The sequence below is a fragment of the Limnohabitans sp. genome (assembly GCF_031539175.1).
Classification (GTDB): Bacteria; Pseudomonadota; Gammaproteobacteria; order Burkholderiales; family Burkholderiaceae_C; genus Limnohabitans.
In genome coordinates, this window is record NZ_JAVKLQ010000007.1 from 55137 (window position 1) to 110554 (window position 55418).

The window sequence follows — 55418 nt, forward strand, 5'->3', positions numbered from 1 at the left end:
GTGATGCCCGCCTTCTCGGCGGCAATCATGATGGGCGCGCCGTGTGTGTCGTCTGCGCCCACGAAATCCACCTGGTGGCCCTGCATGCGCTGGAAGCGCACCCAGATGTCGGCCTGGATGTACTCCATGATGTGGCCGATGTGGAAGTTGCCGTTGGCGTAGGGCAGGGCGGTGGTGACGAAAAGCTGGCGCTGTGACATTTAGAACAAGACCTTTGAACAAGGGGGTGGATTTTAGTTCCTGCAAAATTTGCCCATGAACCTCCCCAGCTTTGACGAATTCAAACAAACCTCCTTGGCCGCTGGCTTTGACGAAGTGCTGGCCCGCGACTGGGCGCCGCACACCGTGTTGGCCACCCACACCCACCCGTTTGCCGTGCAAGCCGTGGTGACGCAGGGCGAGATGTGGCTGACCGTGGATGGCCAAACCCAACACCTGTTGCGAGGCTCGACCTTTGAACTGGCCCGTGATGTGCCCCATGACGAGCGCTACGGCGCGGAGGGCGCGACGTATTGGGTGGCGCGCAAAAACGGCTGATCCGCACTCAGTCGCGGGGATGACCTGTGTTTTATGCGGTCAAACGCACCGCGCTAGACTTGCGCGCAATTCCTATTTCTAGAACGAAGAAGCTTTTATGGCCCTGAACGAACAAAACCTGACCGCCGCCCTGCAGACGGTCATCGACCCCAACACCGGCAAAGACTTTGTTACCACCAAAGCGCTCAAAAATTTACAAATTCAAGGCGGCGATGTGTCGTTTGACGTGGTGCTCGGCTACCCCGCCAAGAGCCAAATTGCAGGTTTTCGCAAAGCGCTGATTGCCGCAGCCAAAGGCGTGGCGGGCGTGGACAACGTGTCGGCCAACATCACCATGAACATCGTGGCGCACGCGGCTCAGCGCGGCGTGGCCTTGTTGCCGCAAGTGAAAAACATCATTGCTGTGGCCTCGGGCAAGGGCGGCGTGGGCAAAAGCACTACCGCCGCCAACTTGGCCTTGGCCTTGGCCGCCGAAGGGGCCAGCGTGGGCTTGCTCGATGCCGACATTTACGGCCCCAGCCAGCCCATGATGATGGGCATCGAAGGCCGCCCCGAGAGCACCGACGGCCAAACCATGGACCCACTCGAGAACTACGGCGTGCAAGTCATGTCCATCGGTTTCTTGGTGGACCAAGACGAAGCCATGATCTGGCGCGGCCCCATGGCCACCCAAGCGTTGGAGCAGTTGCTGCGCCAAACCAATTGGAAGGCGCTGGACTATTTGATCGTCGACATGCCCCCCGGCACGGGCGACATCCAGCTCACGCTGAGCCAGCGCGTGCCCATGACCGGTGCGGTGATCGTCACCACGCCGCAAGACATCGCTTTGTTGGACGCCAAAAAAGGCATCAAGATGTTCGAGAAGGTGGGCGTGCCCATCCTGGGTTTGGTCGAAAACATGGCCGTGCACGTCTGTACCCAATGCGGCCACATCGAACACATCTTTGGCGCCGACGGCGGCAAAAAGATGGCGGAGCAATACAACATGGACTACTTGGGCGCTTTGCCCTTGAACATGCAAATCCGCCTGCAAGCCGACAGTGGCAAACCCACGGTGGTCGCCGATCCTGACGGCGATGTTGCAGGCATCTACAAGGCGGTGGCCCGCCAAGTGGCGGTGAAAATTGCGGCCAAGGCCAAAGACTTCTCCAGCAAGTTCCCCAGCATCAAGATTTCTAAAGACACCTGATCGTCGGTTTTCTCGGCTTCTCACCCGCAAGCGCGCACGTGTTCGCGGGTTTTTGCTATCTGCACTATTTTGCAGTTCAGGTCGAATTTGCATTAAAGTGCAGCCATGTCTTTTTCCGACGACGACCTGTCCCGCCATCCGTTTCTCACCACACTCGGCGAGCGCGTGCGCACCTTGCGAGCGCGCCGTGGCCTCACGCGCAAAGCGGTGGCGCAGGCAGCGCGGGTGTCTGAGCGGCACTTGGCCAATTTGGAGTCAGGCACTGGCAACGCTTCCATCCTGATCTTGTTGCAAGTCGCGCAGGCGTTGCAATGCACGATTTTTGAGCTGTTGGGCGACGTGACCACGTCTTCGCCCGAATGGCTGTTGATTCGTGAATTGCTCGAAAAGCGCAACGAAGGCGAGTTGCGCCGCGTGCGTCAGCAGATTGGCGACATGTTTGGCACCCATGGCGACGAGCGGGCACGCAGCAACCGCATCGCGCTGGTGGGCTTGCGCGGTGCAGGCAAAACCACTTTGGGTCAGCGCTTGGCCGACGACTTGGGTTTCCCATTCATCGAGCTGAGCCGCGAGATCGAGAAGTTTGCCGGTTGCAGCATCAGCGAAATCCACAACCTTTATGGCACCAACGCGTACCGCCGTTACGAGCGGCGCGCCTTGGAAGAGGCGATTCAGATTTACCCCGAAGTGGTGATCGCCACACCCGGCGGCTTGGTGTCCGACTCGGCCACGTTCAATGAAACGCTGTCGCATTGCTTCACGGTGTGGCTCAAAGCGGCGCCCGAAGACCATTTGGGACGCGTTGCCGCGCAAGGCGACATGCGCCCGATGGCGGGCAGCAAAGAGGCGCTGGAAGATTTGAAGCGCATTTTGGAAGGCCGCTCGGCGTTCTATGCCAAAGCCGACCTCACCTTTGACACCAGTGCCCAGCCGCTGGACGACAGCTTTTTGGCGCTGCGCACCCAAGTGCGTCAGGCGCTGAAGCTGCCGCTTTAAGTTTCCTCAAGCCGTTTTCCCAGCCCTGCGACGGGTTTGCGTGGCCATGCTTGGCGCTCTCACACCTGCTCCGGCATAGGCATATTCCCTAGTATGCACAAAAATGCAGTTGCCATATTTGGAATATGCAATATGATGCACATCAAGGCGATGCACAGACAGCACGCAACGATCCAACGCCAAGCCACCCCTTCTGGAGATTCCCATGAGCCAAGCCACCACCGTCGACTACCAAATTGACCCCAGCCAGTACAAGCACTGGTCGGTCAAGTACGAAGGCGAAATCGCCACCTTGCAACTCAACATCAACGAAGACGGCGGCATTCGCCCTGGCTACAAATTGAAGCTCAACTCGTACGACTTGGGTGTGGACATTGAGTTGTACGACGCGTTGCAACGCATCCGCTTTGAGCACCCCGAAGTCAAGAGCGTGGTGGTGACCAGCTTGAAAGATCGCATCTTCTGCTCGGGCGCGAACATTTTCATGTTGGGCCTCTCGACCCACGCTTGGAAAGTGAACTTTTGCAAATTCACCAACGAAACCCGCAACGGCATTGAAGACTCCAGCCGCCACGATGGCCTGAAGTTTGTGGCTGCGGTGAACGGCGCTTGCGCGGGTGGTGGCTACGAATTGGCCTTGGCCTGTGACGACATCGTGTTGGTGGACGACCGTTCTTCCAGCGTGTCGTTGCCTGAAGTGCCCTTGCTCGGCGTGTTGCCCGGCACTGGCGGTTTGACCCGCGTGACTGACAAGCGCAAAGTTCGCCACGACCACGCCGACATCTTCTGCACCAGCGTGGAAGGCGTGCGGGGCCAAAAGGCCGTCGACTGGCGTTTGGTGGACGAGATCGCCAAGCCCGCCAAGTTTGCAGAGGCTGTGCAAGCCCGTGCCCAAAAATACGCCAGCAGCAGCAAGCGCCCAGGCGCTGCAGCGGCAGGCAAAGGCGTGACGCTGACACCGTTGCACAAAACCGTCACGGCTGACGCCTTGACTTACGAGTACGTGCAAGTCGCCATCGACCGTGCCAAGCGCACCGCTACCTTCACGGTCCACGCGCCTAAAGCGGCGGTGCCCACCACGGTGGCAGGCATCGAAGCTGCAGGCGTGAACTGGTACCCGCTGCAAATGGCTCGCGAGTTGGACGATGCCATTTTGAGCATGCGCACCAACGAACTCGACATCGGCACTTGGCTCTTGCGCACCGCAGGCGATGTGCAACTCGCCTTGGACTCAGACGCCGTGTTGGCCCAGCACCAAGCGCATTGGTTGGTCAATGAAACACTGGGCATGCTGCGCCGCACCTTGGCCCGCATCGATGTGTCGTCACGTTCTTTGTTCGCGTTGATCGACGAAGGTTCTTGTTTTGCCGGCACATTGGCTGAGTTGGCTTTTGCCGCCGACCGCGCTTACATGTTGGCTTTGCCTGATGCGCCTGAAAAAGCGCCCAAGTTGGCCTTGAGCGAACTCAACTTCGGTCACTTCCCCATGGTCAACCACCAGTCACGCTTGCAGCGTCGTTTCTACGAAGAAGTCACGGCCCTCGAGAACGTGCGTGCTGTTGTGGGTCAGCAGTTGGACGCTGACCAAGCCTTGGAACTTGGCTTGGTCACCGCTGCGCCCGACGACATCGATTGGGCCGATGAAATTCGCCTCGCCGTCGAAGAGCGTGCGGCCATGTCGCCCGACAGCTTGACCGGCTTGGAAGCCAACTTGCGCTTCTGCCAAAAGGAATCGATGGAAACCCGTATTTTTGGCCGCCTCTCGGCGTGGCAAAACTGGATCTTCCAACGCCCCAACGCCGTCGGCGAAAAGGGTGCCTTGAAGGTCTACGGCAAAGGCGAAAAAGTACAGTTCGACCTGAACCGCGTTTGATGTTTTGACGTTGTGCAGCGCGGTGCCCGGTGGTCCGCGTTGCAACCGAACTTTGACCCCACCGTTGCTTTTTAATTTCTGGAGACTCTCATGTCCGGTATCAACTACAGCGAAAAAATTCCTAACAACGTCAACCTGTCGGAAGACCGCACGTTGCAACGCGCCCTCGAACAGTGGCAGCCCAACTTCATCAACTGGTGGGACGACATGGGCCCCGAAGGCTCCACCGACATGGACGTGTACCTGCGCACGGCTGTCAGCGTCGACCCGCAAGGCTGGGCCCAGTTTGGCCACGTCAAGATGCGCGACTACCGTTGGGGCGTGTTCCTGAACCCCGGCGAGCAAGACCGCAAGATCCACTTTGGCGACCACATCGGTGAAAAAGCCTGGCAAGACGTGCCTGGCGAACACCGCGCCAACCTGCGCCGCATCATCGTGACGCAAGGCGACACCGAGCCCGCATCGGTCGAGCAGCAGCGCCACTTGGGCTTGACCGCCCCCAGCATGTACGACTTGCGCAACCTGTTCCAGATCAACGTCGAAGAAGGCCGCCACCTGTGGGCCATGGTCTACCTGCTGCACAAATACTTCGGCAAAGACGGCCGTGAAGAAGCCGATGCGCTGCTGCAACGCAACAGCGGCAACGAAGACAACCCCCGCATCCTGCAAGCCTTCAACGAGAAGACGCCCGACTGGTTGTCTTTCTTCATGTTCACCTACTTCACCGACCGTGACGGCAAGTTCCAGTTGTGCGCTCTGGCCGAATCCGCGTTCGACCCTCTGGCTCGCACCACCAAGTTCATGCTGACCGAAGAAGCACACCACATGTTTGTGGGCGAGTCCGGTGTGAGCCGCACCATCCAGCGCACCGTCGATGTGATGAACGAACTCAAAACCGACGATGTGGGCAAACTGCGCGCTGCCGGTGTGATCGATCTGCCGACCATCCAGCGTTACATCAACTTCCACTTCTCGGTGACCATCGACTTGTTCGGTGCCGACGAGTCGTCCAACGCTGCCACCTTCTACAGCTCTGGCTTGAAGGGCCGTTACGAAGAAGGCAAGCGTGGTGATGACCACATCCTGAAGGGCAACAGCTACAAGATCTTGTCCGTGGAAAACGGTTCCTTGGTTGAAAAAGAAGTGCCCATGCTCAACGCTTTGAACGAAGTGCTGCGCGACGACTACATCACCGACTCCAAAGGCGGCATCGACCGTTGGAACCGCGTGATCGCCAAGGCGGGCATTCCTTTCACTTTGAAGGCACCGCACAAGGCGTTCCACCGCAACATCGGTTCTTTGTCCGGCTCCAAGATCACGCCCGATGGCCAGGTGGTGACCGACGAGCAGTGGATGGCGCAAGTGGGCGAGTGGTTGCCAACCAACGAAGACCGCGCCTATGTGGCCAGCCTGATGGGCCGTGTCGTCGAGCCAGGCAAGTTCGCCAACTGGATCGCGCCACCCGTCATGGGCATCAACCGTCAGCCAGTGGACTTTGATTACGTCCGTTTCAACTGAGTTAAATTTGTGCCATGAACGCCACCACCGAACTTATTCAGCAGCATCTGATCGATCCAGAGATCTGTATCCGATGCAACACCTGTGAAGCCACTTGTCCGGTGGGGGCGATCACGCACGATTCCCGCAATTACGTGGTCATTGCCGACAAATGCAATTTGTGCATGGCCTGCGTGCCACCTTGCCCCACGGGCTCGATCGACAACTGGCGCAGCATGCCCAAAGCAGCGGCGTACAGCATCGAAGAGCAATTGACGTGGGACGAGCTGCCCGCAGCATTGACCGAAGCGGAGTTGCAAGCGGCAGGTGTGTCGGGCGATGCCTCTGCTGAACCACAAGCGAGCGCACCTTCTGCCGCATCTGCCAGCGCCACACCCGGTGAGGGCGAGTCCTTCAACTCGGGCGCCTTTGGTGCGAGCACACCGCCTTGGTCTGCCGCGCATCCGTACACCAATTTGCATGGCCCCAAAGCGCCTGTGACCGCCAGCGTGGTGGGCAATGTGCAGGTCAACGATGCAGGTACCGCCAACGAAACGCACCACATCGTGCTCGACTTTGGCAGCATGCCGTTTCCCGTGTTGGAAGGCCAGTCGATTGGCATCATCCCGCCGGGTGTGGACGCGCAAGGCAAGCCTCATCATGCCCGTCAGTACTCGATTGCCAGCCCACGTAATGGCGAGCGCCCTGGTTACAACAACCTGTCGTTGACGGTCAAGCGCGTGGTCGAAGACCACCAAGGCAAAGCCGTGCAAGGTGTGGCGTCTAACTTCTTGTGTGACATGAAAACGGGTGACACGGTGCAGGTGATTGGCCCCTTCGGTGCCAGCTTCTTGATGCCCAACCACCCCAAGTCGAACATCGTCATGATTTGCACAGGCACCGGCAGTGCGCCCATGCGCGCCATGACCGAGTGGCGTCGCCGCTTGCGCGCCAGTGGCAAGTTTGAAGGCGGCAAGCTCATGCTGTTCTTTGGGGCCCGGACCCAAGAAGAGTTGCCTTACTTTGGCCCGTTGCAAAAATTGCCCAAAGATTTCATCGACACCAACTTCGCGTTCTCGCGTACCGCCGGTCAACCCAAGCGCTATGTGCAAGACCTCATGCGCGAGCGCAGCGCCGATGTGGCGGCCTTGCTGAAAGACCCGAACACGTATTTCTATGTCTGCGGTTTGAAGAGCATGGAGGAGGGCGTGGTCATGGCGTTGCGCGACATCGCCAACGACGCGGGCTTAGGCTGGGACAACGTGGCTCCCGCATTGAAGCGCGAAGGGCGCTTGCATTTAGAGACGTATTAACCCCAGGTGAGGCGCAGGGCGGCGGGGGCCGGTACCATTGCCCCCCTATGAATCACCGTCCCAGTTTGCAAGTTGCTGTTGTCATGCGCCGCGAGCGTGTGCCTGGCGCCATGAGCCGTTGGCAAACTTGGCGTTGGGTGCTCCACGATGTGTTGGGCCATGACCTCACGCCGCACGAAGAACACTTTGGCACCGCACCGCGTTGTCTGCGCCAGACCGAGGATGAGCAGTTGTGGCTGCACCCCGGCTTCACTGTTGAACTCTTTAAAGACGATGCCGAGGGCTACTACCTCAACAGCACCACGCCCGCCCCTTGCTGGTTTGTGCTGTGGCGCATGGAAGAAGAACCTACCCTCAGCGACGAGGTGATGGCCGTGCCCACCATGGTCAGCCTGAGTTACCACGATGCAGGCCGCTGGCTAGATGCCCAAGAAAACGTGGACCAAGTGCCCGCCCCATCCGAGGTGGTGGCTTGGATGAATGCATTTATGGACGAGCATTGGGTGGTCGAGGCCAAGCGCCGCAAACGACCCGACAGTTTCAGAGCTTTGCAAGACCGTTTCGGTAACCCCGCCTCGGTAAGTACCGAAAAAATTCGCGGCGGTGGCATGGGCGGCGGCAACCCCGGAGGCACAGGTCATGGCCAATGACGAAACGCCTGCTGGTTTTTTAAGCCGCTGGTCGCGTCGCAAAGCCGAGGTGCGCGAAGGGCGCGTGTTGGAAGAGCCCGCACCGCCTCGCACCGTGTCGCAGCCCAGTGTCTCGCCTTCGGCGCGTGCAGCGGATGCCTTGCCACATGCTTTGCCCCTTGCTGCGGGCGAGCCAGGCGAAGCGGTGGTGCCGGCCGAGGTGCCCAAGCCAGAGGCTCCTACTTTGGCGGATGTCGAGCAACTCACGTCAGAGTCCAGCTACGCCAATTTCGTCGCCCGTGACGTGGCGCCTGAGGTCAAAAACGCCGCCATGAAAAAACTGTTCAGCGATCCGCACTTCAACGTGATGGACCGCATGGACATTTACATCGACGACTACGGCATTCCCGATCCTTTGCCTGCCGAGATGTTGCGCCAAATGACCAGTGCCAAGTTCTTGAACTTGTTCGACGACGAGCCAGCCCCTCATTCCGAAGGCGACACGACACCGCAGCCACCGACCGAAGTCGTGGCACAGTCCGTGCCTGCCGAAAACCCTTCACTCACAGATAGCCCTACGCATGACCACGCTGATTTGCGACTGCAACCAGACGCAGCCCCTCGACCCGCAGGCACTGAGCCAAAGCCTCTCTGAAAACCTCACGCTGCACACGGCCTTGTGCCGTCGTGAAGCGGGTGCGTTTGTGAAAGCCGTGCAAGGCACCGACGACGTCGTGGTGGCCTGCACCCAAGAGCAACGCTTGTTTGGCGATTTGGCGGTGGAGGCGCAAGCCAAAACCTCGGTCATCAAATTTGTGAACATTCGCGAAACCGGTGGCTGGAGCAGCGATGCCAAAAATGCGGCCCCCAAAATGGCCGCACTGTTGGCTGCTGCGCATTTGCCCGAGCCTGAGCCCGTCACCACCGTCACCTTCAAAAGTGCAGGGCGCTTGCTCATCTTGGGCGACATCGACCAAGCCGAAAAAGCAGCGGCCTTGTTGGCCGACACCTTGAACGTGACCCTCTTCACCCAAGGCGCGGGCGACGCCGGTGGTGCGCAAGAGCGCCGCTACCCGGTGTTGGGTGGCAAAGTGCTGCGCGTGGAGGGTTGGTTGGGCGCGTTCACCCTGACGTGGCAACGCAGCAACCCGATTGATTTGGATGTGTGCACCCGCTGCAACGCCTGTGTGGCTGCTTGCCCTGAACAGGCCATTGGCTTGGATTACCAAATCGACCTGAACAAATGCACCTCGCATCGCGACTGCGTGACCGCTTGCGGCGCCATTGGGGCGATTGATTTTCAGCGCGTGGCGCAAGAAGAAACCGCCGAGTTCGATTTGGTGCTCGACTTACGCGCCCACAGCGCGTTCAACCGCCATGCCTTGCCGCAAGGTTATTTCCGCGAAGCCAGCGTGGCCAACCTCTTGCGCTTGCGCGAGCTGGTGGGTGAGTTTGAGAAGCCCAAGTTCTTTGCCTACAAACAAAAGCTGTGCGCGCACAGCCGCAACGAGCAAGTGGGTTGCAATGCCTGCATCGACATTTGTTCTGCGGAAGCGGTCAGCTCGGACAAGTCGCGTCAGCAAATCAAGGTCAACCCCAACCTGTGTGTGGGGTGTGGCGCCTGCACCACCGTCTGCCCCACGGGGGCGTTGACCTATGGTTACCCGCGCGCCAGCGAGCAGGGGCAAAAGCTCAAAACCCTGCTGAGCACCTACCAAAAAGCAGGCGGCAAAGACGCCGTGATCTTGTTGCACAGCCAAGAGGCGGGCCAAGCGGTGGTGCAAGAGCTGGGCCGTGCGGCACAGCTCAAGTTGGCCCAAGGCGTGCCCGCGCATGTCATTCCTGTGTCGGTCTGGCACACGGCCAGCTTAGGCTTGGACGTGTGGTTGTCGGCCTTGGCTTATGGCGCAGCCCAAGTGCTGGTGCTGGTCACTGCCGAGGAGGCGCCGCAATACCTCGACGGTTTGCAAGCGCAGATGGACCAAGCGCAAGCCTTGTTGGAGGGCTTGGGTTTTGCAAAAGCCGCCCAAGCACCGGTGCAACTCGTGCGCGCCACACAAGCCCTCGAGTTGGATGCGGAGCTGCAACGCCTGACCACAGGCAAGTCGCGCTTGAGTGCTGCTATGCCTTTGGCCACCTTCGCGGTTGCGGCTGAAAAGCGCAGCACGCTGAATTTTGTGATCGACCACTTGCTCGAGCACGCGCCTGCCCTGAAAGCTGGCACGGCTCCCGAAGCCTTGGCCTTGCCTGCCGACGGTGCCTTGTTGGGCACGGTCGAGGTCAACAAAGACAGCTGCACCTTGTGCATGAGCTGCGTCAGCGCCTGTCCTGCCAATGCCTTGCAAGACAACCAGCAAGCACCGCAACTGCGCTTCTTTGAAAAGAACTGCGTGCAGTGCGGCTTGTGCGTCAGCACCTGCCCTGAGAAAGCGCTGAACTTGGTGCCGCGTTTGCTGTTGACGCCGCAGCGCAAAGAAGTGCGCGCGCTCAACGAAACCCAGCCGTATGGCTGTATTCGTTGTCGCAAACCCTTTGGCACGCTCAAAGGCGTGGAAGCCATGATTGGCAAATTGGCCGGCCATGCCATGTTCCAAGGGGCAGCGCTGGAGCGCCTCAAAATGTGCGGCGACTGCCGCGTGATCGATATTTATTCTGCTGGCGACGAGCAAAAAATCCTCTAAATTATTTGTATGACCGCACCTCACCTGACCTCCGCTCTTGATGAAGAAACCGCACGCGCCGAGCTGTACGGTCTGATTGCCGAGCTGTTTTATGCCCCGCCACGTCCAGAGCTGCTGGCGCAGTTGCGCGTGGCGCCCACCGAAGCGCCCACAGCCGGCGGGTTTTTGGAAGAGCCTTGGCGTCAATTGGTTGGCGTAGCCCGCGAGATGGACGATCTGAGCATTCAGCGCGAGCACGATGCTTTGTTTGGTGGCGTGGGCAAGCCCGAGGTGTATGCGTACGCCTCGCACTTCTTGACCGGTTTCTTGAACGAAAAGCCATTGGCCCAGTTGCGTACCGATTTGGCGGCCTTGGGGCTCACGCGCGATGCCACCACCATGTCTGAAACCGAAGACCATGTGTCGTACGTTTTCGAAGTCATGCGCTTTTTGGTGGCGGGCGATGATGTGTCGGTGTCCAACCTCACGCAGCAAGCCAAGTTCTTCGGCCATCATGTGCAAACGTGGCTGCCTGCGTTTTGCGATGCGTTGCAAGTCAATCCGCGTGCGCGCTTTTATGGCGCATTGGCCGAGTTGACACGCGCTTTTGTGAGCGTGGAGTCGCAAGGCTTTGACATGCTGACCTGAGTTGATTGAAAGCGTTTTGATTTTTCTTTTGAGAAGGGTTGAGGCGCTTTGGTGACAGAAAAGCGTTGTTTCGCCGAAGTACCCATACAGTTTGTTGGTTTTTTGGCGTAACTACGTATAGGACAAACCGCTTTATTCGATACAGTATGCAAAGTTGTGCATACGCACGAACCCACGAGGAGCAAGACATGCCAAAAGAACAATCCAAAGATCAAGTCGCACCATCGCGCCGTGGTTTTTTCATGGGCGCCGCAGCCGCTGGTGCTGCCGTGGCCGCCGTGACCGCATTGCCAGGTGTGAACGCACCTGAAGCCGCAGTGAAAGCACTGCCTCCCGCACCCGAAAACGGGGGCGGTTACAGCTTGAGCGAGCACGTCAAACGCTATTACCAGACCGCACGCGTCTGATCAGGAGCACCTATGTTGTTAACCCGTAAATCTTCCGGTACTGCCAGCCCATCGGCTGCTGGTTTCATGTTGGTCAACCGCCTGCAGCGCGGTTTGTCGCAAGCTTTGCCTACCTTGGACCGTCGCGGTTTTCTGCGCCGCTCTGGTTTGGGTATTGGTGTGGGCTTGGCTGCCACGCAACTGACGTTGGTCAAAAAAGCCCAAGCTTCTGGCTCGATGTCTGGCGAGAGCACCCACAAAATTGAAGTCAAACGCACGGTGTGTACCCATTGTTCTGTGGGTTGCGCAGTCGATGCGGTGGTTGAAAACGGCGTCTGGGTGCGCCAAGAAGCCGTGTTTGATTCCCCCATCAACCTTGGTGCGCATTGCGCCAAAGGTGCGGCCCTGCGCGAGCACGGCCATGGCGAATTCCGCCTGCGCTACCCCATGAAGCTGGTCAACGGCAAGTACGAGCGCATCAGCTGGGACACAGCCTTGGACGAAATCAGCGCTAAGTTGTTGGAGTTGCGCAAGACTTCAGGTCCAGACAGCGTGTACTGGATCGGTTCCTCCAAGCACAACAACGAACAAGCTTATTTGTTGCGCAAGTTCGTGAGCTATTTCGGCAGCAATAACTGCGACCACCAAGCCCGTATTTGCCACTCCACCACCGTGGCCGGTGTGGCGAACACGTGGGGTTATGGCGCGATGACCAACTCGTACAACGACATGCAAAACAGCAAGGTCGCGATGTACATCGGTTCGAACGCGGCAGAAGCCCATCCTGTGTCGATGATGCACATGCTGCACGCCAAAGAAAACGGCTGCAAGATGATCGTGGTGGACCCACGTTTCACACGCACCGCAGCCAAGGCTGACGAGTATGTGCGCATCCGTTCGGGCTCCGACATCGCCTTCTTGTTTGGCCTGTTGCACGTCATCTTCAAGAACGGCTGGGAAGACAAAAAGTACATCAACGACCGCGTGTTCGGCATGGACAAGGTCAAAGAAGAAGTCATGGCCAAGTGGACACTCGACAAGGTCGAAGAAGTCTGCGGCGTGTCGCCTGAACAGGTGACCAAAGTGGCCACCATGCTGCATGAAAACAACCCCGGTACCGTGGTGTGGTGTATGGGACAAACCCAGCACACCATTGGCAACGCCATCGTGCGTGCTTCGTGCATCTTGCAATTGGCTTTGGGCAACATCGGCAAGTCCGGTGGCGGCACCAACATTTTCCGTGGCCACGACAACGTGCAAGGCGCAACCGACGTAGGTCCTAACCCCGACTCGCTGCCTGGCTACTACGGCATCGTCGAAGGCGCATGGAAGCATTTCGCCAAAGCGTGGGGCGTGGAATTCGATTGGCTCAAAGGCCGTTTCGCATCGCCCGCGATGATGACCAAGCCCGGCATCACCGTGTCACGCTGGATCGACGGTGTGATGGAGAAGAACGAACTCATCGACCAAGACAGCAACCTCAAGGCGGTGTTCTATTGGGGCCACGCACCCAACTCACAGACCCGTGGTTTGGAGATGAAGCGCGCCATGGACAAGCTGGACTTGTTGGTGGTGGTTGACCCCTATCCTTCAGCCACTGCTGCCATGGCTGCGATGCCTGGCAAAGCCGAAGACCTCAACCCCAACCGTGCGGTCTACCTGTTGCCCGCGGCCACGCAGTTTGAAACCAGTGGTTCGGCGACGGCTTCGAACCGCTCGTTGCAATGGCGCGAGAAGGTGATTGAGCCTTTGTGGGAGAGCCGCACCGACCACATGATCATGTATCAGTTCGCCCAAAAGCTCGGCTTTGGCCCAGAACTGGTCAAGAACTACAAGCTGCAAAAAGTCAAAGGCATGGACGAACCCATGCCCGAAGACATCTTGCGCGAAATCAACAAGTCCGTTTGGACCATTGGTTACACCGGTCAAAGCCCAGAGCGCTTGAAAGCGCACATGCGCAACATGCATTTGTTTGACGTCAAGACCCTCAAGTCCAAAGGCGGTAAAGACAAAGAAACCGGTTACGACTTTGGCGGCGACTACTTTGGTCTGCCTTGGCCTTGCTACGGCACGCCCGAACTCAAGCACCCAGGTACCTCTAACCTGTACGACACCTCCAAGCACGTCATGGACGGCGGTGGTAACTTCCGCGCCAACTTTGGCGTGGAAAAAGACGGTAAAAACTTGTTGGCCGAAGATGGCTCGCACTCATTGGGCGCGGACATCACCACGGGCTACCCAGAGCTCGATCACGTGTTGCTCAAGAAGCTCGGCTGGTGGGACGAACTCACCGATGCCGAAAAAGCATTGGCCGAAGGCAAGAACTGGAAGACCGACAACTCGGGCGGCATGATGCGTGTGTTCATGCAAAACCATGGTTGCCATCCCTTCGGCAACGCCAAAGCGCGTGCCGTGGTGTGGAACTTCCCTGACCCCATCCCACAACACCGCGAGCCTTTGTACGGCACGCGTCCTGACTTGATGGAAAAGTACCCCACGCACGCTGACAAGAAAGCGTTCTGGCGTCTGCCCACCTTGTACAAGACCGTACAAGACAAAAACATCGCCGACAAGGTGCACGAGAAGTTCCCACTCATCCTCACCTCGGGCCGTTTGGTCGAGTACGAAGGTGGCGGCGAAGAGACCCGTTCAAACCCTTGGTTGGCCGAGTTGCAACAAGAAGCGTTTGTCGAGATCAACCCCAAAACAGCAGCTGATCGTGGCATTCGCAATGGCGAGCGCGTGTGGCTGTTGGGTGCGACAGGCGCACGTTTGAACGTGCAAGCTTTGGTGACAGAGCGTGTGGACACGGGTACCGTTTGGATGCCCTTCCACTTCTCAGGACGCTGGCAAGGCAAGGACATGCTGGAGCACTACCCCAAGGGTGCAGCGCCTATCGTGCGCGGTGAGGCTGTGAACACAGCCACGACTTATGGTTACGACAGCGTCACCATGATGCAAGAAACCAAAACCACCGTTTGCAACATCGAACGCGCCTAAGGAGAATTAAATGGCACGCATGAAATTTATCTGTGACGCAGAGCGTTGCATCGAATGCAACGGTTGCGTCACCGCTTGTAAAAATGAACACGAAGTCCCATGGGGCGTGAACCGCCGCCGTGTGGTGACGTTGAACGATGGCGTTCCCGGCGAGAAATCGATCTCGGTTGCGTGTATGCATTGCTCCGACGCACCTTGTATGGCCGTTTGCCCTGTGAACTGCTTCTACAAGACCGACGAAGGCGTGGTCCTGCACGACAAAGACATTTGCATTGGCTGCGGCTACTGCTCATACGCTTGCCCATTTGGCGCACCTCAGTTCCCCAGCCAAGGCACCTTCGGTGTGCGCGGCAAGATGGACAAGTGCACGTTCTGCGCGGGTGGTCCAGAAGCCAATGGCAGCGAAGCTGAGTTTGAAAAATACGGTCGCAACCGTTTGGCCGAAGGCAAGTTGCCTGCCTGCGCCGAAATGTGCTCGACCAAAGCTTTGCTCGCTGGCGACGGCGACATGGTGGCTGACATCTTCCGCAACCGCGTGGTCAAGCGCAACAAGGGTGCAGAAGTGTGGGGCTGGGGCACGGCCTACGGCTCGAAGCAAGCGGGCCAGGCACCTGCCAAAGTTGAAGGGGTGAAAAAATGATGACACGTCTATCACTCATGATCTTGAGCGTGGCCGCGCTCACCGCTTGCGGTGAGAAGGCGCAAACGCTGGGCACCAAAAACGACGCCACGGCCTACAGCGGTGCTCAAAATCACTTTGTAGACCCAGGCTGGACGGCCGGTGACAAAACCAGCTGGGAGCAACATCTGCGTGCTCGCGGCCAATACGGCCAAAACGACCACAGTCGCGCACCGTAAACAAGGGGCACACCATGTACCGCTCTTTTCAATCGGTGTTGTGTGCAGTTCTGACAGTGTTTGCACTGTCGGCTGTCGCACAAGACAAAGCGCCTGCGGTGGCTCCGGCCATCCAGAGCGTCAACATTCAAGACGTCAAGCCTGACGCCAGCGATGCGCCTGGCTATGCCGAGCAAACCAATGGCGAGCGCAGCAAAGTTCAACCCGGCAACAACGCGCCCATGTGGCGTGGCGTGGGTGCCGGCGTGGAAGGCTACAGCAGCCTGCCCAAGTCGCAAGCGCCTGAAGCGGGCGTGCTGATTCAACCGTTTGTGCAGTATCCAGGCTCACGCCTCACCAACGGTGGTGAAGCGTGGCGTCAAGTGCGTAACAACTGGATCATTCCTTACGGCGGTTCGCTGCTGTTGATCGTGTTGGGTGCCATCGCTGTTTTCTACTGGCGCAAAGGCATGATGCGTTTGCACGGTGCGCCGACAGGCAAAGAAATCGAGCGCTTCACCCCGTTCGAACGCTCGGCACACTGGACCAATGCGATTGCATTTGTGGTGCTGGCCTTGTCGGGCATCACCATGGCGTTTGGCAAGTTTTTCATCAAACCCGTCATCGGCGAAACTTTGTTTGGCTGGATCACGTATTTGCTCAAAAACGCGCACAACTTCGCGGGGCCTTTGTTTGCCGTGTCGTTGACTGTGGTGTTTTTTACTTTCCTTAAAGACAACTGGCCCAGCAAAGAAGACTTTGTCTGGATCATCAAAGCGGGCGGCATGTTCGGTGGCAAAGAAGTGCCGTCGCACCGCTTCAACGCGGGCGAGAAAGTGGTGTTCTGGGGAGGGGTGTTTGGCTTGGGCTTGGTGGTGGTGGCGTCTGGCTTCGTGCTCGACAAAATCGTGCCCGGCTTGATCTACGAACGCAGCACCATGCAAATCGCACACATGGTGCATGCCGTGGCCACGCTGCTGATGATCGCCATGTTCATGGGCCACATTTACATGGGCACCATCGGCATGGAAGGCGCTTACAAAGCCATGAAAACCGGTTACGTGGACGAGACGTGGGCCAAAGAGCACCACGAACTCTGGCACGATGACATCCAAGCTGGCAAGATTCCCGCGCACCGCTCGGAGCCCGTGACGGGCCCTGCGGTCCGCGCTTGAACACCGCCCCGATACAGGAACTGATATGACCAAAATACTCTTAGTCTTGATGTTGGCTGCGGCCAGCGCCACCGCGTTTGCCAAATTGCCCGCCCCAAGTGACGAAGCCAAGGCCAAAGCCGCTGAAGCGGCTGCCAAGACAGCACACGCAGGCAAGATGGACGGCTACTTGCTTTGCAAGTCGCAAGACAAAGTGGCGGCACACGTGCAAAAGACCAATAAAGCCAAAGCGGGCAAGCCTGCCACCACGGCACCTTGTGTGGATCCAGGTAAGTTTGTCTACACACCGCCTGAGGCTGCAGCGCCAGCAGCTGCCGCTTCGGCACCCGCCGCAGCGGCGCCTGCTGCTGCACCGGCTAAAAAATCGTAATCCACACAGCGTTGCTGTTCATTGGGCCGCGCCTGCCAAGGTGTCGGCCCTTTTTGTTGTAGCCTGTCGATCTATGCCCCTCGCTTCATCACCTGTGCCCTCTCTACCTCGCCTCACCCAAGCCCAAGCCGAACTGACCCGTCAGATTGACGTGGTCAACGAGCATGGCGTGCGTGAGCACACGTCCATCCCTGCCGAACGTGCGCTGACGGTGTATGTGGACAAACGCGAACTCGTCACGCTCATGACCTTGGGCGCACACCCCGAGCTGTTGGTGCTGGGCTACTTGCGCAACCAGCGTTTGGTGAGCGATGTGAACGAGGTCGACTCCATCACCGTCGATTGGGAGGCTGGCGAAGACGGTGCCGGCGTGGCAGCGGTGAAAACCCACTACGGTATTGCCGACATGGCTGCGCGCACTGAAAAGCGCGTGGTCACCACCGGCTGCGGGCAGGGCAGTGTGTTTGGGGACTTGATGGGCGAGATCGACCACTTGGTGCTGCCCGATGCACGCATCAGCCAAGCGCGTTTGTATGGGCTGCTCAATGCCATTCGCTTGCAAGAGAGCACCTACAAATCAGCCGGCTCGGTGCATGGCTGTGCGTTGTTCAGCGGCGAGCGCATGCAAATTTTTGTTGAAGACGTGGGCCGTCACAACGCCATCGACACCATCGCGGGATGGATGTGGATGCATGGCGTGGTTGCCGATGCCGACTCGATTTTTTACACCACGGGCCGCTTGACCAGCGAGATGGTGATGAAGTCCGCCCAAATGGGGGTGGCGGTGGTGGTGTCGCGCAGCGGCATCACGCAAATGGGCTACGACGTGGCCACACGTTTGCAGCTGTGCACCATTGGCCGCGCCACCAACAAACACTTTTTGGGCTACACCGCACTCGAACGCTTGCAGTTGCAACCTGAGTTAGCGCAGGGCGGCGTGCACAAGGTGGGCGCATGAGCACGGGCATCACTTGGTGGACGCAAGCTTGGCGCACGCTGTGGCGTGATGCCCGCGCAGGCGAGCTGCGCTTGCTGGTTGTGGCGGTGGTGTTGGGTGTAGCGGCACTGAGTTCGGTCAGTTTTTTGGCAGACCGTTTGAACGGCGGTTTACAACGCGATGCGCGTCAGCTCTTGGGGGGCGATGTGGTGGTGGTCAGCGACCAAGCCACGCCCGCGCACATCGTGCAGCGTGCCAAAGCCGACGGTTTGCAGGGGGTGACCACTTTGAGCTTTCCCACCATGGCGCGTGGCCAGTCGCAAAGCGGTGCCGAGAGCAACAGCCGGTTGGTGGCGCTCAAGGCGGCAGAAGCGGGCTACCCGTTGCGTGGTGAACTCAAGGTGGCCAGCAGCTTGGCGCAGGCGCAGCTGGCCGTTGAAACAACCACACACATTCCTGTGAGTGGCGAGGTGTGGGTCGAGCCCGCAGGCTTGGAGGCCTTGGGTCTCGATGTTGGCGACAGTGTGTTGCTGGGCAACAGCCGCTTGCTTATCAGTCGCGTGCTCGTGTATGAGCCAGATCGTGGCGCGGGCTTCATGAACTTTGCGCCGCGCGTGCTGATGAACAGCGCCGATTTAGAGGCGACGGCCTTGATTCAACCCGCCAGTCGCGTGACGTGGCGCTACGCTGTGGTCGGGTCAGATGCTGCTGCCAAAAGGTTTTTGACATGGGCGGATGCCGAGAGCAAGAAGCCTGAGGTGCGTGGTGTGCGTGTGGAGTCGCTCGAAGCAGGGCGCCCCGAGATGCGCCAAACTTTGGACCGTGCGGGTAAATTCTTGAACCTTGTTGCTTTGCTGGCCGCCTTGCTCAGTGCTGTGGCGGTGGCGCTCGCCGCCCGCGCATTTGCCGCTCGCCATTTGGACGACTGCGCCATGCTGCGGGTGTTGGGCTTGAGCCAGCGCCACATTGCGCTGTCATACACCGCAGAGTTTGTGTGGGTGGGCTCGTTCGCCAGCGTGTTGGGCTTGGCTTTGGGTTATGCCGTGCACTTGGTGTTTGTGGCCTTGCTCAATGGTTTGGTCGAAACTGCGTTGCCAGCCCCCAGCATCTGGCCGGTGGTCTACGGCTTGGGCACAGGTTTGACCTTGTTGCTCGCGTTTGGTTTGCCGCCCGTGTTGCAGCTGGCCAGTGTGCCCGCCTTGCGTGTGATGCGCCGTGATGTGGGCGAACTCAAAGCCACCACGCTCAGCGTGTGGGCCTTGGGGTTGACCGGCTTTGCTGTGTTGCTCATTGCCGTGAGCCGTGATTTGAAACTCGGCCTCTTGGTGGTGGGCGGTTTTGCAGGCGCGGTGTTGTTGTTTGCAGTCATGGCGTGGTTGGCCGTTTCTGTGTTGCGCCGCAGCGTGGTGGAGGGCAGTGCGCCGCCTTGGCTGATGTTGGCCACGCGGCAAATCAGCGCGCGCCCTGTTTATGCGATGGTGCAGGTCAGCGCGCTGGCGGTGGGCTTGCTGGCCTTGGCGCTCTTGGTGCTCTTGCGGACCGACTTGATCAGCAGCTGGCGCAACGCCACGCCAGCAGATGCGCCGAATCGTTTTGTCATCAACATTCAACCCGATCAGTCGTCCTCGTTTTTGAAAACTTTGCACGATGCTGGCGTGAACAAGTTCGACTGGTACCCGATGATTCGCGCACGTTTGGTCGCGGTCAATGGCAACACGGTGACGCCTGACAGCTACACCGAAGAGCGCGCTCAGCGTTTGGTGGACCGCGAATTCAACGTCTCGTTCAGCGCGAACAACCCCGAGCACAACACCGTGGTGGCGGGCGCATGGCAAGCCGAAGAGGCAGAGGGTTTGAGCATCGAAGAGGGCATTGCCAAAACCCTGAAACTCAAACTGGGCGACAGTTTGCGTTTTGACATGGCCGGTGTGCTGCACGAAGCGCGCATCACCTCGGTGCGCCGCGTGGACTGGACGTCCATGCGCGCCAACTTCTTTGTGATGTACCCCGTCAGCCGCATGACCACAGGTGCGGGGTTTGATGTGCCCACCACGTACATCGCGGCCTTTCGTGCGCCGCAGCCTGCCAAGCCTTTGCCCACGTTTGACAACCAACTCATCAGTCTCTTCCCCAACGTCACCAGCGTGGACATGGGGGCGACCCTGAACCAAGTGCAGGCGGTGTTGGGTCAAGTGGTCAGCGCGGTGGAGTTTTTGTTCTTGTTCACATTGGCGGCCGGGTTGGTGGTTTTGTTCGCAGCCGTCACCGCCACCCGCGAAGAGCGCGCGCGTGAATATGCGGTGTTGCGTGCGCTGGGTGCGTCCAACCAGTTGCTGGCTAAGGTGCAGCGCGCCGAGTTGGCGGGCGTGGGTGCTCTGGCGGGCGTGTTGGCCAGCTCGGTTGCGATGGCGATGGGGTGGGGCTTGGCGAAGTTCGCGTTTGAATTCAATTGGAACCCCAGTCCGTGGGTGCCCTTGATTGGCGCAGCGACGGGAGCCGCTCTGGCGCTGGCCGCTGGCTGGTGGGGCTTGCGCGATGTGTTGCGTCGCCCTGTGGTGCAGACCTTGCGCCAAGCCAGCCATTGATGTGCCGCAACGCGGCACCACACCCTTGATTGAGAATGACGAGATGCAAATCGAAGAAAAATCACCGTTTGATACCCCGTTTGAGTGGATCGGTGGCGAACCCCGCGTGAAGCTGTTGGTCGACCGCTTTTATGACCTGATGGATTTAGAGCCGGGCTATGCCGAGCTACGCGCCGCCCACGGCCCTGAGTTGGCCAACGCCCGTGAGCGCTTGTTCATGTTTTTGTGCGGCTGGCTGGGCGGGCCCGACTACTACGTTGAAAAACACGGCCACCCGCGTTTGCGCATGCGCCACATGCCTTTTTCGATTGGCATCAAAGAGCGCGACCAATGGGTGGCGTGCATGGACCAAGCGATGGGCGAAACAGAGGTGCCCGAAGGTTTGCGCACACGTTTGAAAAACAGCTTTTTCCAAACCGCAGACTGGATGCGCAACAAAGGCGTGTGAGCCTGTCTCGCGCGCAAGCCACTTAAGCGTTGCTGGGCCCCAACAACACCACCAACGCGCCTGCGCCGCCATCTGAAGGCTTGGCCTGCACAAAGGCCAGCACCTCATTTTTCTGCACCAACCAGCGTTGCACTTTGCTTTTGAGCACGGGTTCTTTGCCGGGGGAACCCAAACCTTTGCCGTGCACCACGCGCACGCATCGCCAGCCCATGCGTTTGGCATCACGCACAAATTGACCGAGGGCTTCACGCGCTTCGTCGCTGCGCAGCCCATGCAGGTCGAGTTGACCTTGCAAGCTCCATTCACCTTTGCGCAGTTTGCGGGTGATGTCGGTGCCGATGCCGGGGCGTCTGAAGCTCAGTTGGTCATCCACGTCGAGCAAGGTGCTGACGTCGAACTCGTCGCTCATGCTTTCTAGCAACGCGGCTTGGTCGTCCAAGTCTTGTTGCAAGGGACGCGGCTCGGGGCGCTTGGCGAGGTTGAGCACACGGGCTTTGACGGGGATGGGTTTCACGGCCCCTACGGCGCGGACAAACAAATGTCGCTCTGCCTCGGCTTTGCGTTCAGCTTCCTGCCGCGCGGCTTCTGCGATTTGCGCAGCCAACGCCGCATTGGCCACGGTTTGGCGAATGGCCGCGAGGTCTTGCAGCGATTTGGCTTTCACAGCAACCCTTCTTCGGCCATCGACAGGTATTTGCCTTGTGCCACGATGATGTGGTCGCGCACGGACACATCGATCAAAGCCAGTGCTTCTTGCAGCGTGCGGGTGAGTTTCATGTCGGCTTGCGAGGGTTTGACGGTGCCGCCGGGGTGGTTGTGCGCCAACACCACGCCGTCAGCACCCAAAGCGAGCGCCGTCTTGGCAACTTCTCGGGGATAGACCATGGTTTGCGACAGCGAGCCCCTGAACATGGGCTGGTACGACAGCAGGCGGTTGTGGGCGTCAAGGAACAAAACTGCAAAGACCTCGTGTTTGAGTTGCGCTAATTCAAGTTGCAAGTATTGTTTCACCGCATTGGGTGAATTCATCACCGTGGTTTCGGTTAATTCTTGGGTCAATGCCCGACGCGCCATTTCCAGTACTGCCACCAATTGCGCCCGTTTCGCCGTACCGCCCATGCCTTTGCAGGTTTTCAGCTCGGAGGCGGTGGCATGAATCAAGCCAGCAAAGCCTTTGAAACGGTCCAACAGCTCTTGGGCCATGGCAAACACGCTTTTGCCTTTGATGCCGGTTCGTAAAAACAAGGCCAACAACTCGGTGTCGGTGAGCGAGGCGGGCCCGTGGGTGAGCAGCTTTTCACGCGGGCGCATTTCTGGGGGGAGTTGCTGGATCGACATTGGTTCGGTCATGGCGTGGCTCATTCAAAAAGGGCTACGGGCGCTCGTGCAGGGGCTTAGGAGCGGCATGGCTGGAGCTTTCTACAATAGGCCCCAGTTCTAAGAGAGTCCCATGTCTGCATCCAACGACCACCCTACCATCGGCCCCGCTTCATTTTTAACGCTGCACTACCGGCTTTCGGGACCGCAAGGCGATGTCATCAACACCTTCAACGACAAGCCTGCCACGCTGTCGCTGGGTTCGGGCGAGTTGTCGCCTGCGCTGGAGCAGCAGTTGCTGGGCTTGGCCGAGGGCACGCGCACCACGTTTGAGCTGCCCGCTGGCGCCGCTTTTGGCGAGCGCAACCCCGACATGCAACAGTGGGTCAGCAAGAGTCTGCTCAAAGAATTCGGTGACCCCGATGAGCAATACGCGGCGGGCGATGTGGTGCAGTTTCCTGCACCCAATGGCCAAGGCTCATTTGCAGGGGCCGTGCAACAAGTGACCGAAGATTCGGTGCTGTTTGACTTCAACCACCCGCTGGCCAACCAGCCCGTGACGTTTGAAGTGCACGTCATCGGCATTCTGTAATCGCCCGTGCGAGCTGCCGTTTTATGAACAGCACTTTTCAAGAAATCGTCCTTGCGGAGCCGCGTGGCTTTTGCGCGGGCGTCGACCGCGCCATTGAGATCGTGGAGCGTGCGTTGACCAAGTTCGGGGCGCCTGTGTATGTGCGCCATGAGATCGTGCACAACACCTACGTGGTGGACAACCTCAAGCAGCGCGGTGCCATCTTCATCGAAGACTTGGCCGATGTGCCGCCTGGTGCCACGCTGGTGTTCAGCGCGCATGGCGTGCCCAAATCGGTGGAAGCGGAGGCGCAGCGTCGTGGGTTCACCGTGTTCGATGCCACCTGCCCGTTGGTGACCAAGGTGCACGTCGAAGTGGCCAAGCTGCACAAAGAGGGCTTTGAGTTCATCATGATTGGCCACAAGGGGCACCCCGAAGTGGAAGGCACGATGGGCCAGTTGTTAGACGGTATTTATTTGGTGGAAGACGTGGCCGATGTGGCGCATGTGACGCCTAAGCAAACCGAGCGTTTGGCTGTGGTGACCCAGACCACTTTGAGTGTGGATGATGCCGCGCACATCACCGACGCGGTGATTGCCCGTTTTCCCAATATCCGTAAACCCAAGATGCAAGACATCTGCTACGCGACCCAAAACCGCCAAGACGCGGTGAAGGTGCTGAGTGCCGAGGTCGATTTGGTCATCGTGGTGGGCAGCCCCACCAGCTCCAACAGCAACCGCTTGCGCGATGTGGCCCAGCGCTACGGGGCAGAGAGCTACATGGTCGACAACGCCGAAGAACTCCAACCCGTTTGGTTTGAACGCAAGTCGCGCGTGGGCCTGACCGCTGGTGCGTCGGCCCCAGACATCTTGGTGCAACAAGTCATTGCCCGCATGCGCGCCTTGGGTGCCGTGTCTGTCCGAACCTTGGATGGTGTTGAAGAAACCATCAAATTCCCGCTCCCCAAAGGATTGAAGTAAATGTTAGATATCACCCAGCTGCGCCGCGATTTGCCCAGCGTCATTGCCAAACTCGAAACACGCAAAACACCACAAGCGTTTTTGAATGTGGACGCGTATCAAGCCCTCGAAGCTGAGCGCAAAACCCTGCAAACACGCACGGAAGAGTTGCAGTCCAGCCGCAACACCTTGTCCAAGCAAATTGGCATGCTCAAGGCCAAAGGCGAAAGTGCTGACGCCGTGATGGCGCAGGTGGCCGACCTCAAAACCGAGCTCGACACCTCTGCCGTGCGTCTTGATGCCTTGCAAGCCGAGTTGCAAGCCCTGTTGTTGGCGGTGCCCAATTTGCCACACGACAGCGTGCCGGTCGGTGCGGACGAGCATGGCAACGTGGAGCTGCGCCGTTGGAGCCCTGTGGGGACCGAACCTGCCGCCTTGGGCTTTGCCCCCAAAGACCATGTCGACTTGGGCGAGCCCTTGGGTCTCGACTTTGAAATGGGCGTCAAGCTGACCGGCTCACGCTTCACGGTGATGAAAGGCCAAATTGCCCGCTTGCACCGTGCCTTGGCGCAGTTCATGTTGGACTTGCAAACCCAAGAGCACGGTTACACCGAGTGCTACACGCCTTACATCGTCAACGCCGATAGCCTCAAAGGCACAGGCCAGTTGCCCAAGTTTGAAGAAGATTTGTTTGCTGCCAAGAAAGGTGGACAAGACGGGGTCGCCAGCGGCGAAAACACCGAGCTGTATTTGATTCCCACCAGCGAAGTGCCGTTGACCAATTTCGTGCGTGACGTGATCGTGGCTGAGGCTGAGTTGCCCATCAAACTCACGGCGCATACCCCATGCTTCCGCTCTGAAGCGGGCAGCGCAGGGCGCGACACCCGTGGCCTGATTCGCCAGCACCAGTTCGACAAAGTGGAGATGGTGCAAATCGTGCACCCCGACCACAGTTACCAAGCCTTGGAAGACATGACGGGCCACGCCGAAGCCGTGTTGAAAAAATTGGAATTGCCCTACCGCGTGATGGCGTTGTGCACGGGCGATATGGGTTTTGGCGCCACCAAGACCCATGACTTGGAAGTGTGGTTGCCTGCGCAAAACACCTACCGTGAAATCAGCTCAGTGTCGAACTGCGAAGCATTTCAAGCCCGCCGTTTGCAAGCGCGCTTCAAAAATGCGCAAGGTAAAAATGAGTTGGTCCACACCCTGAATGGCTCGGGTTTGGCCGTGGGCCGTACCTTGGTGGCGGTGTTGGAAAATCATCAGCAAGCAGATGGCAGCATTCGCATACCTGCCGTGCTGCGCCCCTACATGGGCGGGCTGGAAGTGTTGAGCGCCTGATAGAATATCGGCTTCGACAAAACGAACCGCATCAGGAGAGGTGGCAGAGTGGTCGAATGTACCTGACTCGAAATCAGGCGTAGGAGCGATCCTACCGAGGGTTCGAATCCCTCCCTCTCCGCCAGTACAAAGACCTCAAACCTGCTCAGCAGGCCTTGAGGCGGCCTTAGGCTCCTCACCAAGCGGGGCTTTTTGCTTTGGGCTCCTGACTGCCATCTCCGCCAGAGGGCCGGAAAAAGCGTCTCAAACCCCGTTTGTCTCAAAACCTCATGACCTTTTCGGACTTGGTTCTGAGCCGTGAAATTGCTGATTTCTGTAAAACGGGCTTTGAACCAAGCTGAACGAAATTTCGTTGTTCAGAGCGATTTGGTCTTCTTATGATTTTTTATCAGCCCGATTCTCACGTCCTAAAAATATCTACTTTCGTTTCTAGGCACTTTCGCAAGCTCATGTCATTTGCTCCGACTTCAAACCAACCACCTGGTTTTTGATAGAAATCTAAACCGCGACCAATTTTGATAGTCCAGCCATTGTCGATCCGGATTTCGCGGTCATGGATGTTGGGATTTAGTTTCACTTCCAACTCGACATCTAGTTCCAACAAGCTTTGCTTGAGTTCTTCCATTTTTTCGGCGATTTCCGCCAACTGCGTTTTATCGTCATAACCGGTGATCAAACAAATTCTCTTGATTGTTGTGGCCCGCAAGACTGTCTCGCAAAAGCGAACAAAGTTTTGGATTTGGTGTTGCAACCGTATATATGGGTCCTCAATGACAACTGCCTTGGCTCCTTGCAGGTAAGGACCCATGATCGACTCATAGCTGAAGCCAATATCGTCATACATGATCGTGAAATGACGCTCGATCAATTCAGATGGCAAAACTAAAGGTACTTCAACAGAAGGGGTTAATTCAACTTTGTTTGCAGGTACAGAAACAGGATCAGGCGTTAACCCAGTTTGATTTTGTATAGCCTCGGTCTCAACATCACGTTCTGGTGCTAGTTTGTCGTTGAGTTGCCGCCTCAACGGTTGCTGCGTGGCGGGCGCATCCTTCGACTCAGGACAATACACAATCACCTCTTGCTCCTGCGCATTGATGAATGAGAGATCGATTCGCGCAAACTCATCATCGGGTTTGCGTTTATTCATCTGCTCCTTAACACGTCGACGGCACTCAACGGCATAGGCTACATATTCTTCAAACTCTTCATCGGTCGGAGAACCAGTAGGGTGAAGAATCTTCAGGAAGGCACAGACGGTTTTCTTGATGCCTTTTTCATCACGGCCCTCAACGCTCTTGCCAAGTTGGATGCGTTTGCTGACTTCTTCGTAACGATTGGTGTGTTTGAACTGGTAGTGAAATGCTTCCGCCAAGTAGTCGGTAATGAACCCGTAGCTACTGGTTAGAAATTCACTGCTGTTCTTGGGCATTTCCCAGCCAGGTATGTAGGCTGCGAATCGATCCATGATCGCCAGATCAAACTCAGCGGGCAATGGCTGGAAAAGATCATGCTCAACCGAGTTGACCACTTGACTGATGGATAGGTCGAAGTTGCCAACAAAACTCAAACTGGCGTCAGCAATTACCTCTGCGCCACGCGAGAAGCGACCATTTGCCATGAAATCCTTCATGATTTGAATGGTGTCCGGGTCTTTGACTTTGATGCCGCCAACCTCGTCGAAAGCCACGGTATCCCAAAAACCAACCAGTCCAACCTTACGGCGTGCGTTGTTGTAGAACAACGCCGACTTAGTCGCCTGTCCACCTGAAATCAACGTGGCGTAGGGCGAAAATTCACTGAAGAAATAAGACTTCCCGGTGCCGCGTGGCCCAAGTTCTATGTAGTTGTAATTGGGTTCAACGAGGGCGGCCAGGCGCGCAATAAAGTGCATTTGCACGCGCTTGGACAACTTTGTTGGCTCCAGGCCAACGGTGCGCAGAATGGCCGCAATCCACTCGTCACGGGTGAATTGAGTGCGACCTTCACAGTAGCGATCAAAATCAAAGCGACTGATCTGGATGGGGCGCAGATCTTCAATGTAAAACGCGTAGTCGTCTTCTTCGATTGCGTTATGTGCCAGCGTCACCTCTGCCCAAATGCCACCTTCCAATAGGCGGTCATTGTCTCGGTAAAACTTTTCGCCGATAGCGATACGCTGTGAATTGAAGTTCTCCAATGAGGCCCAGTGGCGCTTCTCCTTCTCGACATACCGAACATGAACCTTATCAATAAAACGGTGCTTTCCCTTGGTAGCAACCTTTGACTGCGCAGCATTAGCTTCGTCTGGTTTCACGTAATTGTCTTGCAGACTAGCTAGGACGGCCTCCATGCCTGAATCCATTTCTGCCTGGTCGTCGCTGGCACAAAAGCGTGCCAAAAGAAATTCCAGAACGAAAGTCGGGACGTTGGTTCCCTTCTTAATCCGATGGAGTAAATCCTTGCGCAGCACTTTGCCATCAAAGATAGCTGTCAGCTTTTGGTCGAGTTCATTCATAGTATTTACACCGCATAGTCAGTTGTCAGGTCAAGTTGGCAGTAAGCCGTATAAGTCGTTGGATGCAAAGCCTTTATCTTGAATTTCCCTTCGAAATCTATTTGCATCTTGATCGTGACTTGAACCTTGTCGCCCGGCTTCAAGGACAAAGTTCCCGTTGCCGGATTAACAGCGCCACCAGCCTTCGCTTCGCCCACAACTTCGCCCTTGCTGTTGTGTGCCTCCAGCAAAATTTCGAACTCGTTATCAGTTGAGAACATGTCTGCCGTTTCAACCGTAAGGTCAATCACCGGCATACGTGTGGTAATGGCCTTGGCACCGTTCTTGTAGCTCATCGCCACAGATGCTTTATGCAGTGTCGGTTGATTGGAAGTTTTCAACTGCATCGTGATTACCGGCACCACGCATTCCTGTAAAGAAATGCCGCCATGGTAATAGAGCAAACCACTGCGATAGGCCGCCAGCGAAAGTGGCGCAGCGAACTTGGCAAAGTCTCCGCGAATGCCCATCTTCTCTGCTGAAGCGACCAGGTGATTGCTGTCGCTAGCACCTTCGCCTAGCGCGCACCGGTCATGAATGCCAATCCAGTCACCAGCGGGCTTGCTGCAGACATCGCCAGCGCCAGCGTGGGTGTTCATGAAGAAACCGTGATCGGTCGCGATCACCACCTCGTGAAAGCCACGCTCTTTCAGCTTATGGATCGCGACGCGAATCCGTTTGAGCGCATTGGTAATCTCTGCAGGGGCAGTGTCGGGGTGGTTTTCAAAATGGCTATCAATTTCCACCGCGCGCAGCACCAACAAATCGGTTTCGGGCGAGAAATCGAAACGACCGCGAACGAAGTCTTCCAGACGCCCCTCTTCAAAGCGCTGGCCATACTTCTTCCGAAACACATCCATGCGCTGCGCAACCGTATCCACCACCTGGTCACCCAGCATTGGCACCAGGCTCTTTGCGTCATTCTTGATGCGAAGCTGCTGGCCAGCCCCGGGCAACAAGCTGGCCATGCCGACTGGCGTGATGCTTGGTAGCTGCGCCATGGCAGCCTGCACTTCAACTTGCCCGTCTTCCGTCAGTTGCCGTTCCAGCGCCACGCCCAATTCATAGCGAAGCGCATCGATCATGAAGTACGCCACCTTGTGGCCGTTCTTTTGCAGCTTGGGCCCAACGATGCGGTCGAACACATCAGCGTTCGATAGTTGCCCAGCCAGGGGCCATCCGCTTTGTTCCACATGGCGAGTAAAGATCAACTGCACCTTCTCGACCAGCTTGCCGTACTGCTTACGCACCTGCTGCTTGACCGGCGTCATGACACCTTGCGCGTCTTGCCAGTCGTAATCGCTAACTGCCTGTTCAAACTCGCGATGCAAGCGATCAGCTTCACGCAGGCTGCTCACGTAAAAGGCCAGCAGCACATCAAGATTGCGTGCGTTGTCTGAGAGTTGCCGCTCCATGTCATCGCAGGTTTGCAGCAGCTCAGTGGCCGATCGAATCAAATCCCACTGGGCGCGGCTCTCGCCTTTGCCTGTCCACACCGATTGCTGATGACGCTCTGAGATGCTCCGCACACGGTCGATGTCATCACGCAAGATGCCTTCGATCGCTCGGCTCAAAAACGTGCGTTCCTCAAATGGGAAGGTGTCGCGGTCGCCCAAATCAGACCAACCTGCAAATTGGCTGACCAGATTGAGATCCTTCTCAATTTCTTCCGCACGGTCGATATAGACACTCTGCGTGCGGCGATCGTTACGCAACAGATCGCACAGGTAGCCAAGCGCTTTCCAGCTGCAGTGCTGATGTTGGACCTGGCCAGCGAACAGGTCGCCGGTGCGACCATGGAAGAGGTGTCGACGGTCCTGTTCTACAAGGTTCTGCAATGGGCGGGCTACTCGCGCAATCTAAAGGTTGCTGCGCTGGAACGCAGGCTTAAGAAGGAAGGCCGCTACAACGAATTCCTTGACGCATTCAAAGAAGCTGCGGGCGGTGAAGACTGGAACAACTACCGCAATGACGAGTTGGTGGTCGACAGCCTCATCCCTGAGATCGCTCAAAAGCTGTACCCCACGCTTTTCAAGACGCCTACCTCGTTCACCACCGAATCCAGTGAGATCGTCGTCTTCGAAAACGACCGTGTGCGTGAAATGCTGGAGATTGCCCGCGAGGCATCGGGCAAGGAATACATCATCTTCATCATTGATGAAGTGGGTCAGTACGTTGGCCCACGGCCCAACCTGATTCTGAACCTCGATGGTCTGGCGAAGAACCTAAAAAACATCGGCGACGGCAAGGTGTGGATTGTCGGTACAGCGCAGCAAACTGACGCAAATCAGCCGTGAGTGCGCAGAGTTGCGCATGAAGGGCAGCGGCCGCTCTCGTGATGAGGAAAAGCAGTACGAAACCTTGCAAACCTTCGAGCAAGAGCTGACCGACCTGCGCGACACCTTGCTCAAGATCGCACCAACCTATCAGCCTACGTTCGACAGCAATGATTTGGTTTGCTGGCGCTTGAGACGATCTTGAAGGTGCTGGATGAAGGGGACGCCATCAATGGTGATGCGATCGTCAAATGCCAAGCCCAGATACTTGGTGAAAGAGCTCTTACCGGAGCCATAGAAGCCTGACACCCAAACGCCGACTTCATTTTCGCCACCAATATCCATGGCGGCTTCCATTTTGAGCAGGAGATTCTCGAACTGCTGGTCGATGCTGTCGGTGACCACATATTCGGAGATTTCCGATTTCAGGCGCGCCTCTTGTGACACGCCATAGGTGATGACCTTTTCAATGCTGCGATTGATGTTCTTGCTGGGGTCGAAGAGTTTTTTGATCGTCATGTTTTGCCTCAATGATTAGCCGCCGACGTGGACAGAGCGGTAGTTGCCATCGTCGGGGTAGAACCCCAGGAATTTGAGTCGGGTCTTGCCGGTGCGCACGCCAGGGTAGAAGAACACTGTGGGCACATGGAACTTGCCTTGCAGCTTGCCTTCGATGACACCGATGCGCGTATAGGGATGCAGCGCCTCAAGGTCGGTGACTAGCAAAATGGCCTTAGGCTTGCCCTCAAGCTCGGCCAGCTTGGCTTCGATGCGTGCCTGCAACGCGCCATTGCTAATGGCATTGGCGAGCGACGCATTGGTCTTGTCCCATGCCAACGGCGCTTTCTGATCGGCTGCGAGCCAGATCTTGCGAAGTGGTGCCTTCTCGATAATGTCCGCAACATGCTCGGCGATCGAAAACGTTTCGACTTCCCAGCCTTCGTTGCGCAGTCGGTGCATCCACGCGGGTGTTTCGCGCTTTACATTGAGGATCTGATTCGGCGGGAAAACCAAGTAGAAAATAGGCTCGAAGCTGGCATGGCCAAACTCGCGCCCCTGCTTGATTCGCTCCATCAACTCATTGAAATCAGCTTTGAGCGATGACATCGATCAGTTCCTCCATGCTTTTATAGGTCCACCCGATATGCACGACATCGGAGGCGGCCTGGAAAATGAGCAGGCCTTGTAATGACAAACGTTTCAGTTGGTCTCGGACGTCGGCACGTTCCAGCCCGAAGAGATCCCAGTCGGAGCTTGAAACAATTTGGTTGTCGCCGAGACCACTGAACTTCAAGTCGTAGGCCAAGTAGGCGGCGACCTTTGGCAAGATGCGATATGCAGCAATCGAGCGCTGGTTGCGACCTGTGGTTGTGAGCAATCCATAGTCGGCGCAGCAGCCCATCAAATACGATGCGATGCGCTTGATCGTGGTCTCAGACCATGGCTTTTGCGTTTTTCCTTCGCGCACGCTGTTGGCAACAAAGGTGCGTGCGTCTTCCAGTTGGAGGTCATTTCGCCCGGCTGAATAGCGCGCCCAGTAAACTTCTCGGACGAAGTCCGCCAACACAAGATTGGCGCGCGCCGTATAGATAAAGAGCAGCTGATTGAGCTCGGCGGTCGTGAAACGATCAACCAGGGACTTGAGGCGCGCGGCAACGTGCGGGTCGCGCATGTAGCGTGGGGCAAAGCACTCGGCAACAATATTGCGTAGGCGTCTTGCCGTTACCAAAGGGAAGCGACCCGATGCCAGCGCGGCCTCATAGAGCTGCGACGCACTCATACCAGGCTGATAAACCTGGAGCAGCTGCCTTGTTTCTTCTAGGAGACCCAACCCGGCTTGTAGCTGAGTGGTGTAGTAGCGCTGCTGACTCACTCAACCTCCCGGACGTAGGGGAAAGTCTGAATTCCGGAGGTGAAGGCGGCACAATAAAAGCCCGCAGCACGTTGCAGTTCAGCTTTTAGGTCTTGACTCATCTGGCCCAGCGAAATGGCACCGGGTGATGCGGATTCTGGTTTGCCAGCCAACTCAGCCAGACGCGCAAGCGCCAACTCTCGACTCGCTAGTCGGGCTTTTATCGTTTGTACGAAAGCGGCATCGCTTAGAGCATCAGCAGATGCTTGCTCTTGTCCTATGGGCAAACGGAAAAGGTGATATATACGGCCTACACCAACGGCTTCGTCATGTGCCTTCGCCGCTGCCGCTGTGGCCCCTTGGTATTGGGCAAGAAACAAAGATCGGTTAAATATCGGCGCTAAAAAGGCAGCTGCTGTAGCGCTGAAGAACTCGCTACTCCACCAATTAGCTTGATCTTTCTCGCCGAGGTAACCCACAAGAACACGTAGTTCAGCAATTGTTGCGGATATTGAGTTCATAAATTATTCAACTATTTTTAATGTTTTTCGGTGCTTGAGTATCCTGGCGCGAGAGTCGCACTTTCCACTCCGTATAGTGTTTGTGAATTCTTCAGCCAGAGGTGATGTTCTTTGGGATCCAAGATGTGCTTGGTCGAACAATCAACTGACCATCGCCGTAGGGCATACCCAACCAGTGGGGCTCGCATTTCTAGCGACAGCACGCCGTTGTTCATTCTGAAATCTGCTTCAATTGCTTTAGGATGGGTAATGCCAGGATGTGGGACCAGTTCAATATGAACAATCCGCGCCCACTGCACATCTGATTCGATCTGTTCTTCGACTGGTATGGGCTGGTCAATGGCCTCGGACACAACCAGCGTCTCGTCTGACGGCACGACCTACACAAAGATGGGTTCTACCACCGTCGGGTCAGATGGGTCTGTTTTTACCCAGATGGGCAGCTTTAGTACTGATGGCAGCACTCGCATGGGAAGTACAGCCACCGGAATTGGCGCTGTTTTCAACACCCCGAGCGACGACTTTGGGATCGGCTTAAAAAAATCCAGGAATGACTTTGACGATTTTTAAGGTACCTGAACTTCATGCAGATTGAAATCGTCATTGGCAACATCGTCCAGCAGCCGGATGTTGATGCCCTGGTTAATTCGGCCAATGCCAATCTTCGCTTTGGATCAGGCGTTGCCGGTGCAATTCATACTGCAGCTGGGCCAGAACTAGAGCAATACTGCCGTCGCCATTCGCCGATTGCGCTGGGTGAGGCGGTTGTGACCCCTGGTTTTGAATTGCCAAACGCTTTTGTAATTCACGCTAGGGCAGCCAGCTTCATCAATGACGACCACCCCGAGAAATACCTCGACCTTGCAGTTGCTCAGACTCTCCGTGTGGCCAAAGAAGCAGGTATCAAATCAATGGCCATGCCCGCAATGGGAACTGGCGTTTTCAAGTTCCCACCAGAGTTGTCTGCTGAAATCATCATCAATGGCCTACTGAGTCGAAGTGAGGACCACCCAGAGATCCATTTGGTTCGAATTTGCGTTGGCACTCAAGAAATGAAGGCGACCTTTACGTCAATCCTCAAATCGTCACCCAAGGGAAACTCGTGCCTCTCTATGGTGGACAAGTGATGCATATCAGTTAAAAGGTTTAAAAAATCAGCGGTAATTTTTAGAATCAAAGTCTATGTCTTGGCGCTCTAAAAAGGATATTTATTCATGGCGAAATCAGTCACTGTTGGATCGCTGACATTTAAGACTCAATCAAGTGCTCTTGAGCACTTCAAGAAAATTCTGCACGCATATTCAGATGGCGATCGGATAAGTGATGTATCTCATCACACAGATTTGGTTAGCCTTATAGATCGCTACGACCCCGTTCTTGAAGCCGTTGGAGAACCACTCAAAGGTAATGGCTTAATTGATCACTTTGAGCGTCGTTTAAATACTGGAACAGGCTGGAGTAGTTCTGGATTTTGGGTCGTTCGTAATGATGGAAGCGAAACAGATTTTTCTTACATTGATGCAGTGAAAGGAAAGCCCAAAGGGATATCCAAGCCAAGTTGACCCATCCACCCGACCCTTCCGACGAGATCGCTCAAATCAGCACACCCCATCACCCGAAGGCGTTGGCCACCACGCACCTTCAAGTTGAAAAAGCGCCTGAACGCATTCTCGATTTGCATGACGAGGCGCGTGATTGGAACGTCATTTGCATCAGTTCAACCGTCGCCATCATTTGCTTCACTTGTGCGATGTCTGTGCGCATTGTTCTGGGCTAATCGGATGACCTCACTCAACACACGATCATGTCTGCCATGTACCGCTTGCTGTGAAGGTTAGTTAGATGTTCAAGGACCTGTGGCCCATGCGAAGTTAGGCGTGCCTTGCCAACACTGCACGAGCGAGGGTTGCAACATTTATGCATCGAGGCCCACTCAACCGTGTCGAGATTTTGCTTGCGCTTGGCGTCAGCCACATACGCCGTTGCCTGACGAGATGCGTCCCGACCTCTGTGGTGCCATTGTGATGTTTGACCATTTGACGTGGTTGGGTGACGGCGTCATCCTTGCTGTGGCAACAGGAGCTCAAATGCCACATGCCACCTTTCAATGGCTGCAGGGCTTGGCAGCGATTTTGCAAAAAAATTTGGTGACTGTGGAGTTTGGACAAGAAGACAATATTTATACCGGCGACTATCAGCTGCGCATGACAGGACCCGAGGCATTTAAGCGCGACATGGTGCAGCATTTCACGCGCATCAATGCCAAGCGATGGTTGCAGCGCAGGAAGAGTTTTTTCATGCAGGACTTGAGCAACGTGGGATGGGTGTCCATGATCGCGTAGCTTGCTTAGGGTGAGCTCGCGCGTGGCAAATCCAACGTTACGCATGCCCCGCCACTGGCCGAGTTGGCGATCGTGAGCGTGCCGCCATGCTTCTCTGCAATGGCGCGTGAGATGGCCAATCCAACCCCAAGACCGTCGGCTTTGGAGGTCACAAACGGTGTCCCCACGCGGTCCAGCAATTCAGGTGCAATACCGGGACCGGTGTCGCTGAATCGCAAAATGCAGCGGTCTTGTGTGGTTGTCAGACGCACCGTCACAAATCGTGTCGTGCTGTGTTGCATCGCTTCAATGGCATTGCGCAACACGTTGACCATAATTTGCGACAACTCAACGCGATCACCCCAGACCAAGGCGTTTGGGGCGTCTAGATCGAGCTGAAACTGCACATCGTTTGCTCGAGCCCGAATGCGCATCAGATCCGTTATATCGCGTGTCAAGCGTTGAAGATCCACCAATTTCTGGTGCGTTTGGTTGGGTTTGATGAAATTTCGTATGCGTTCAATCAAAGCGACCGCACGGTTCGAACTGTTTTGAATCTCTTCTAAGCTGTGCGCTAACTCCGCTGCATTGAAATGTTGGGTCGTTAAAGCCGTTTTGGCGTTTTGCGCGTCCATCAGGATTGCCGTTAACGGTTGGCTAAGTTCATGCGCAAACGAGGCCGACATGGTGCCGAGTGCGCGTTGTCGGTCGAGGTGTGCGATTTGCGCCCCCAAGCGTTGCGCCTCCTCTTGTCTGGCGCGCAAGATGGCTGCTTGGGCGCTTTGCTGTGAGGCGCGTTCTAAAAACGTGCCGACAAAGGCAAAATTGCCAAGCACTGAGGTCACTATGCCCATAAAGACGGTCAGGACGCTGTCAAAGCCTGAGACCGTCGCGCCCGCAGGTGCGAAGCCTAAGGTGACGCGCAAAAAGCGAAGACCGATGATGCAAGCGGCAATGAAGTACACAGCAGCCAGCCAATTGGCGCTGCGTATGTGTTGGGTTCGGGCAATCTGAAACGAGAGTCGGTGGATGTAGGCAAAAAGCCCCACCAAGATACATGCGGACCACAGAAACCTCATCATGTGGTTTTCTGCCACGAGGTTCCAATATTCAAACACGAGGATGGCGACCAAAAGCCCGGCCAACACGGTGCCCAATCGCCAAGGGCGTTGGAGTTGCATGCGCAATGCCAAGATGGGCAAGATGTTGGCGATCCACAGCAAATAGTTAGCAACGGAATGGGTCAACCAATCGGGGCCGCTGCCGCGAATGGCAAAAAAGAAGCACGACAGACTAAAAATTAGCCCGCCGCTGCACCACAAGGCGGCCGCTGTAGAGCGCTGACTCGACAGCACCATCCACGCGGTGGCGGGGAGTAATACATAGAGAAATCCAGTGACTAAATAAATGGTTTGTATGTCGTAGTAGGTCATGCCGTCATGTTGCGTCAGGTGGCTATATTAAAAATATCAATTTAGCAGAATTGATGAATCGCACCTTGAGTCGCCACTCGCCGAATTCGAAGCTGCTCGCCATGCCGATGTTCCCCATTGTTGGATACAAAAAAATGGTGAAAACCCTGTGAATGGCGATTTTTAGCTGGAAATCGACGGTTGATGTATACAATTTTAGATATGCATACCCATGTCTCCCTCGCTGCTACTGCGTCTGAAGGTTCGGACGAGGGCGGTTCACAAACTGTCAAAGTTCAACTTAAATTGCGAGAAATGATTTTCGCAGGTGAGTTGGAAGCCGGTGCGCGCATCACCGAATTGTCCATGGTCGAGCGGCTGGGTGTGTCGCGCACGCCCATTCGCGCGGCCTTGATTCGTTTGGAACAAGAAGGCCTGCTGCAGCAGTTGTCGAGCGGTGGTTTTGGCGTTCGCACTTTTTTGGAAAGCGATGTGGCGGATGCCATTGAGTTGCGGGGAACCGTGGAAGGCTTGGCGGTGCGTTTGGCTGCGGAGCGTGGCGTTTCAGCCGCACTGTTGGCCCAAGCAGCGCAATGCTTGGACGACATCGATGGGCTGCTGCAAGCGCTCACGCTCGATGACGAGGCTTTCTCAAGTTATGTCCGTCTGAATGCCCAATTTCATGGTTTGCTGGGCCAACTTTCTGGCTCGCCGATGCTGCAGCGCGAGCTGGCGCGCGTGGGCAGTTTGCCTTTTGCGTCCCCCTCGGGCTTTGTGGTGGTGCAGGCCAACACGCCCCAAGCCCGTGACATGTTGGTGGTCGCGCAAGACCAGCACCGCCAAGTGCTCGATGCGGTGATGCGCCGCGAAGGTGCTCGAGCCGAAGCCATCATGCGTGAGCACTCGCGGTTGGCGCAGCGCAATTTACGTGAGGCGGTGCACCGACCTGATTTGAAAAGCAACGCCATCATGGGCATGCGTTTGATTCGCCCCAATTGAGTTTCAGATTTTTCGATTCATTCAAAGGAGACAGTTCATGCAAAAACGTTTTTTCCTCAGCGCTATCGCGCTTGGTCTGTTGGCTGCTCATGCAGGCTCGGCCTTGGCCCAAGATAAATTCAAGATCGGTTTGATCTTGCCCATGACCGGCCCCTTCGCCTCCACCGGCAAACAAATTGAAGCAGCAGCCCGCTTGTACATGGCACAAAACGGTGACACCGTCGGCGGCAAAAAAGTCGAGTTGATCGTCAAAGACGACACCAGCGCCCCTGATGTGACCAAGCGCATCGCCCAAGAGTTGGTGGTGAACGACAAGGTCAACGTGTTGGCAGGTTTTGGTTTGACGCCGCTGGCTTTGGCCACTGCGCCTTTAGCCACGCAATCTAAAACGCCGATGGTGGTGATGGCCGCGGCCACTTCCAGCATCACGCAAGCCTCGCCTTATGTGGTGCGCACCAGCTTCACGCTGCCCCAAGCCGCGGTGGCCATGGCCGATTGGGCGCCTAACAACGGCATCAAGAAAGTGGTGACCTTGGTGTCCGACTACGGCCCTGGCATTGATGCTGAAAAGTTTTTCAAAGACCGAATGCTCTTCAACGGCGGCCAAGTGTTGGACACCCTGCGCGTGCCCATGCGCAACCCCGACTTCGCCCCGTTCTTGCAAAAAGTGCGTGACCTGAAGCCCGACGCTTTGTTCGTCTTCGTGCCTTCGGGCGCAGGTGCGGCGTTGATGAAGCAATTTGCCGAGCGCGGCATGGACAAAGTCGGTATCAAGTTGATCGGCACAGGCGACATCACCGATGACGATATTTTGAACAGCATGGGCGATGTGGCCAATGGTGTTGTGACGTCTCACCACTACTCGGCTTCACACAACTCCCCCCTCAACAAGAAGTTTGTGGCCGCGTTTGAAAAAGCCAACGCGGGCTTGCGCCCCAACTTCATGGCGGTGGGCGGTTACGACGGCATGCGCGTGATTTACGAAGCCGCCAAGACCACCAAGGGGGGCAATGGTGAGGCTTTGCTCAACGCCATGAAAGGCCAGTTGTTTGAAAGCCCACGCGGCTCCATGTTCATCGATGCGCAAACGCGTGATGTGGTGCACAACATCTACATCCGCAAGGTGGAGAAGGTGGGCGGTCAGCTCTACAACCAAGAGTTCAGCACCATTGCTGACGTCAAAGACCCAGGCAAGACCAAGTAATGCTCACTCTGTTGTTTGACGGTGTCGCGTACGGCATGCTGCTGTTTATTCTGGCAGTGGGCTTGTGCGTGACCATGGGGTTGATGAACTTCATCAACCTCGCGCATGGCGCGTTTGCCATGCTGGGTGGCTACGTCACCGTGGCGCTGATGCAGCGTCACGGCGTGCCGTTTTTGGTGTGTTTACCGTTGGCCTTTTTGGCCTCGGCCGCCGTCGGTGTGGTGCTGGAGCGCACGCTGTACCGGCCCATGTACAAAAAGCCGCACTTGGATCAAGTGTTGTTTTCAATTGGCTTGGCCTTCATGGCTGTGGCCTCGGCGGACTATCTGATGGGCTCGCAGCAGCAAATCATGCAGCTGCCCGATTGGCTGCGCGGGCGCACCGAGTTGTTTGCCGACACGCCGTTTGTGTTGGGCATGGGCCACTACCGCTTGTTCATCATCGCGGTGTGCGCGGCGTTGACGGTGGGCTTGCAATATGTGTTGTCGGCCACGCGTTTTGGCAGCCGTTTGCGCGCCAGTGTGGACGACCCGCGTGCTGCGTCGGGCTTAGGGATTAACGTGAACGTGGTGTTTGCCGCGACGTTTGCCGTGGGTTCTGGCTTGGCAGGTTTGGGCGGCGCATTGGGCGCTGAGGTGCTGGGCTTGGACCCGACCTTTCCTTTGAAATTCATGGTGTACTTTTTGATTGTGGTCGCCGTGGGCGGCACCACCTCCATCACGGGGCCCTTGCTCGCCGCTTTGCTGCTGGGCATTGCCGATGTGGCGGGCAAGTACTACATCCCTAAATTGGGCGCATTCATTGTGTACGCCCTGATGATTGCGATTTTGATTTGGCGTCCGCAAGGCCTCTTCGTTCGCCAAGGAGGCAAGTCATGAACGCACACACTTCCTTGTTGCGTGCAGCCCGTTGGCAGCCTTTGGAGCTGGTGTTTTGGGTGCTGGCGTTTGCTTCGCCTTGGGGGCTGGCGCAGCACGCACTCATCATCAACGAGATCGCCATCGTGGCTTTGTTCGCGGTGTCGCTGGACTTGGTGCTGGGTTACACCGGCATCGTGTCTTTGGGGCATGCCGCGTTTTTGGGGTTTGGTTCGTATTCGGCCGCTCTGTTTGCCAAGCACATCCATCCCGACCCTGTGTTGGGCTTGATGGTGGGCATGGGCGCAGCCACTTTGCTGGGCGCGTTGTGTTCACTGACCATCATGCGTGGCAGCGATTTGACGCGCTTGATGGTGACCTTGGGCACTGCGCTCATCTTGCTGGAGTTGGCCAACAAGTTCAGCGACTTGACAGGCGGCGCCGATGGTTTGCAAGGCGTCATCATGGGGCCGTTGCTCGGGCAGTTTGAGTTTGATCTGATGGGCCAGACTTCGGCGTGGTACTCCTTGGTGGTGCTCTTGGTGTTGTTTGTGCTGGCGCGCCGTTTGGTGCATGCGCCTTTGGGCGCGACGCTCAAGGCCGTGCGCGACAACCGCTTACGTGCGATGGCCATTGGCATTCCTGTGACAGCCCGTTTGGCCGTGGTTTACACCGTGGCGGCAGGTATCGCGGGTGCTGCTGGCGCCTTGATGGCGCAGACCACAGGCTTTGCATCACTCGATGTCTTTGCCATGGATCGATCCGCCGATGTGATGCTGATGCTCGCCATTGGTGGTGTGGGTTGGTTGTATGGCGGCATCGCGGGTGCGGTGGCGTTCAAGCTGATGTACGACGTGATTGCCAGCATCACCCCACAATATTGGACGTTTTGGATGGGACTGTTCTTGGTGGTGCTGGTCTTGGTCGGGCGCGAGCGCTTGATTCGCCCTTGGACTTGGTTTTCTGCTGCGCGCAAAGAGGGGCAGTCATGAGCGCGAAGCCATCAATGAAACATAGCGAAACCGAAAACACCAGCGCCAACCTCCGTGGTTATGCCTTGCAAACGCAAGGCTTGGTGAAACGCTTTGGTGGCATCACCGCCACCGACCACGTCAACCTCAACATTGCACACGGTGCGCGTCACGCACTGATTGGCCCCAACGGCGCCGGTAAAACCACGCTCATCAACTTGATGACGGGCGTGTTGCCCGCGACCGAAGGCCGCATTGTGTTGCAGGGCGAAGACATTTCTGGCTTGGCCCCGCACCAACGTGTGCGTCGCGGCATGGTGCGCACGTTTCAAATCAACCAGTTGTTCAACTCGCTGACGCCGTTGGAAACCTTGGCCATGGTGGTCACGCAGCACCGCGGCGAGGGCGCCCGTTGGTGGCAACCGCTGGGGCACAGCGTGGCCATCACCGAGCGGGCTGAAGCATTGCTGGAACAGTTTCACCTCACCGACGTGATGCAACAGCGCACCGAGCATCTGGCCTATGGCAAGCGCCGGTTGTTGGAAATGGCGATTGCTTTGGCTTGCGAGCCACGCGTGTTGTTGTTGGACGAGCCTGTGGCGGGCGTGCCTGCGGGTGAGCGCGATGAGTTGCTGCAAACCGTGGCGGCCTTGCCCAGCGATGTGTCCATCGTGCTGATTGAGCACGACATGGACTTGGTGTTCAACTTTGCCGACCGCATCACCGTGTTGGTCAACGGTGCGGTGTTGACCGAGGGCACACCGCAAGAGATTGCGCATGACCCGCAAGTCAAAGCCGTGTATTTGGGGACCAGCCATGACTAATGCCACAGAACTTTTGCGCATCGACTGCTTGAGCGCAGGCTATGGCGAAGCCGTGGTGTTGCACGACATTTCTCTCCGTGTGAACGAAGGCGAAACCTTGGCTTTGCTGGGCCGCAACGGCACCGGTAAAACCACGCTGATGGACACCTTGGTGGGCGTGACCACGCAGCACGGCGGCAGCATCCAGTTGGCAGGCGTGCCCTTGCAGCGCATGGCGCCACACGAGCGTGCCGCAGCGGGCATTGGCTGGGTGCCACAAGAGCGCAATATTTTCAAGTCGCTCACCGTGCATGAAAACCTCACGGCCGTGGCTCGGGATGCGCGCGATACCAAGCACCGTGCTTGGACACCTGAGCGTGTGTACGAGTTGTTCCCCCGTTTGGCTGAACGTCAAGACAACTTGGGCACCCAACTCTCGGGTGGCGAGCAGCAAATGCTGGCTGTGGGGCGCGCCTTGGTGCTGAACCCCCGCTTGTTGCTGTTGGACGAGCCTTTGGAGGGGTTGGCGCCCATCATCGTGGAGGAGTTGTTGCGCGCGATTGCACGCATCACCCGCGAAGAGGGCTTGAGCGCCATCATCGTTGAACAGCATCCGCAAGCGATTTTGAAAATCAGCCATCAAGCGGTGGTGCTTGACCACGGCACGGTGGTGCACAGCGGCAGCGCACAAGCGTTGTTGGATCAGCCTGAGCTGTTGGACCGCCTGTTGGGTGTGGCCCGCGTCGATTGAACATCGAGAAAGAGAGCACGTATGTTTTTGAAAAACACTTGGTATGTCGCCGCCACGTCGGCGGAGGTGCAAATCAAACCCTTGGGTCGCACGGTGTGCGGTGAGTCCATGGTGTTCTACCGTGGCGAGGGCGGCAAGGTGTCGGCACTCGAAGACTTTTGTCCGCACCGAGGTGCGCCCTTGTCCTTGGGCAAGGTGTGCAACGGCAAGTTGGTGTGTGGCTACCACGGCTTAGAAATGGGTTGCGATGGCAAAACGGTCGCCATGCCTGGTCAACGTGTGCGCGGCTTTCCGGCCATTCGCAGCTTTGCGGTGGTGGAGCGTTATGGCTTCATTTGGGTATGGCCAGGCGACGTGGCCTTGGCCGATGAGGCCAAGATGCCCATGTTTGAGTTCTTCGACAACCCTGCATGGTCGTATGGCGGTGGGCTGTATCACATTCAGTGCAATTACCAACTGATGATCGACAACCTGATGGACTTGACGCACGAAACCTATGTTCACGCCACCAGCATTGGGCAGAAGGAAATTGACGAAGTGCCTTGCACCACCAAGGTGGAGGGCGACCACGTCATCACCAGCCGTTTCATGGAGAACATTTCTGCGCCACCGTTTTGGCAAATGGCACTGCGCAGCAACAACTTGGCCGATGACGTGCCCGTGGACCGCTGGCAAATTTGCCACTTCACGCCACCCAGCCACGTGATGATTGAAGTGGGCGTGGCCCATGCGGGCAGAGGCGGTTACAACGCGCCACAAGAACACAAAGCGTCGAGCGTGGTGGTGGACTTCATCACGCCAGAAACTGATACGTCGATTCTTTATTTCTGGGGCATGGCGCGCCAATTTCAGCCTGAAAACGCTGAATTGACTGCCAAAATTCGCGAAGGCCAAGGCAAGATCTTTGCCGAAGATTTAGACATGCTCGAGTCGCAGCAACGCAACTTGAGCAAGTACCCTGAGCGCAATTTGCTGATGCTCAACATCGATGCAGGTGGCGTGCAATCGCGCCGCGTGATTGACCGCCTTTTGGCCCAAGAAAACAACGGAGCAACCGCATGAGCGATAACTTAAATGGCGGCATCGACACGCCCGTGGGCAGCGATGGCGTGTTCATCCTTGAACTGGTGAAGTCAGGCCAACGCCTGCAAGTGGGCGCCGATCAAACGGCCTTGCAAGTGCTCGAGGCTGCGGGACTGGATGTGCCCATGTCGTGCGGCCAAGGCATTTGCGGCACATGCTTGACGCCCGTGGTGGGCGGTGTGCCGGATCACCGCGACATGTACTTGAGCGGCGAAGAGCAAGATGCCAACGACCAGTTCACACCCTGCTGCTCGCGCAGCAAAACGGCGGTACTGAGGCTCGATCTCTGACCTAACGGGGTGTCGCCTGGGGGCTTGGGTTTCTTCGGTAAAAATAGCCCGATGAATCTCCCCTCACGTTTCGTCAACACGGCCTTGTTGTCCCATGTGTTCAAGTGCACGGCCTTGGCGATCGTGGTGGCGGTGTTGGCAGGCTCCGCGTCTGCCTTTTTCTTGTTTGCGCTGGACTGGGCTACCCGCACCCGCGAGGCCAACTGCTGGCTGCTGTGGGGCTTGCCATTTGCAGGCTTTGCGGTGGGCTGGGTGTATCTGACGTTGGGCCGTCAGGTCGAGGCGGGCAACAACCTGTTGATCGACGAGATCCACGACCCTCAAAGCGTGGTGCCCTTGCGCATGGCACCTTTGGTGCTGGCGGGGACGGTGATCTCGCATCTGTTTGGCGCCTCGATCGGGCGCGAAGGTACAGCCGTGCAAATGGGCGGCGCCTTGGCAGACCAGCTCACGCACTTTTTCAAACTCAAACACGAAGACCGTCGCATGGTGTTGATGGCCGGTATCAGCGCCGGCTTTGCTTCGGTGTTTGGCACCCCGCTGGCAGGCGCTGTGTTTGCCTTGGAAGTTTTGGCAACAGGGCGCATGCGTTACGAAGCTTTGTTGTCCTGCGTCGTCGCCGCTGTGGTGGCCGATCAAGTGGGCTTGTGGTGGGGCGTGCAACACACGGCGTATGCCGTGGGACAGGTGCCGCACATCACCACATGGTTGTTGCTAGCCATGGCCATGGCTGGCGTCGTGTTTGGTTTGACAGCTCGCACCTTTGCCGTGAGCACGCATGCGCTCAGTGCTTGGATGAAGCAGCGCATCGCCTACGCGCCCTTGCGTCCACTTTTGGGCGGCGGGGTGGTGGCAGGCTTGGTGCTGATATTTCACGCAGATCGGTACATCGGATTGGGCATTCCTGTGATCGTGGAGGCGTTCACCCAACCGCTGCCTGCGACAGACTTTGCGGGCAAGATGGTGTTCACCATCGCCTCGTTGGGTGCAGGCTTCAAAGGCGGCGAGGTCACGCCCTTGTTCTACATCGGGGCCACCTTGGGCAATGCATTGGCGCCTGTGCTGCATGTGCCATTTGCACTGCTGGCTGCGGTGGGTTTTGTGGCGGTATTTGCGGGCGCCGCCAACACGCCACTGGCATCGACTTTCATGGCCATGGAATTGTTCGGGGCCGACGTGGGCGTTTTTGCGGCGCTTGCGTGCACGACCAGTTACTGGTGTTCGGGTCATACGGGTATCTACCGAGCACAGTACAAAGGCCATGTGAAACCGTCTAAAAGCTAGGGTTTACGCCAGTCTCTGACGTGACTGGCGCGTATTTCTACGTATCAGCACCTCGGACTTGGATTGTCTAAGACGCTCAAAATAGCGCCTGTATTTTTTTCCGAATCCATTCCATATTTATCTGAGGAGACACCATGATTCGTACCCTTAAATTGACAGCCATTGCGTCGTTGATGTTTGCTGCTGGCTTGGCCACGGCCGCTGACACCATCAAAATCGGCGTGACCGGTCCTTACACCGGCGGTTCATCGTCCATGGGCGTGAGCATGCGCGATGGTGTGCGCTTGGCTGCACAAGAGATCAACAAAGCCGGTGGCGTGTTGGGCAAGCAGATCCAATTGATCGAGCGTGACGACGAAGCCAAAAACGAGCGCGGTGTGCAGATCGCCCAAGAGCTGATCAACAAAGAGCAAGTCGTGGCGACCATGGGTTTCATCAACACCGGTGTGGCTTTGGCTTCTCAGCGTTTCTACCAAGAAGCCAAGATCCCTGTGTTCAACAACGTGGCCACTGGGTCGATCGTGACGCAGCAGTTCAAGGCCCCTGAGTTCCCAGACAACTACATCTTCCGCAATGCTGCGCATGACAGCATTCAAGCGCCGATGATTGTGGAAGAAGCGATCACACGTCGCGGCTTCAAGAAAGTGGCCATCTTGGCTGACTCCACCAACTACGGTCAATTGGGTCGTGAAGACTTGGAAAAAGCACTGACCGCCAAAGGTGTGAAGGCTGTGGCCGTTGAGAAATTCAACATCAAAGACGTGGATATGACTGCCCAGTTGCTCAAGGCCAAAGAAGCCGGCGCTGAAGCGATCCTGACTTACGCGATTGGCCCTGAGTTGGCACAAATCGCCAACGGCATGACCAAGCTGGGTTGGAAAGTTCCGATGATCGGCAGCTGGACGTTGTCCATGGCCAACTTCATCGACAACGCAGGCCCTGGTGGTGAAGGTGCGCGCATGCCACAAACCTTCATTCAAGAGCCCAACACCATGAAGCGCAAAGCCTTCATCGACAGCTACTTGAAGACCTTCAAGCCCAAGAACAACCGTATCGACTCGCCTGTGTCTGCCGCTCAAGGTTACGACTCGGTGTATTTGTTGACTGCTGCCATCAAGCAAGCGGGCACCACAGAAGGTCCTAAGGTTCGCGAAGCCTTGGAAAACCTGCAAGCCAAAGTGGAAGGCGTTGTGACGACTTACGACAAGCCGTTCACCCACGACGACCACGAAGCCATCACCGCCAACATTCCCGTGTTCGGTGAAGTCAAGGGCAGCAAAGTGGTGTACGCCTATGAAGAAGATGCCAAGAAGGGTTCTGACATCCGTCAAAAAGCTGCCAAGCAACCCGCTAAGTCATCCGCTAAGCAAGAACCTGCCAAGAAGTAATTTCTAGGCTCCGAGCGAGCGCCGTATCTGCTGATTCATGTTTGGCTGATACGGTGCTTTTTTTATCTTCAAAATTTTTTAAACCAGAGCGCACTTATGGAAATTCTGCTGCAACTTATCTACAGTGGCATAGCGCTGGGCATGATTTACGCGGTCATCGCGTTTGGCTACCAGTTGACCTTCGCCACCTCCGACACCCTGAACTTTGGTCAAGGCGAGGCCTTGATGTTGGGCGCCTTGGTCGGTTTGACCTTGGTCGATACCTTGGGTGTCAATTACTGGCTGGCATTGCCTGTCGTGGGCCTGTTTGGTCTTCTGCAAGGTGCCTTGGTCGAGCGCATTGGCGTTCGTCCCGCGATCAAAATTAAAAGCGAATTTGGTTGGATTATGTCCACCATTGCGCTGGGTATTATTTTCAAGAACGTGGCCGAAAACATTTGGGGCCGCGATGACTTGAAGTTCCCTTCACCTTTGCCAGAAGCACCCATGAAAGTCTTGGGTGCCAACGTGCTGCCCATGGAGTTGTTGGTCATCGCCGGTGCGTTGGTGATGATGCTGGCTGTTGAGTTCTTCAACCGCAAGACCATTTACGGCAAAGCCGTGGTCGCGACTTTCAACGACCGTGATGCCGCCAAATTGATGGGCATCAACACCGGTTTGGTGATCACCTTCTCTTACGCCTTGTCGTCACTCACCGCTTCGTTTGCGGGTGTGTTGATCGCGCCGTTGACCTTGACTGGCGCCACCATGGGTGCGGTGCTCGGCTTGAAAGCCTTTGCGGTCGCCATCATCGGTGGTTTGACCAGCGGCATGGGCATCATCGTAGGCGGCATCATTTTGGGTGTCGCTGAAACCACCACAGGTTTTTACATTTCCACCGGCTACAAAGATGTGCCCGGCTTGGTCTTGTTGCTCTTGGTCTTGGCTGTGAAACCTGCCGGACTGTTTGGTAAATCTGCGATCAAGAAAGTTTGACCATGAATCGCAAATACGTTTTTGCTTCCGTGATTGCCTTTGTGCTGCTGGCCTTGGTGCCCGTGTTCACGCACAACCCTTACTACATCCACTTGGTCGAGACCATCATGATCTACGCGATCTTGTTGTTCGGCTTGGACATCGTGGTGGGCTACACCGGTCAAGTGTCTTTGGGCCATGCTGGTTTGTTTGGCATCGGCGCCTACACCGCGGGTGTGTTGTTTCTTAAACTCGGCGCGCCGTTTTGGGTGATCGTGCCTGCCAGCATTGCTGTGACCGCTGTGTTCGGCGCGTTGCTGGCTTTGCCTGCGCTGCGCGTGTCGGGCCCGTATTTGGCGATGGTGACCATGGCGTTTGGCACCATCATCCAAATCTTGATCAACGAAATGACCTTCCTCACCGAAGGCCCCATGGGTTTGAAAATTCCAAAGCCCACGGTCGCTGGCTACAAGTTTGACGAGCAGTCGTTTTACTGGGTGGTCACGGCTTTGTTGGCGTTGTCGCTGTTGGTTGTGCACCGCGTGTTGCGCTCGCAATTGGGCCGTGCCTTTGAAGCCCTGCGCGGCAGCCCCGTGGCATCTGACTGTATGGGCGTGTCGGTTTACAAATACAAGGTGTATGCCTTCGTGATCAGCGCAGGCTTTGCGGGCTTGGCGGGTTGCTTGTATGCGTACTCTGAGCAATACATCTCCCCCAACACGTACAACAACGAACTGACCGTGATGTTCTTGTTGGCCGTCATCATGGGTGGTCGTAAAACACGCATGGGTTCCATGTTGGGTGCCACCATCATTGTGTTGCTGCCTAAGCTGCTCGATGACTTGGAAATGTTCCGCATGGTCGCCAGCGTGTTGGCGGTATTGATGTTGATCGGTGCCATCATCGGCGTGGCTCGCAAGATGACCACCGTACAAACCATGGCGGTGCCTGTGGTGGGCACGGCAGCTTTGGCCATGTTTGCTTTCTGGTTGGAGAGCATCACCGATTGGCGTCTGTCTATCTTCGGTTTGATGATCTTGTTTGTGGTGTATTACCTCCAAGACGGCATCGTGGGCTTTGTGCGCAGCTTGTTGTCGCACCGTTCGCGTGGTGCACAGACGTCGCATGTTGCGCATGCTGTCGACAGCAGCGCTGACCCGATCATTCGCGCTGCGAAAAACGGTGGCGACGATGTGTTGGTGGCCAAAGAGGTGCTGATGCAATTCGGCGGCTTGAAGGCGATCAACCAAGTGGATTTGCGCATCAAGCGCGGCACCATCCACGGTTTGATCGGTCCTAACGGGTCGGGTAAGAGCACGATGATGAACGTGTTGACAGGCATTTACGTGCCCACAGCCGGCAGCATTGAGTTTGAAGGCCGCTCAGTGGTGGGGCGTACCTCGTCTGACATCGCGTTGTCAGGCATCGCACGTACTTTCCAAAACGTGCAGCTCTTTGGCGAAATGACCGCCTTGCAAAACGTGCAGGTCGGTTTGCACCACACCTTCCACAGCAACTTTGTGGACGTGGCGTTGAACACCTCGCGTTATGCCCAAGAAGACAAGTCCGCCACTGCGCGTGCTGAAGGCTTGTTGGCCTTTGTGGGCTTGGCCGATTTGGCCGAAGAGCAAGCGCGCAATTTGCCTTACGGCAAGCAGCGTCTGCTTGAAATTGCCCGCGCTTTGGCACTCGATCCACAGCTGTTGTTGCTGGACGAGCCCGCTGCCGGTTTGACCGCGCCCGACATCAAAGAGTTGGTGTCCATCATTCGCAAGATCCGCGATCACGGCATCACCGTCATCTTGATCGAGCACCACATGGACATGGTGATGAGCATTTGCGACACCGTCTCGGTGCTCGACTTCGGTCAAAAGATTGCGGAAGGTCAGCCTGCTGACGTGCAAGCCAACGAGAAGGTCATCGAGGCCTACCTCGGCGGCACGGCGACTTAAGCGCACACGGAGAATTAGAGATGTTGAAGATTAAAAATCTGGAAGCCGGTTACGGCAAAGTCCATGTGCTGCATGGCATTTCGATCGACGTGCCCAAAGGCAAAGTGGTCACCTTGATTGGCTCCAACGGTGCGGGTAAAACCACCACCATGCGCGCCATCAGCGGCATGATCGCGCCCACGGCGGGCGAGATCACGCTGAACGGCGAGCGCATTGACGGCATGGAGTCGTTCACGATCGCCAAGCGCGGTCTGGCGCATTCGCCCGAAGGCCGCCGCGTGTTTGCCACCATGACGGTGACGGACAATTTGATCTTGGGTGCGTTTCCCCGTCTGACAGGCAGCCGTCCCAAAGGCGATGTGCCCGCGGACTTGGACCGTGCGATGGACTTGTTTCCCCGCCTCAAAGAGCGTCGCAACCAATTGGCCGGCACCTTGTCGGGTGGTGAGCAACAAATGTTGGCCATGGCCCGTGCCGTGATGCTCAACCCTGAAGTGGTGTTGCTGGACGAACCTTCCATGGGCTTGGCCCCAATCTTGGTCGAAGAAGTTTTCAAAATCATTGAAAACCTCAAGAGCCAAGGCGTCACCATGTTGTTGGTGGAGCAGTTTGCGGCGGCTGCCTTGAACGTGGCCGACTACGGCTACGTGATGGAGAACGGTCGCATTTCTGTGCACGGTGAAGCCAGCAGCTTGAAGAACGATCCAGCCGTGAAAGCGGCGTATTTGGGCGGGGGCCACTGAGCGTACGCTCGGTCTCCTTGCGTTAGGCTGAAGCCACAACGCCCGCCGCTTGCAAAAGCGGCGGGCGTTGGCGTTTATAGAATGCGTGTTCTGATGTTTTTGAGGTCTGTATGAACCCAGTTGCGGCTATTCTCTGTCGGTTGGCCAAGGTGGCGGTGTGGCTCGTTGTGTCTATGGGCGCGGGGCTGTCCGGTTCGGCGTGGGCGCAAACCTTCAAAATGCCTTGTGAGGTGGAGGGCACCATTCCCTCCCTGAATGACCGCAAGCTAGACACGGCCAAGGTGGTGGTGGAGATTCAGTCCATGGGCAAAAACGTGTTTTTGAAAATCAACGGACCTAAGCTGTACCAAGTGCAGGTCACCAGCTTGACCACCGAAGAGTTCGATGGCAAAAACCTCACCACGGCCAAAGAAATGGGCGCTTACAAGAAGCACCGCAAAACGGGTTTGGAGTCAGAAATTGTGTTGGAGCGGGAGCCCATCATGTTGCACGCGTTCCACGATGTCAGCTACCACGGCAAGATCACGCGTGTGCATGTGGACGGGGCCTGCACGTACGCGCCTTGAGAGGGGCGTGTGCGATCATGGGGATGTTTTTTAAGTCAGAACCAACACCAAAATCCCGTGCATTGACCGGTCACTTGCTGCACCAACAGGTCCAGCAAACTGCCGATGACCAAGACGGGCAGGACGGCATAGATGAGTACCCACACGACCACCATGAAGGTCAGGCGCGGCTCTTCCAAACGGTGGCCCATCACGGTTTCGGTTTTGCGACGCAGTCGGAGTTTGTTCAACATGGGTGTGTGGTTCACAAGGATCAAAGGATTTTAGGGGCATGATGAAGGTCACTTGGGACACGCTAGACGCTGCGTCATGGGACGCGCACCACGCCCGTGCCGCTGCCGCATTGCAGCAGGACTGGGCCTACGGCGCTTGCATGAAAGCCTTGGGCGTGGGTGTGTTGCGCGCTTATGTGGCGCAAGACGGTGCCCCCGTGGCTTTGGCTCAATTCATCGTTCGACGCTTTTTAGGCGAGTTCGCCTGCGTGGCCTTGTGCTCGTTGGGCCCCGTGTGGTTGCAGGCTTTGTCGGGGTCCGATAAGGCGGCGGTTTACAAAGCGCTGAAACGCAGCATTCCCCTCAAAAATTTGCGTTTAGTGGCGGTCACACCCGAAGAGCCGCAAGGCCCCGATCTGGGCTTGTCACGCCTGCGCCGCGTCATGACGGGGCACAGCACCGTCATGCTCGACATCACCCCCTGCATGGCCGATTTGCGAGCCCAACTCGACAAGCGCTGGCGTCACCGCTTGGGTGGCGCCGAAGCGTCTGAGCTGACCGTGCACCGTGTGGGCACCAATGCAGGCCAGTACCGCTGGTTGTTGGAGACCGAGATGCAGCAGCGTGAGCAACGCGGTTTGCACGGCTTGCCTGTGCAATTCTTCGATTTGTATGTGCCTTCGCGCAAGCAGCCGTCACAGACGATTTTGACGCTGCGCGCCGACGTGGGCCGCGATCGCGTGGCGGGCATGATGTTTTTGATTCATGGTGAAGCTGCCACCTACCAAGTGGGTTGGAACAGCGATGCGGGGCGTGATTTGCATGCCCACAACTTGATTTTGTGGCGCGGCATCGAAGAACTGCGCGAGCGGGGCGTGCGCCGCCTCGATTTGGGCGGCGTCAACACCACCCGAAGCGCCGGCATTGCGCGTTTCAAAATGAGCACGGGCGGCCAAGTGCTGACTTGTGCCGGTACTTTCATCTGATGGACGCGCGCAACAGCATGTTTGAGGTGAAAGATTTGGCGTGCAGCCGTGGCAACAAGCCTTTGTTTGAGGCGGTCAGTTTTTCTTTGAAGTCAGGGCAAGCTTTGCACCTAGAAGGCGACAACGGCGTGGGTAAAACCAGCTTGCTGCGCATGGTGTGTGGCTTGTCGCCAGCGGATGCCGGCGAAGTCCGATGGCAGGGGCAACCGGTGCAGGCCGACCCGAGCGCATTTCGCTCTGCCTTGTTTTATTTGGGCCACAACCTGTCTCTGAAAGAAGAGCTCAGCGCCCTAGAAAATTTGCAGGCCGATGCCGCGGTGGCGGGGCGCACCTTGACGCAAGAACAAGCCTTGGTGGCGTTGGCCCGCCTAGGCCTGCGCGGCCGCGAGCACTTGCCGTTGCGCGTGATGTCACAAGGCCAAAAGCGCCGCACCGCTTTGGCCCGTTTGTTGGCCAGCCAAGCCCCGCTGTGGGTGTTGGATGAGCCCTTTGTGGCGCTGGATGCCAAGGCTGTGGACGGTTTGCGCAGCGTGCTGGCAGGTCATGTGGCGCAAGGGGGCATGGTGTTGTTCACCAGCCACCAGCCCATCACCTTGCAGGGCGCTGATGGCGCACTTTTGCCGGTGCAGCGCTACCGTTTGCAGTCGGTGCCCCAGAAAGCACGTCCATGAACCGCCAAGCCTTTTTAGCCGTGCTACGCCGGGATTTGTTGCTGGCCTTGCGCCGCAAGAGCGAGGTGCTGACGGCGGTTTTTTTCTTCGTGGTGGTGGCTGCGTTGTTCCCGCTGGGCATTGGTCCGGAATTGAATACCTTGCGCCTCGTCGCACCGGGTGTGCTGTGGGTTGGCGCCTTGTTGTCGAGCATGCTGGCGCTGCAGCGCCTGTTTGAGGCCGATTACCGCGATGGCACGTTGGAGCAAATGGCCTTGTCGCCTGCCTCAATGCCCTTACTGGTTGGGGCCAAAATGCTGGCACATTGGCTGGTCGCAGGGGTGCCGTTGGTATTATTGGCCCCTGTTTTGGGCTTGCAATTTGACCTTTCGGCAGATGCGCTGCTCACCTTGACCCTGGCCTTGTTGATCGGTACACCTATTTTGTCTCTGGTGGGCGGTATTGGTGCCGCTTTGACCTTGGGTGTGCGCGGTGGCGGCGTGTTGCTGTCGTTGCTGGTGCTCCCTTTGTTTGTGCCGGTGCTGGTGTTTGGCGCTGGCGCGGTGGAGGCACAAGCCAGTGGCTTGGGTTCGCAAGCCCATTTTTCAATTTTGATGGCCATGTTGTTGCCCGCCGTGTTTTTCAGCCCTTGGGCGTGCTCGGCTGCTTTGCGCATTGCGCTGGAATAATTTTTGACATGACGACCTCCCGCACCAGCATCAACTGGTTTTATTACGCTGCACCGCAAACCTTTTATGGGTTAGCGGCCAAGCTCTGGCCTTGGTGCGCGGCATTGGGCACCTTGCTGGGCTTGGCGGGGTTGTGGCTGGGCTTTGCGGTGGCGCCCACTGACTTTCAACAAGGCGAGGGCTACCGCATCATCTTTGTGCACGTGCCGGCGTCTTGGATGTCGATGGTCATTTACTTAGCCATGGCGTTTTGGAGCGTGTTGGGTCTGACTTTCAATACCCGTTTGGCCGGCATGATGACCCGCGCTTTGGCGCCCACGGGCGCATTGTTTGCCTTCTTGTCGTTGTGGACGGGGGCGCTGTGGGGCAAGCCCATGTGGGGCGCGTGGTGGGTGTGGGATGCGCGGCTCACCTCAGAGCTGATTCTTTTCTTTTTGTATTTGGGCTACATCGCCTTGACCTCGGCCATTGACGACACCCGTCGCAGCGACCGTGCGGGCGCATTGATCGCCATCGTGGGCGCCATCAACGTGCCCATCATTTACTTTTCGGTGAAATGGTGGAACACCTTGCACCAAGGCGCGTCGGTCTCGGTCACGCAAGCCCCGAGCATGGCCCAAATCATGTTGTGGAGCATGTTGCTCATGGCCTTGGCCTTTTGGGCCTACACCGTGGCGCTGGTGCTGTACCGCGTGCGCACGCTGATTTTGCAGCGTGAAAGCCATACGGCTTGGGTGCAAGCGTTGCCCGAAGTCGCAAACACAACCGGAGCCGCAGCATGAGGTGGGACAGCTGGTCGCAGTTTTGGGCCATGGGCGGTTACGCCGTGTATGTGTGGGGCAGCGTGGGCGTGACCGCCGCATTGATGGCTTTTGAAGTTTGGCAAGCCGGTGCAGCCCGTCGCGCCGTGTTGACGCAATTGCGTGCCGAGCAAGCCGTGGCCCAGTTGCCTGTTGAGGAATTGATGTGATGAAACCCAGAACCAAACGCTTGGCATTGATCGTGGGCGGCATCGTGGTGCTGTGCGCGGCAGCGGCCTTTGTGCTGAACGCGTTCCAGAGTAATTTGGTGTTTTTCTTCACCCCCACACAAGTCAGCAACGGCGAGGCGCCCAAGGGCCGCACCTTCCGTGCCGGCGGCATGGTGAAGGAGGGCAGCTTGGTGCGTGAGGGCAACAGCGTGCGTTTTGTCATCACCGACACTGAAAAAGAAATGCAGGTCACGTTCGTGGGCTTGTTGCCCGACTTGTTCAAAGAGGGCCGTGGCGTGGTGTCGCAAGGCAAATTGGGCGATGACGGCGTGTTTGTGGCCAGCGAAGTGTTGGCCAAGCACGATGAAAACTACATGCCGCCCGAGGCCAAGCATGCGCTGGATCAGGCGGCCGCTGCCAAAGCCGCTCAGTCGGTCAAAACCAACCCGTGAGCCCCCCATGATTCCAGAGCTAGGTAATTTCGCATTGATGTTGGCCACGGTGGTGGCCTTGGTGCAGGGCGTCTTGCCCCTCACCGGTACTTTTGTCGCCAATCCACAAACCCAAATTAGTTTGCAATCGCTCGCACGTCCTGCGGCGGCCTTGCAGTTTGCATTGGTCGCTTTTGCGTTTGGCGCATTGGCCACGTCGTTTTTGAGCAATGATTTTTCGGTGCTCTACGTCTCGCAGCATTCCAACTCGTTGCTGCCCAAGCCCTACCAGTTTGCGGCCGTGTGGGGCGGCCATGAAGGCTCGCTGTTGCTGTGGGTGCTGATGCTCACGCTGTGGTCGGTGGCGGTGGCTTTGTTCTCGCGCAGCTTGCCGCTGGACATGGTGGCCCGCGTGTTGGGCGTGTTGGGCCTGATTTCAGTGGGCTTTTTGTTGTTCATCTTGACCACGTCTAATCCCTTTGAGCGTTTGCTGCCTGCGGCCATGGACGGTCGCGACTTGAACCCCTTGTTGCAAGACCCCGGTTTGGTGATTCACCCGCCCATGCTCTACATGGGCTACGTGGGCATGTCGGTGGCGTTTGCCTTCGCGGTGGCGGCCTTGTTAAGCGGTCGTTTAGACGCAGCATGGGCCCGCTGGTCGCGCCCTTGGACGGTGATTGCGTGGGCTTTTTTGACCTTTGGCATTGGCTTGGGCTCGTGGTGGGCCTATTACGAGTTGGGATGGGGCGGCTGGTGGTTCTGGGACCCTGTTGAAAACGCCTCACTCATGCCTTGGTTGGTGGCCACGGCCTTGATTCACTCGCTGATGGCGACCGAGAAGCGCGGCAGCTTCAAAGCGTGGACGGTGTTGTTGGCCATTGCGGCGTTTTCTTTGTCGTTGCTGGGCACGTTCTTGGTTCGCTCAGGCGTGCTGACGTCGGTGCATGCCTTTGCCACCGACCCCAAGCGCGGTGTGTTTGTGTTGCTGTTTTTGGCCGTGGTCGTGGGCTCGTCGCTCACGTTGTTTGCTTGGCGCGCGCCGCGTGTCACCTTGGGTGGGCGCATGGAGTTGGTGTCGCGTGAGTCGTTTTTGTTGGCCAACAGCGTGTTGCTGGTCGTGGCCACGGCGGCGGTGTTGTTGGGCACGATTTACCCGCTGGTCATTGATGCCTTGAATTTGGGCAAGTTGTCGGTGGGACCCCCGTATTTCAATGCGGTGTTTGCGCCACTGCTGGTGCCCGCTGTCTTCTTGATCATCCCCGGTTCGGTGGCGCGTTGGCGCGATGCCCAAGTGGGTGATATCGCCTACAAATTGCGCTGGACGGCGTTGGGCGCCGTCGCCTTGGGGCTGGGCTTGCCGTTTGTGTGGGGCGCTTGGACTTGGGGCGCGGCCTTAGGCCTTTTCCTCGGTGCTTGGGTGGCCTTGGGCACCTTGCAGCAAGTGCT

General features: G+C 57.1%; 59 protein-coding genes and 1 tRNA gene (2 of these 60 cut by a window edge). 49 read left to right on the plus strand and 11 right to left on the minus strand.

Going from position 1 to position 55418, the window contains the following annotated elements:
* Nucleotides 1-200, minus strand: partial view of a methionine--tRNA ligase gene (gene metG, locus RMS95_RS01605; protein ID WP_310642992.1) — the 5' portion only. 1873 nt of this gene lie to the left of the window's left edge; the window shows 200 of its 2073 coding nt (coding positions 1-200); the start codon lies at nt 198-200; the stop codon falls past the left edge of the window.
* Nucleotides 201-255: 55 nt separating this feature from the next.
* On the opposite strand from metG, the gene RMS95_RS01610 reads away from it, so the two are divergent.
* From RMS95_RS01610 to RMS95_RS01700, 19 genes are all read left to right on the plus strand, one after another.
* On the plus strand, nt 256-537 hold the full coding sequence (locus tag RMS95_RS01610) for an AraC family ligand binding domain-containing protein (protein WP_310642994.1): 282 nt from the start codon (nt 256-258) through the stop codon (nt 535-537).
* Nucleotides 538-634: 97 nt separating this feature from the next.
* Nucleotides 635-1726, plus strand: a complete 1092-nt coding sequence (apbC, locus tag RMS95_RS01615) for an iron-sulfur cluster carrier protein ApbC (protein WP_310642996.1) — start codon at nt 635-637, stop codon at nt 1724-1726.
* Between the two features lie 105 nt (nt 1727-1831).
* Entirely contained in the window at nt 1832-2722 is an 891-nt protein-coding gene (locus RMS95_RS01620) for a helix-turn-helix transcriptional regulator (RefSeq protein WP_310642998.1), read from the plus strand.
* Nucleotides 2723-2927: 205 nt separating this feature from the next.
* Complete coding sequence (gene boxC / locus RMS95_RS01625; protein ID WP_310642999.1) at nt 2928-4595, plus strand: 2,3-epoxybenzoyl-CoA dihydrolase; 1668 nt, start codon at nt 2928-2930, stop codon at nt 4593-4595.
* A gap of 90 nt (nt 4596-4685) precedes the next feature.
* Nucleotides 4686-6113: a benzoyl-CoA 2,3-epoxidase subunit BoxB gene (gene boxB / locus RMS95_RS01630; RefSeq protein ID WP_310643001.1), complete on the plus strand. Its 1428-nt coding sequence runs from the start codon at nt 4686-4688 to the stop codon at nt 6111-6113.
* 14 nt (nt 6114-6127) lie between these two features.
* Complete coding sequence (boxA, locus tag RMS95_RS01635) at nt 6128-7405, plus strand: benzoyl-CoA 2,3-epoxidase subunit BoxA (protein ID WP_310643003.1); 1278 nt, start codon at nt 6128-6130, stop codon at nt 7403-7405.
* 47 nt (nt 7406-7452) lie between these two features.
* Nucleotides 7453-8055: a DUF3305 domain-containing protein gene (locus RMS95_RS01640; protein ID WP_310643005.1), complete on the plus strand. Its 603-nt coding sequence runs from the start codon at nt 7453-7455 to the stop codon at nt 8053-8055.
* The gene (locus tag RMS95_RS01645; protein ID WP_310643007.1) at nt 8045-8689 is read left to right on the plus strand and encodes a DUF3306 domain-containing protein; all 645 of its coding nucleotides are present in this window, start codon (nt 8045-8047) and stop codon (nt 8687-8689) included. The genes RMS95_RS01640 and RMS95_RS01645 overlap by 11 nt, the downstream gene beginning before the upstream one ends.
* The gene (locus RMS95_RS01650) at nt 8616-10715 is read left to right on the plus strand and encodes a 4Fe-4S binding protein (protein ID WP_310643009.1); all 2100 of its coding nucleotides are present in this window, start codon (nt 8616-8618) and stop codon (nt 10713-10715) included. Before RMS95_RS01645 ends, RMS95_RS01650 begins: the two co-directional genes overlap by 74 nt.
* A 9-nt stretch (nt 10716-10724) precedes the next feature.
* Nucleotides 10725-11342, plus strand: coding sequence for a molecular chaperone TorD family protein (locus RMS95_RS01655; RefSeq protein ID WP_310643010.1), 618 nt, complete (start codon nt 10725-10727; stop codon nt 11340-11342).
* Nucleotides 11343-11530: 188 nt separating this feature from the next.
* Nucleotides 11531-11749 carry a formate dehydrogenase gene (locus RMS95_RS01660; RefSeq protein WP_310643012.1) on the plus strand — a complete coding sequence of 73 codons (219 nt, stop codon included), beginning with the start codon at nt 11531-11533 and terminating at the stop codon, nt 11747-11749.
* Between the two features lie 12 nt (nt 11750-11761).
* Complete coding sequence (locus RMS95_RS01665; RefSeq protein WP_310643015.1) at nt 11762-14728, plus strand: formate dehydrogenase subunit alpha; 2967 nt, start codon at nt 11762-11764, stop codon at nt 14726-14728.
* 10 nt (nt 14729-14738) lie between these two features.
* Complete coding sequence (fdh3B, locus tag RMS95_RS01670; protein WP_104799369.1) at nt 14739-15368, plus strand: formate dehydrogenase FDH3 subunit beta; 630 nt, start codon at nt 14739-14741, stop codon at nt 15366-15368.
* Nucleotides 15365-15586 carry a hypothetical protein gene (locus RMS95_RS01675; protein WP_310643017.1) on the plus strand — a complete coding sequence of 74 codons (222 nt, stop codon included), beginning with the start codon at nt 15365-15367 and terminating at the stop codon, nt 15584-15586. Before fdh3B ends, RMS95_RS01675 begins: the two co-directional genes overlap by 4 nt.
* A gap of 14 nt (nt 15587-15600) precedes the next feature.
* Complete coding sequence (locus tag RMS95_RS01680) at nt 15601-16740, plus strand: formate dehydrogenase subunit gamma (RefSeq protein ID WP_310643019.1); 1140 nt, start codon at nt 15601-15603, stop codon at nt 16738-16740.
* A 25-nt stretch (nt 16741-16765) separates the two neighbouring features.
* Nucleotides 16766-17110 (plus strand): hypothetical protein, encoded by a 345-nt coding sequence (locus RMS95_RS01685; RefSeq protein ID WP_310643020.1) that lies wholly within the window; start codon nt 16766-16768, stop codon nt 17108-17110.
* Nucleotides 17111-17183: 73 nt separating this feature from the next.
* Nucleotides 17184-18068: a formate dehydrogenase accessory sulfurtransferase FdhD gene (locus RMS95_RS01690; protein ID WP_310643022.1), complete on the plus strand. Its 885-nt coding sequence runs from the start codon at nt 17184-17186 to the stop codon at nt 18066-18068.
* Nucleotides 18065-20632 carry an FtsX-like permease family protein gene (locus tag RMS95_RS01695; protein ID WP_310643024.1) on the plus strand — a complete coding sequence of 856 codons (2568 nt, stop codon included), beginning with the start codon at nt 18065-18067 and terminating at the stop codon, nt 20630-20632. Before RMS95_RS01690 ends, RMS95_RS01695 begins: the two co-directional genes overlap by 4 nt.
* A gap of 43 nt (nt 20633-20675) precedes the next feature.
* Nucleotides 20676-21080, plus strand: coding sequence for a group II truncated hemoglobin (locus tag RMS95_RS01700; RefSeq protein ID WP_310643172.1), 405 nt, complete (start codon nt 20676-20678; stop codon nt 21078-21080).
* 22 nt (nt 21081-21102) lie between these two features.
* On the opposite strand, the gene RMS95_RS01705 is transcribed toward RMS95_RS01700, so the two are convergent.
* Together RMS95_RS01705 and radC are read right to left on the minus strand one after the other, a co-directional pair.
* Entirely contained in the window at nt 21103-21744 is a 642-nt protein-coding gene (locus tag RMS95_RS01705; RefSeq protein ID WP_310643026.1) for a Smr/MutS family protein, read from the minus strand.
* A complete protein-coding gene (gene radC / locus RMS95_RS01710; RefSeq protein WP_310643174.1) occupies nt 21741-22418 on the minus strand; it encodes a DNA repair protein RadC in 678 nt (225 codons plus the stop codon). The genes RMS95_RS01705 and radC overlap by 4 nt, the downstream gene beginning before the upstream one ends.
* Before the next feature lie 112 nt (nt 22419-22530).
* Between radC and RMS95_RS01715 the strand changes: the two genes are divergently transcribed.
* The 4 genes from RMS95_RS01715 (at nt 22531) to RMS95_RS01730 (ending at nt 25395) form a co-directional block, all read left to right on the plus strand.
* Nucleotides 22531-22989, plus strand: a complete 459-nt coding sequence (locus tag RMS95_RS01715; protein ID WP_310643028.1) for an FKBP-type peptidyl-prolyl cis-trans isomerase — start codon at nt 22531-22533, stop codon at nt 22987-22989.
* A 23-nt stretch (nt 22990-23012) separates the two neighbouring features.
* The gene (ispH, locus tag RMS95_RS01720) at nt 23013-23948 is read left to right on the plus strand and encodes a 4-hydroxy-3-methylbut-2-enyl diphosphate reductase (RefSeq protein WP_310643030.1); all 936 of its coding nucleotides are present in this window, start codon (nt 23013-23015) and stop codon (nt 23946-23948) included.
* The gene (gene serS / locus RMS95_RS01725) at nt 23949-25271 is read left to right on the plus strand and encodes a serine--tRNA ligase (protein WP_310643032.1); all 1323 of its coding nucleotides are present in this window, start codon (nt 23949-23951) and stop codon (nt 25269-25271) included.
* 34 nt (nt 25272-25305) lie between these two features.
* Nucleotides 25306-25395: transfer RNA gene (locus RMS95_RS01730), tRNA-Ser, on the plus strand.
* A 276-nt stretch (nt 25396-25671) separates the two neighbouring features.
* On the opposite strand, the gene brxL is transcribed toward RMS95_RS01730, so the two are convergent.
* Both brxL and RMS95_RS01740 read right to left on the minus strand, forming a co-directional pair.
* Nucleotides 25672-27768 carry a BREX system Lon protease-like protein BrxL gene (gene brxL / locus RMS95_RS01735; protein ID WP_310643034.1) on the minus strand — a complete coding sequence of 699 codons (2097 nt, stop codon included), beginning with the start codon at nt 27766-27768 and terminating at the stop codon, nt 25672-25674.
* 5 nt (nt 27769-27773) lie between these two features.
* Nucleotides 27774-29522 (minus strand): PglZ domain-containing protein, encoded by a 1749-nt coding sequence (locus RMS95_RS01740; RefSeq protein ID WP_310643036.1) that lies wholly within the window; start codon nt 29520-29522, stop codon nt 27774-27776.
* A gap of 42 nt (nt 29523-29564) precedes the next feature.
* Between RMS95_RS01740 and RMS95_RS01745 the strand changes: the two genes are divergently transcribed.
* Nucleotides 29565-30104: a hypothetical protein gene (locus tag RMS95_RS01745; RefSeq protein ID WP_310643037.1), complete on the plus strand. Its 540-nt coding sequence runs from the start codon at nt 29565-29567 to the stop codon at nt 30102-30104.
* Between the two features lie 129 nt (nt 30105-30233).
* Here the strand turns inward: RMS95_RS01745 and RMS95_RS01750 are convergent, their stop codons facing one another.
* The 4 genes from RMS95_RS01750 to RMS95_RS01765 are packed head-to-tail and all read right to left on the minus strand — an operon-like array spanning nt 30234 to nt 32456.
* Nucleotides 30234-30602, minus strand: a complete 369-nt coding sequence (locus RMS95_RS01750) for a hypothetical protein (RefSeq protein ID WP_310643038.1) — start codon at nt 30600-30602, stop codon at nt 30234-30236.
* Nucleotides 30603-30617: 15 nt separating this feature from the next.
* A complete protein-coding gene (locus tag RMS95_RS01755) occupies nt 30618-31190 on the minus strand; it encodes a BREX protein BrxB domain-containing protein (protein ID WP_013692224.1) in 573 nt (190 codons plus the stop codon).
* Nucleotides 31171-31956, minus strand: coding sequence for a DUF1819 family protein (locus RMS95_RS01760; protein ID WP_310643042.1), 786 nt, complete (start codon nt 31954-31956; stop codon nt 31171-31173). The genes RMS95_RS01755 and RMS95_RS01760 overlap by 20 nt, the downstream gene beginning before the upstream one ends.
* Complete coding sequence (locus RMS95_RS01765; RefSeq protein WP_310643044.1) at nt 31953-32456, minus strand: BrxE family protein; 504 nt, start codon at nt 32454-32456, stop codon at nt 31953-31955. The genes RMS95_RS01760 and RMS95_RS01765 overlap by 4 nt, the downstream gene beginning before the upstream one ends.
* Before the next feature lie 584 nt (nt 32457-33040).
* Here RMS95_RS01765 and RMS95_RS01770 point away from each other — a divergent pair.
* The 4 genes from RMS95_RS01770 (at nt 33041) to RMS95_RS01785 (ending at nt 34798) form a co-directional block, all read left to right on the plus strand.
* Nucleotides 33041-33583 (plus strand): macro domain-containing protein, encoded by a 543-nt coding sequence (locus tag RMS95_RS01770; protein ID WP_310643045.1) that lies wholly within the window; start codon nt 33041-33043, stop codon nt 33581-33583.
* A gap of 87 nt (nt 33584-33670) precedes the next feature.
* Nucleotides 33671-34018, plus strand: coding sequence for a DUF3223 domain-containing protein (locus RMS95_RS01775; RefSeq protein ID WP_310643047.1), 348 nt, complete (start codon nt 33671-33673; stop codon nt 34016-34018).
* On the plus strand, nt 34015-34233 hold the full coding sequence (locus RMS95_RS01780) for a hypothetical protein (RefSeq protein WP_310643048.1): 219 nt from the start codon (nt 34015-34017) through the stop codon (nt 34231-34233). Before RMS95_RS01775 ends, RMS95_RS01780 begins: the two co-directional genes overlap by 4 nt.
* 217 nt (nt 34234-34450) lie before the next feature.
* A complete protein-coding gene (locus RMS95_RS01785) occupies nt 34451-34798 on the plus strand; it encodes a hypothetical protein (protein ID WP_310643050.1) in 348 nt (115 codons plus the stop codon).
* 5 nt (nt 34799-34803) lie between these two features.
* On the opposite strand, the gene RMS95_RS01790 is transcribed toward RMS95_RS01785, so the two are convergent.
* On the minus strand, nt 34804-36210 hold the full coding sequence (locus tag RMS95_RS01790; RefSeq protein WP_310643051.1) for an ATP-binding protein: 1407 nt from the start codon (nt 36208-36210) through the stop codon (nt 34804-34806).
* A gap of 201 nt (nt 36211-36411) precedes the next feature.
* On the opposite strand from RMS95_RS01790, the gene RMS95_RS01795 reads away from it, so the two are divergent.
* The 14 genes from RMS95_RS01795 to RMS95_RS01860 all read left to right on the plus strand — a co-directional run bounded on the left by RMS95_RS01795 (nt 36412) and on the right by RMS95_RS01860 (nt 50034).
* Nucleotides 36412-37188, plus strand: coding sequence for a GntR family transcriptional regulator (locus tag RMS95_RS01795; protein WP_310643053.1), 777 nt, complete (start codon nt 36412-36414; stop codon nt 37186-37188).
* Between the two features lie 37 nt (nt 37189-37225).
* Entirely contained in the window at nt 37226-38392 is a 1167-nt protein-coding gene (locus tag RMS95_RS01800) for an ABC transporter substrate-binding protein (protein WP_310643055.1), read from the plus strand.
* A complete protein-coding gene (locus RMS95_RS01805) occupies nt 38392-39270 on the plus strand; it encodes a branched-chain amino acid ABC transporter permease (protein ID WP_310643057.1) in 879 nt (292 codons plus the stop codon). Before RMS95_RS01800 ends, RMS95_RS01805 begins: the two co-directional genes overlap by 1 nt.
* Nucleotides 39267-40241, plus strand: a complete 975-nt coding sequence (locus RMS95_RS01810) for a branched-chain amino acid ABC transporter permease (protein WP_310643059.1) — start codon at nt 39267-39269, stop codon at nt 40239-40241. Before RMS95_RS01805 ends, RMS95_RS01810 begins: the two co-directional genes overlap by 4 nt.
* A 14-nt stretch (nt 40242-40255) precedes the next feature.
* A complete protein-coding gene (locus RMS95_RS01815) occupies nt 40256-41044 on the plus strand; it encodes an ABC transporter ATP-binding protein (RefSeq protein ID WP_310643061.1) in 789 nt (262 codons plus the stop codon).
* A complete protein-coding gene (locus RMS95_RS01820; protein WP_310643063.1) occupies nt 41037-41774 on the plus strand; it encodes an ABC transporter ATP-binding protein in 738 nt (245 codons plus the stop codon). Before RMS95_RS01815 ends, RMS95_RS01820 begins: the two co-directional genes overlap by 8 nt.
* 21 nt (nt 41775-41795) lie before the next feature.
* Nucleotides 41796-42836 (plus strand): aromatic ring-hydroxylating dioxygenase subunit alpha, encoded by a 1041-nt coding sequence (locus tag RMS95_RS01825; RefSeq protein ID WP_310643065.1) that lies wholly within the window; start codon nt 41796-41798, stop codon nt 42834-42836.
* Nucleotides 42833-43147 (plus strand): 2Fe-2S iron-sulfur cluster binding domain-containing protein, encoded by a 315-nt coding sequence (locus RMS95_RS01830; protein ID WP_310643067.1) that lies wholly within the window; start codon nt 42833-42835, stop codon nt 43145-43147. Before RMS95_RS01825 ends, RMS95_RS01830 begins: the two co-directional genes overlap by 4 nt.
* A 51-nt stretch (nt 43148-43198) precedes the next feature.
* Nucleotides 43199-44431, plus strand: a complete 1233-nt coding sequence (locus RMS95_RS01835) for a voltage-gated chloride channel family protein (RefSeq protein ID WP_310643069.1) — start codon at nt 43199-43201, stop codon at nt 44429-44431.
* Nucleotides 44432-44565: 134 nt separating this feature from the next.
* Complete coding sequence (locus RMS95_RS01840; RefSeq protein ID WP_310643071.1) at nt 44566-45819, plus strand: ABC transporter substrate-binding protein; 1254 nt, start codon at nt 44566-44568, stop codon at nt 45817-45819.
* A gap of 96 nt (nt 45820-45915) precedes the next feature.
* Nucleotides 45916-46794, plus strand: a complete 879-nt coding sequence (locus RMS95_RS01845; RefSeq protein WP_310643072.1) for a branched-chain amino acid ABC transporter permease — start codon at nt 45916-45918, stop codon at nt 46792-46794.
* A gap of 2 nt (nt 46795-46796) precedes the next feature.
* Nucleotides 46797-48725: a branched-chain amino acid ABC transporter ATP-binding protein/permease gene (locus RMS95_RS01850; protein ID WP_310643074.1), complete on the plus strand. Its 1929-nt coding sequence runs from the start codon at nt 46797-46799 to the stop codon at nt 48723-48725.
* A gap of 20 nt (nt 48726-48745) precedes the next feature.
* Complete coding sequence (locus RMS95_RS01855) at nt 48746-49468, plus strand: ABC transporter ATP-binding protein (RefSeq protein ID WP_310643076.1); 723 nt, start codon at nt 48746-48748, stop codon at nt 49466-49468.
* 110 nt (nt 49469-49578) lie between these two features.
* Nucleotides 49579-50034: a hypothetical protein gene (locus tag RMS95_RS01860; protein WP_310643078.1), complete on the plus strand. Its 456-nt coding sequence runs from the start codon at nt 49579-49581 to the stop codon at nt 50032-50034.
* A gap of 35 nt (nt 50035-50069) precedes the next feature.
* On the opposite strand, the gene RMS95_RS01865 is transcribed toward RMS95_RS01860, so the two are convergent.
* The gene (locus RMS95_RS01865; RefSeq protein ID WP_310643080.1) at nt 50070-50267 is read right to left on the minus strand and encodes a hypothetical protein; all 198 of its coding nucleotides are present in this window, start codon (nt 50265-50267) and stop codon (nt 50070-50072) included.
* Nucleotides 50268-50305: 38 nt separating this feature from the next.
* Here RMS95_RS01865 and RMS95_RS01870 point away from each other — a divergent pair, with 38 nt between their 5' ends.
* The 7 genes in view from RMS95_RS01870 to RMS95_RS01900 are tightly spaced (at most 8 nt apart) and all read left to right on the plus strand, a layout consistent with a single transcriptional unit that may run on beyond the window.
* On the plus strand, nt 50306-51232 hold the full coding sequence (locus RMS95_RS01870) for a GNAT family N-acetyltransferase (RefSeq protein ID WP_310643082.1): 927 nt from the start codon (nt 50306-50308) through the stop codon (nt 51230-51232).
* Nucleotides 51232-51903, plus strand: coding sequence for a cytochrome c biogenesis heme-transporting ATPase CcmA (gene ccmA / locus RMS95_RS01875; protein WP_310643084.1), 672 nt, complete (start codon nt 51232-51234; stop codon nt 51901-51903). Before RMS95_RS01870 ends, ccmA begins: the two co-directional genes overlap by 1 nt.
* Complete coding sequence (ccmB, locus tag RMS95_RS01880; protein WP_104800781.1) at nt 51900-52571, plus strand: heme exporter protein CcmB; 672 nt, start codon at nt 51900-51902, stop codon at nt 52569-52571. The genes ccmA and ccmB overlap by 4 nt, the downstream gene beginning before the upstream one ends.
* Before the next feature lie 8 nt (nt 52572-52579).
* The gene (ccmC, locus tag RMS95_RS01885; protein WP_310643086.1) at nt 52580-53353 is read left to right on the plus strand and encodes a heme ABC transporter permease CcmC; all 774 of its coding nucleotides are present in this window, start codon (nt 52580-52582) and stop codon (nt 53351-53353) included.
* On the plus strand, nt 53350-53541 hold the full coding sequence (gene ccmD, locus RMS95_RS01890) for a heme exporter protein CcmD (RefSeq protein WP_310643087.1): 192 nt from the start codon (nt 53350-53352) through the stop codon (nt 53539-53541). Before ccmC ends, ccmD begins: the two co-directional genes overlap by 4 nt.
* Nucleotides 53541-53993 (plus strand): cytochrome c maturation protein CcmE, encoded by a 453-nt coding sequence (gene ccmE, locus RMS95_RS01895; protein ID WP_310643089.1) that lies wholly within the window; start codon nt 53541-53543, stop codon nt 53991-53993. Before ccmD ends, ccmE begins: the two co-directional genes overlap by 1 nt.
* 7 nt (nt 53994-54000) lie before the next feature.
* Nucleotides 54001-55418, plus strand: the 5' portion of a protein-coding gene (locus tag RMS95_RS01900; RefSeq protein WP_310643091.1) for a heme lyase CcmF/NrfE family subunit. Its footprint extends 502 nt past the window's final position; only the first 1418 of its 1920 coding nucleotides appear in the window; the start codon lies at nt 54001-54003; its stop codon lies off the right edge, out of view.

Coding starts and splice junctions, on each gene's coding strand:
- RMS95_RS01810 (WP_310643059.1), top strand. CDS start 39,267: ATGAACGCACACACTTCCTTGTTGCGTGCAGCCCGTTGGCAGCCTTTG.
- RMS95_RS01835 (WP_310643069.1), top strand. CDS start 43,199: ATGAATCTCCCCTCACGTTTCGTCAACACGGCCTTGTTGTCCCATGTG.
- RMS95_RS01750 (WP_310643038.1), bottom strand. CDS start 30,602: ATGACGATCAAAAAACTCTTCGACCCCAGCAAGAACATCAATCGCAGC.
- RMS95_RS01700 (WP_310643172.1), top strand. CDS start 20,676: ATGCAAATCGAAGAAAAATCACCGTTTGATACCCCGTTTGAGTGGATC.
- RMS95_RS01765 (WP_310643044.1), bottom strand. CDS start 32,456: ATGAACTCAATATCCGCAACAATTGCTGAACTACGTGTTCTTGTGGGT.
- RMS95_RS01825 (WP_310643065.1), top strand. CDS start 41,796: ATGTTTTTGAAAAACACTTGGTATGTCGCCGCCACGTCGGCGGAGGTG.
- RMS95_RS01680 (WP_310643019.1), top strand. CDS start 15,601: ATGTACCGCTCTTTTCAATCGGTGTTGTGTGCAGTTCTGACAGTGTTT.
- RMS95_RS01830 (WP_310643067.1), top strand. CDS start 42,833: ATGAGCGATAACTTAAATGGCGGCATCGACACGCCCGTGGGCAGCGAT.
- RMS95_RS01660 (WP_310643012.1), top strand. CDS start 11,531: ATGCCAAAAGAACAATCCAAAGATCAAGTCGCACCATCGCGCCGTGGT.
- ccmD (WP_310643087.1), top strand. CDS start 53,350: ATGAGGTGGGACAGCTGGTCGCAGTTTTGGGCCATGGGCGGTTACGCC.
- radC (WP_310643174.1), bottom strand. CDS start 22,418: ATGTCGATCCAGCAACTCCCCCCAGAAATGCGCCCGCGTGAAAAGCTG.
- RMS95_RS01815 (WP_310643061.1), top strand. CDS start 40,256: ATGAAACATAGCGAAACCGAAAACACCAGCGCCAACCTCCGTGGTTAT.
- RMS95_RS01860 (WP_310643078.1), top strand. CDS start 49,579: ATGAACCCAGTTGCGGCTATTCTCTGTCGGTTGGCCAAGGTGGCGGTG.
- RMS95_RS01795 (WP_310643053.1), top strand. CDS start 36,412: ATGCATACCCATGTCTCCCTCGCTGCTACTGCGTCTGAAGGTTCGGAC.
- RMS95_RS01755 (WP_013692224.1), bottom strand. CDS start 31,190: ATGTCATCGCTCAAAGCTGATTTCAATGAGTTGATGGAGCGAATCAAG.
- RMS95_RS01845 (WP_310643072.1), top strand. CDS start 45,916: ATGGAAATTCTGCTGCAACTTATCTACAGTGGCATAGCGCTGGGCATG.
- RMS95_RS01865 (WP_310643080.1), bottom strand. CDS start 50,267: ATGTTGAACAAACTCCGACTGCGTCGCAAAACCGAAACCGTGATGGGC.
- boxA (WP_310643003.1), top strand. CDS start 6,128: ATGAACGCCACCACCGAACTTATTCAGCAGCATCTGATCGATCCAGAG.
- RMS95_RS01870 (WP_310643082.1), top strand. CDS start 50,306: ATGATGAAGGTCACTTGGGACACGCTAGACGCTGCGTCATGGGACGCG.
- RMS95_RS01675 (WP_310643017.1), top strand. CDS start 15,365: ATGATGACACGTCTATCACTCATGATCTTGAGCGTGGCCGCGCTCACC.
- boxC (WP_310642999.1), top strand. CDS start 2,928: ATGAGCCAAGCCACCACCGTCGACTACCAAATTGACCCCAGCCAGTAC.
- RMS95_RS01775 (WP_310643047.1), top strand. CDS start 33,671: ATGGCGAAATCAGTCACTGTTGGATCGCTGACATTTAAGACTCAATCA.
- RMS95_RS01820 (WP_310643063.1), top strand. CDS start 41,037: ATGACTAATGCCACAGAACTTTTGCGCATCGACTGCTTGAGCGCAGGC.
- apbC (WP_310642996.1), top strand. CDS start 635: ATGGCCCTGAACGAACAAAACCTGACCGCCGCCCTGCAGACGGTCATC.
- RMS95_RS01645 (WP_310643007.1), top strand. CDS start 8,045: ATGGCCAATGACGAAACGCCTGCTGGTTTTTTAAGCCGCTGGTCGCGT.
- ccmC (WP_310643086.1), top strand. CDS start 52,580: ATGACGACCTCCCGCACCAGCATCAACTGGTTTTATTACGCTGCACCG.
- RMS95_RS01715 (WP_310643028.1), top strand. CDS start 22,531: ATGTCTGCATCCAACGACCACCCTACCATCGGCCCCGCTTCATTTTTA.
- ccmE (WP_310643089.1), top strand. CDS start 53,541: ATGAAACCCAGAACCAAACGCTTGGCATTGATCGTGGGCGGCATCGTG.
- RMS95_RS01655 (WP_310643010.1), top strand. CDS start 10,725: ATGACCGCACCTCACCTGACCTCCGCTCTTGATGAAGAAACCGCACGC.
- RMS95_RS01620 (WP_310642998.1), top strand. CDS start 1,832: ATGTCTTTTTCCGACGACGACCTGTCCCGCCATCCGTTTCTCACCACA.
- RMS95_RS01855 (WP_310643076.1), top strand. CDS start 48,746: ATGTTGAAGATTAAAAATCTGGAAGCCGGTTACGGCAAAGTCCATGTG.
- fdh3B (WP_104799369.1), top strand. CDS start 14,739: ATGGCACGCATGAAATTTATCTGTGACGCAGAGCGTTGCATCGAATGC.
- RMS95_RS01685 (WP_310643020.1), top strand. CDS start 16,766: ATGACCAAAATACTCTTAGTCTTGATGTTGGCTGCGGCCAGCGCCACC.
- RMS95_RS01850 (WP_310643074.1), top strand. CDS start 46,797: ATGAATCGCAAATACGTTTTTGCTTCCGTGATTGCCTTTGTGCTGCTG.
- RMS95_RS01610 (WP_310642994.1), top strand. CDS start 256: ATGAACCTCCCCAGCTTTGACGAATTCAAACAAACCTCCTTGGCCGCT.
- boxB (WP_310643001.1), top strand. CDS start 4,686: ATGTCCGGTATCAACTACAGCGAAAAAATTCCTAACAACGTCAACCTG.
- ispH (WP_310643030.1), top strand. CDS start 23,013: ATGAACAGCACTTTTCAAGAAATCGTCCTTGCGGAGCCGCGTGGCTTT.
- RMS95_RS01840 (WP_310643071.1), top strand. CDS start 44,566: ATGATTCGTACCCTTAAATTGACAGCCATTGCGTCGTTGATGTTTGCT.
- serS (WP_310643032.1), top strand. CDS start 23,949: ATGTTAGATATCACCCAGCTGCGCCGCGATTTGCCCAGCGTCATTGCC.
- RMS95_RS01800 (WP_310643055.1), top strand. CDS start 37,226: ATGCAAAAACGTTTTTTCCTCAGCGCTATCGCGCTTGGTCTGTTGGCT.
- RMS95_RS01790 (WP_310643051.1), bottom strand. CDS start 36,210: ATGACCTACTACGACATACAAACCATTTATTTAGTCACTGGATTTCTC.
- RMS95_RS01690 (WP_310643022.1), top strand. CDS start 17,184: ATGCCCCTCGCTTCATCACCTGTGCCCTCTCTACCTCGCCTCACCCAA.
- RMS95_RS01805 (WP_310643057.1), top strand. CDS start 38,392: ATGCTCACTCTGTTGTTTGACGGTGTCGCGTACGGCATGCTGCTGTTT.
- RMS95_RS01745 (WP_310643037.1), top strand. CDS start 29,565: ATGTTGGACCTGGCCAGCGAACAGGTCGCCGGTGCGACCATGGAAGAG.
- RMS95_RS01650 (WP_310643009.1), top strand. CDS start 8,616: ATGACCACGCTGATTTGCGACTGCAACCAGACGCAGCCCCTCGACCCG.
- RMS95_RS01665 (WP_310643015.1), top strand. CDS start 11,762: ATGTTGTTAACCCGTAAATCTTCCGGTACTGCCAGCCCATCGGCTGCT.
- RMS95_RS01640 (WP_310643005.1), top strand. CDS start 7,453: ATGAATCACCGTCCCAGTTTGCAAGTTGCTGTTGTCATGCGCCGCGAG.
- RMS95_RS01770 (WP_310643045.1), top strand. CDS start 33,041: ATGCAGATTGAAATCGTCATTGGCAACATCGTCCAGCAGCCGGATGTT.
- RMS95_RS01695 (WP_310643024.1), top strand. CDS start 18,065: ATGAGCACGGGCATCACTTGGTGGACGCAAGCTTGGCGCACGCTGTGG.
- ccmA (WP_310643084.1), top strand. CDS start 51,232: ATGGACGCGCGCAACAGCATGTTTGAGGTGAAAGATTTGGCGTGCAGC.
- ccmB (WP_104800781.1), top strand. CDS start 51,900: ATGAACCGCCAAGCCTTTTTAGCCGTGCTACGCCGGGATTTGTTGCTG.
- brxL (WP_310643034.1), bottom strand. CDS start 27,768: ATGAATGAACTCGACCAAAAGCTGACAGCTATCTTTGATGGCAAAGTG.
- RMS95_RS01785 (WP_310643050.1), top strand. CDS start 34,451: ATGCGTCCCGACCTCTGTGGTGCCATTGTGATGTTTGACCATTTGACG.